This window comes from Frondihabitans sucicola (assembly GCF_030296615.1).
In the GTDB taxonomy this organism is placed as follows: Bacteria; Actinomycetota; Actinomycetes; order Actinomycetales; family Microbacteriaceae; genus Frondihabitans; species Frondihabitans sucicola.
The window spans coordinates 505,789-562,195 of the sequence record NZ_AP027732.1; the positions used below are offsets into that span (position 1 = coordinate 505,789).

A 56,407-nucleotide genomic window follows, 5' to 3' on the forward strand; every position below is an offset into this window, starting at 1 on the left:
CGACCACCGTGAGCGCCGAGACGCCGATCGAGATGGCGAAGCTCCGGGGGAAGGTCGTGAGGTTCCAGGCCTGCACGAAGCCGTCGACGCTGAACGGCGCAGGCAGGCTGAAAGCGTTGCCGTCGACCGCCTGCGACGTCGTCTTGAATGCCATCGTCAGGGTGACGTAGAGGGGGACGAGAATCGCCAGCGAGCAGATGATCAGGACGATCGTCACCGGCCAGTTGACGCGCTCGCCCCGTCCACCGGCTCGTCGGGTCGTGACCGAGTCGGCGTCGGTTCCTGCGAGCTCACCGGTGGCGGTCGAGGTGGCGAGAGGGATCTGGGTGGACATCAGAGACTGGCCCTTCCGCGCGTCGTGCGCAGCTGGAGGAGAGCGATCACGATCGCGATGAGGAAGAAGATGGTGGCGTTGGCCATCTGGTAGGCGTAGTCGCCGTTCGTGAAGCCCTGGAAGATCGACATCGCGATGCTCGTGGTCGACGTGCCCGGGCCTCCGTTGGTGAGGCCGACGATGATGTCGTACGAGTTGAGGAAGTTCTTGAAGCCGATGATGACGTTGATGAGGATGTACCCGGCCGTGAGCGGCACCGTGATCGACCGCAGCTGCCGACCGGCCGAGGCGCCGTCGAGCGCCGCCGCCTCGTACACGTCGCTCGGGATGGCGAGGATGCCCGCGATGTAGATCAGGATCGTCGACGGGATCGCCTGCCACGCCGTCACGATCACGATCGCGACCCACGCCCAGTTGGGGTTCGCCAGCAGGCTGCTCTCGAGGGGACCGAAGCCGAGGGCGTTCGCGGCCGCGGGGATCGAGTTGGAGAACAGGAAGTTGAAGGCGTACGCGATGACGATGCCGGAGACGACCATGGGCAGGACGAAGACGGCGCGCATGGCGACCTTCGCGCGGATCCTGGCGGTCAGTCCGATCGCCAGGAGGAAGGCGACCGCGTTCACCACCGCGACCGTGACCAGCGCGAAGCCGATCGTGAAGCCGTAGGCGCTGCGGATCGACGGATCGGAGAACAGCGCGATGTAGTTGATGAAGCCCGTGAAGCTGAACTCGCCGAAGCCGACGGAGTTGGTGAAGCTGTAGAAGATGCCCATGACGGCGGGCAGTGTGATCGCCAGGGTGAAGAGCACCAGCCCGGGCAGGAGGAAGGCGTAGAAGGTCTTGTCGACGCGACGGTGCGACGTTCTCTTCTTCGCGCCCGTCCGTGCGGATGTGACGACGGCCATGTCGTTCTCGTTTCTGTCGAGGAGAGTCATCGGGAGAGCCCGCTCACGAGCGGAGTGCGAGGCGAGACCAGTCGCCGTCGAGCTGGCGCAGGACCGGCTCCGGTTTCGAGCCGAGAGCGATCGACTGCGCGTAGTTCGCCACCGGGATCTCGGACGGGATGATCTGCGAAGCGCCGAGGTAGAACGCGGCGTCGTCGTAGTACTTCTGCATGCCGACGAGAGCGGGGTTCGTCGTCGGAGGGGCGTTCTTGGTCGTGCCGAACGCGTTGTTGTCGGCGTTGTACGTGTTCTGGATCTCGGGCTGCATCAGGAAGGACAGGAAGCTGCGAGCGGCCTCCTTCTTCTTCGACGCCTCGGGGATCCAGAGCGCGAGGTCGACGTTCACGCGCACCTTGAGGTCTTTCGGGTCGTTCGTGACCGGCAGCGGGAAGGTTCCGACGTTCATCTTCGCGTTGGTCTTGGCGATCTCGTTCAGCGCCCACGGGCCCTGGAGATACATGGCCGCCTCGCCCTTCGCGAAGGCCAGGTTGCCGTCGCCGTAGCCGCGGCTCGCCGCGTTCTTGTTCGCGTAGGAGCCGAGCTGGACCATGCGATCCATGGCGCTTCGGAAGTCCTTCTGGAACGACACCGAGGAGGCGGCATCGACCTTCGTGCCCTCGGCCCGGAGCCGCTTGAAGAAGTCGGGCACGTCGACCATGCCGCCGATCGTGTAGTCGAAAAGGCCCTGGGCGATGGTCCAGGTGTCTTTGTACGTGTTGAAGAACGGCGCGATCCCGGCCTTCTGGAACGTCTCGCAGGCGGCGACGAGATCGTCGTACGTCGTGGGGACGGCGACGCCGTACTTGGTGAAGAGGTCCTTGTTGTAGAGAACGGACGCAGCGGTCAGCGAGTACGGGATGGCGCTCGTCCGACCGGGGTAGTCGGCGGTCTCCTTCAGCAGCGGCTTGATGTCGGGGTTGATGGTGGCGGCCTCCGGCATGTCGCCGAGGTCGCTCAGGGCGCCACGCTCGACGAACTCGACGACCGAGAAGTTGTAGTTCCAGCAGCCGAGGTCCGGCGGAGAGTTGCGCACGAAGTCGGCGGACATGTTCGACGTGGAGTCGCGCACGACCCGCACCCTCGCCTGGGACTTGTGGAACTTCGCGATCAGCGTGTCGAAGTAGCCGATGACCTCGGGTTTCGACACGTAGAAGCTGATCTCGGTGACGCCGGAGGCGCTGCCGCCGGGCGCTGCGCATCCCGCGAGGGCGAACCCTGCGCCGAGGGCGCCGGCGCCGATCAGGAATGATCGTCGGCTCAGCCCCGGCACCGGGAGCGGTGGTTTCGGATTCACGTCGTTGTCTCCTTCGGAACGCGGAACCCCGTCGGCCCTCGTTCGAGAATTTAATCTAGCAAGTAAATTTAGATCCTGCATCAATTGGCCGACAGGGATTTTCGCGCTACCGTCAACGCATGACGACAGAACGCGCGGCGACTTCGCCCCAGGTGCTTCGTCGTATCAACGCCGAGGTGATCCTGGCCTACGCGCTCTCCTGCGGGGCATTCGACGCCACGGCGGCGATGAACGAGACGGGGCTGACACGCTCGACGGTGCTCGGCCTCTGCGAGGAGCTCGTCGGGCTCGGCTGGCTCGTCAAGCTGGACGACGCGCGCGCTGCGGGCGAGTACCGCAAGGGTCGACCGGCGAGCCGCTACGAACTCCGGCCGCAAGCCGGCCACATCGTCGGAGTGGACGCCGGGCAGCACACCATCTCCGCCGTCGTCGCCGACCTGCGCGGCGCCTTCGTCCACGGCGTGCACCTTCCCGTGGCCGAGACGGCCGCGCCCGACGTCCGGCGCGAACTCACCCGCACCGCCGTCGCCCAGACCCTCGAAGCGGCGTCGGTCCGCACCGCGAGCGTGTTCGCCACGATCGTGGGGGTGCCCGCACCGGTCGACGAAGCGGGCCACTCGCCGTCGGGCGACGGCGACTACTGGGCCGCGATGAACCCGGGCCTCGTCGACGCGTTCGAGGGACTGGGGCGGGTCGTCATCGACAACGACGCCAACCTCGCCGCGATCGCCGAGCAGGCCGTCGGGGCCGGACGAGACGTCGACTCGTTCGCCGCCCTCCTGTCGGGCGAGCGCTTCGGGGCCGGGCTCGTCGTCGACAGGCAGCTGCTGCGCGGACGCCACGGCGGAGCCGGCGAGATGCGCATCCTCGATCTCGTGGACGGCGTCGGGAGCACCGTCGGCCTGGGTGCGCTGGCTCGCGACCTCGCCCGTCAGGCCCGGACCGCGGGCACGATCCCCCGCTCCTCCCCCTCTGGGCCCTGCCGACGGGCAAGCTCACCTCCGACCGCGTCTTCGCGGCGGCGAGCCGGGGCGACGCGACGAGCGTCGAGTTCGTGCGACTCCTCGGACAGCGGCTGGCGCGCGTCTGTCTCGTCCTGTCGAGCCTGATCGACGTCGAACGCGTGATTCTCTCCGGGGCGATGGCCGCAGTATCCGAGCCGGTGATCGCCGAGGCCCGCGCGGTGCTCAAGACCGATTTCTACCCGCCGGTGCCGGAGCTCATCGCGTCGTCGCTCGGCGCCGAGAGCGTGCTGCTCGGAGCCGTGCAGCGTGGGCTGGCGCTCGTCCGCGCCGCGCCGCTCGACTTCCGCGTCGTGTGACCCGGACGCCCGGGGGCACCCCCGACACCCGGCGCGAGTGCCGGCACTAGCCTGTCGAGAGTGCACTTCCCCCGCCCGCTCACCGACACCGTCCATCTCCGCCCGCTCGACACCGGCGACGCCGCCGCCCTGGCGACCGCCTACCGCCGCAACCGCGAGCACCTCGCGCCGTGGGACCCCGAGCGGTCGGAGGCGTTCTTCACGGAGGCGGGCCAGGGCGAGGAGATCCTGCGCCTTCTCTCGTCGAAGCGGGCCGGGTCCGCGTCGCCGCTCGTGCTCGTGAGCGGCTCCGAGATCGTGGGCCGCCTGAACCTGAACGGCATCGTGCGCGGTGCCTTCGAGAGCGCGAGCCTGGGCTACTGGATCGACTCGCGACACACGGGCGCGGGCGTGATGTCTCGTGCAGTGGCCGCCGCGATCGAGCTCGCGCGCGACGACCTGGGGTTGCACCGCCTCGAGGCCGGCACCCTGCTGCACAACGAGGCGTCGCAGAACGTTCTGCTCCGCAACGGCTTCGAGGAGTTCGGGCTCGCGCGGAACTATCTGCGCATCGCGGGAAGGTGGCAGGACCACCGGCTGTTCCAACGGATACTGACCGCGAGCTGAATTGCGAAGAGACGAGAACAAATGAGCACCACGGCACAAGGAGTCGGGTTCCGGTCCGAACGCGGCCCGATCCTGATCGCCCTGATGCTGACCACGGGGCTGGTCGCGATCGACTCGACGATCGTCGCCACCGCCGTGCCGTCGATCGTGCACGACATCGGCGGGTTCAGCTCGTTCCCGTGGGTGTTCTCGATCTACCTTCTGGCGCAGGCGGTGTCGGTTCCCATCTACGCGAAGCTGTCCGACGTGGTCGGGCGCAAGCCCATCATCCTGATCGGCATCGGCCTCTTCCTGCTCGGGAGCATCCTCTGCGGGTTCGCCTGGAGCATGCCGGCGCTGATCCTGTTCCGCGTGGTGCAGGGCCTCGGTGCGGGTGCCGTCCAGCCCATGGCCATCACCATCGCCGGAGACATCTACACCCTCAAAGAACGCGCAAAGGCACAGGGCTACCTGGCCAGCGTCTGGGCCATCTCGTCGGTCGTCGGGCCCACGCTCGGCGGAGTCTTCTCCTCGCTGGGGATCTGGCGCGGCATCTTCTTCGTGAACGTGCCGCTCTGCCTCCTGGCGGCGTGGATGCTGCTGCGCGCGTTCCACGAGAACATCGAGCGCACGCGGCACCGGGTCGACTACCTCGGGGCGGGGCTCCTGACCGTGTCGCTCAGCCTGCTGATCCTCGCGGTGCTCGAGGGAGGGCAGGCCTGGGCGTGGAACTCGCCGCAGAGCATCGCGGCGTTCGCCGTCGGCGCCGTCGTGCTTGCCGCGTTCCTCGTGGTCGAGCGCCGCGCCGCGGAGCCGGTGCTGCCGCAGTGGGTGTTCTCGCGGCGGCTGCTGCTCACGACGTCGCTCATCTCGTTCGGCGTCGGAGCGATCATCCTCGGCCTCACCTCGTACGTGCCGACCTACCTCGAAGGGGCGATCAACGTCTCGCCCATCCTGGCCGGCCTGGCCCTCGCAGCGCTGACCCTCGGCTGGCCGGTCAGCGCCTCCCAGTCGGGCAAGCTCTACCTCCGGATCGGGTTCCGCTCGACCGTCCTGATCGGCGTCGGCCTCGCGCTGGTCGGCTCCGCGCTGCTCGCCGTGACCGCCGGTCGGCCGAACCTGATCGTGGTCGCCGCCTCCTGCTTCGTCATCGGTCTGGGCCTCGGGCTCGTCGCGACACCGAGCCTGATCGCGGCGCAGTCGAGCGTCGAGTGGAACGAGCGCGGCGTCGTCACCGGGACGAACCTCTTCGCCCGCTCGATCGGAAGCGCCCTCGGAGTCGCGGTGTTCGGCGCCGTGGCCAACGCCATCTACGCCGAGACCACCGGCGGGGACGCGATCCCGAGCGTGATCGTCTCCGCCTCCAGCGCGGTGTTCGTGGCGGTCGTCGTCGTCGTGCTGCTCGTCGTCGTCGCCGTGCTGGCCATGCCGCGGCGGCGTGCGGCCGCCGCGACGCCGACAGCGCCGGTGCCGGTGGTCGCCGCCGACTGACCTGCGGTCGGCAAGTCAGGCCCCAGGCCACCGGCACGCCGCGCACGCCGCACCCAGCCCGCACGCGCGCAGCCTGCAACCTGAGTTACCGCCCCGCCGCCGGCTGGCCGCCGCCGGCTGGCCCGGGGTCGGTAACTCAGGCCCCAGGCCACCGGCACGCCCCGCACGCCGCACCCAGCCCGCACGCGCGCAGCCTGCAACCTGAGTTACCGCCCCGCCGCCGGTCCGCCGCCGGCAACCTGAGCTACCGCCCGCCGCGGGCCCGCCGCCGGCCCGCCGAGGCCGGCTGATCCGGGGTCGGTAACTCAGGCCCCAGGCCACCGGCACGCCGCACCCAGCCCGCACGCCCGCAGCCTGCAACCTGAGTTACCGCCCCGCCGCCGGCCCGCCGCGGCCGGCTGGCCACCGCCCAGGGGTCGGTAACTCAGGCCCCGGGCCGCCGGCAGGCCCGCACGCCGCACCCAGCCTGCACGCGTGCAGCCTGCAACCTGAGTTACCGCCCGCGGCCGGCTGGCCGCCCGGGGTCGGCAACGCAGGCCTAGAGTTCGCCGAGCTTGGCGAGAAGCCGGGTCAGGGCGTCGAGGTCGCGTCGATCCCAGGCCGCGAGCCGCGCGCGGAACGCGTCGCGGTCGGTGCTGCGGATGGCCTCGACGCGCTCCACCGCGGCCGGCGTGGCGCTGATGATGACGGCCCGCCGGTCGGCCGGGTCTTGCGCCCGCGACACGAGGCCGAGCTCCTCGAGCTGGTGCAGCTGGCGGCTGAGCACGCTCTTGTCGAAGCCGAGCAGGTCGGCGAGCGGGGAGGCGCCCATGGGGCCGTCGACCACGAGCGTGAACACGCAGCGGTAGCCCGACGGCTGAAGAGCGGGGTCGAGATCGCCCGACCGCTGGCGGAGGCGCTGCCGGTAGGCGTCGAAGAGTACGCCGAACTGCCTCTCGAGCCGATCGATCTCGTCCGAGACGTCGCTCCCCGCTGGTGTGGGGAGCGACGTCCGGTCGAGGGTCATGTCACGAGTGTGAACCACGAGTCCCTGCAGGTTCCTGAGAAACCGTAGCCTCGGTCGCCTCTCCGACGGAGCCGATTCCAGCGGCGTCCTCGGCGGCACCGCCGAGGGCTCCGCCGTCGGTGTCGCGCTCGGCGACCGTCTTGGTGGTGAGCGGCTTGTTGGGCATGAAGAGGACCGCGAGAACGAGCAGGATCGCAATCGGTGCGGCGATCAGGAAGATGTTCGCAACCGCCTGGCCGTAGGCCGACTCGATGATCTGACGCACTCCGTCGGGCAGCTTGCTGACGGCGGGGATGCTGCCGCTGGCGAGTTCCTTGGCGACGGCGGCACCCTTCTCGCCGAGGGCGCCGATCGCCTTGGTGAGGGCGCCCTGCTTGTCGCCGATGAGGTCGGTGACACGGGTGCCGAGGACGGTCCCGAGGACGGAGACGCCCAGGGCGCCGCCGAGCGACCGGAAGAACGCGACGCCGGCGCTGGCCGCACCGATGTTCTTCGGCTCGGTGGTGTTCTGCACGACGAGCACGAGGTTCTGCATGACCGTGCCGACGCCGCCGCCGGTGATGAACATGAAGACCGCGACGAGAACGTACGGGGTGTCGTACTGGATGGTGCCCATCAGGGCGAGTCCGACGACCAGGGCGATCGAGCCGACGAGCATGATCGGCTTCCACTTGCCGGTCCGCGTGACGAGGCTTCCACCCACGGTGGAGGTGACGAGGAGGCCGCCGATCATCGGGATCGTGAGCAGACCCGACTGGGTCGGTGTGGCGCCCCGAGCGAGCTGCATGTACTGGGCCAGGTAGACCGTGGCACCGAACATGGCGATTCCGACGGCGATCGATCCGATCACGGCGAGCGTGAAGGTCCGGTTCTTGAAGAGCGTCATCGGGATGATCGGCTCCTTCGCCCGGAGTTCGACGAAGACCGTGGCGACGAGCAGGATCGCGGCGCCGATCACCATGATGAACGAGGTCGGCGACGCCCACTCGAAGTTCTTGCCCGCGAGGGTGACCCAGATCAGCAGCAGGGAGACGCCGCCGGCGAGGGTGACGATGCCCAGGTAGTCGATCGACACCTTGCGCTTGGGGAGCGTGCGGAGCTTCAGCGTGAGCTGCAGCAGGATGATCGCTGCGACGGCGAAGGGCACGCCGACGAAGAAGTTCCAGCGCCAGCCGAGGCTGTCGGTGAGGAGGCCACCGAAGAGCGGGCCGCCGACCGTGCCCACCGCCATGACGGCACCGAAGTAGCCGCTGTAGCGACCGCGCTCGCGGGGACTGATGATGTCGGCCAGGATGATCTGGCTCAGGGCGGTGAGGCCACCGGCGCCGAGACCCTGGACCACGCGGAAGGTGATCAGCGTGCCGGGGTTCTGCGAGAAGCCGGCCAGCGCCGATCCGAGCACGAACACCACGAGGGCCAGCTGGATCAGCAGCTTGCGGTTGAAGAGGTCGGCGAGCTTGCCCCACACGGGCGTCGAGACCGTCGTGGCCAGGAGCGTCGAGGTGACGACCCAGGTGTAGGCGCTCTCGCCGCCGCCCAGGTCGCCGATGATGCGCGGCAGCGACGTGCTGACGACGGTGGAGGCGAGGATCGCCACGAACATGCCGAGCAGAAGGCCCGAGAGGGCCTCCAGCACCTGGCGGTGGGTCATGGCGACCGGCGCGGCATCTGCCGGCGCCGGGGCGACGTGGGTCGCGGTCTGTGACATCGAGGGAACTCCTGGGTATTCGGGGGATGCCACGCTGCACCCATTTAGTTGACGAAGATCAATCATCGACCGTTGATTGACATCTGTCAACTAAATGACGCAGGATCACACGACCAGGGCCAGCGACGGCAGCCGCCCCATCTCGATGTGCGAGTAGGCGACGCTCTCCGCGAGCCGGGCGTTCCCTTTGGCGATCACCTCGAGCAGCTCGTGGTGCTCGTGCGACTGCGTCTGCGGGTCGCGATTCGAGGTCAGGTAGAACAACCAGGTCATGCGCCCGAAGACGCCGCGCATCAGCGCCGTGAGCAGGCCGTTGCCGGCGAGTTCGACGACGCGCTCGTGGAAGATCGTGCTCGCCTCGGCGATGCGCAGGGGGTTGCCATCGGCGAGCGCGCCATCCGAGATGGCGATGGCCTCGGCGAGCCCGGCGGTCGGCGCACCGGCGGCGGCGTTCTCGGCCGCGAGCCGGGCGGCCAGCACCTCGAGGCTCAGCCGCACGTCGAACAGCTCGACGATGCTCGTCTCGGTCCAGGTGATCACGCGAGCGCTCCGCCGCGGCGCGCTCTGCACGAAACCGTCGTTCTCGAGCTGCAGGATCGCCGACCGGATCGGGATCCTCGACACGTGCAGTTCGGCGGCGAGGTGCTCCTCCTTGAGCGCCGACCCCTGCGCGTGCTGCCCGACGATGATCTGTTCGCGCAGGGTGCGGTAGGTCTGGAACGCGAGCGAACCGTCAGTAGCCATCTTCCGAGTATGGCCGTCAGCCGCGAGCGTCGGCGAGCTCGCCGACCTCGGCGAGGTCGGCCCGTGCGAGCAGGGAGGCGGCAGCCGCGAGATCCTGCAGCCCCACCCCGACGGAGTTGAAGAGGGTGACCGCGGCGTCGGACTCGCGGCCGGCAGCCGCCCCCACGATGATCTCGCCCAGCTCGGCGACGCGCGCGGGGTCGAGAGACCCTCCGCGACGGCGCGCACCAGATTGTCGGACTCGGCCAGGGCCACCTGCCGCGCGTCGACCGCGACGACGTCCGCGAGAGCGACGACGGAGCCCGGGATCTCGCGGTAGCCGGGCCGGGGCGGCGAGCCGACCGCATTGAGGTGAAGACCGGGCAGGATCCAGGACGGGTCGACGAGCGGGTCGCGCGACGGAGTCAGGGTGCACACGACGTCCGCGCCGGCGAAGACGCTCTCCGGGTGCTCGACGGCGACCGCGCGCACCCCGTCGCCGGCGACCTCGGCAGCGAGCACTGCGGCGGACGTGCCGGACGGCGACCAGATCCGGACCTCCTGGATCGGAAGCACCCGTCGCAGGAAGCCGATGTGCTCGCGCGCCAGCGGCCCGGCGCCGACGATGCCGAGCACCGACGAGTCGGCGCGAGCCAGAGTGCGCGAGGCGAGGGCGGTCGCGGCGGCCGTACGGATTCGCGTGAGGGCGCGACCGTCGACGAGGGCCAGGCACTCGCCGGTCGTCGCGGAGTACAGCGAGATCGTCGAGCGCTGCGCCGGCAATCCGACGGACCGGTTGCGAGGAGCGTCGATCAGCACCTTGACCGCGACGAGGTCGAGGTAGGGCGCGAACGCGCTCATCGGCACCACGGTGGGCCCGTCGGGGGACTCGTCGCCGGGCACCCGGAGCTTCTGCGGAACGGGCTGCACGGCTCCGCCTATCGCGAGCTGGGCGTGCGCGGTCTCCAGCGCAGTCACGAGCGAGTCGGGATCGACGAGGCGTTCGCAGTCGTCGGAGCTCAGGATACGAGTCGGCATTTTTCCTCCTGGGTCATTCTGTATCCAGAATTACTCCAAAGTCCACCGGCCTCCTCACCTCGGAAGTTCACGATTCACCACGGATACTTGTATTTGCGGGCAGTAGGAGCCCACATGTAACGAGACCGAAACACGGTGAGACACGGCTGAAACATCGACCGGTGCATTCTTGTATCCAAGAACATCATCAACCCCACCCACGACAGCCAGGAGGTGACCATGACCCGCTACCTTTCCCGCCGCCTCGTGCAGGCTCTCGCGACGATCTTCGCCGTTGTGACCGTGGCCTTCGCGTTCGGTCGACTCAGCGGGAGTCCCGCCGCGCTGCTCCTCACGGAGAACGCCCCGAAGTCGCAGATCGTCGCTCTCAACCACCGCCTCGGCTTCGACAAACCGCTCTGGCTGCAGTACGTCGACTACCTCGGCGGTCTGCTCCACGGCGACTTCGGCCAGTCGTACCGACAGGTCGGCGTCTCGTCGATGTCCCTCGTCCTCGAACGCCTCCCGGCCTCACTGCTCCTGGGCGCCGTCGGTCTCACGGCGGGCATCCTGCTCGCGATGGTCGCCGGGCTGGTCATCCAGCTCACCGGCTCCCGCGGGCTCCGCACGACAGCCCTGGGCATCGGCGCCGTCCGCCAGGCGATCCCCGACTTCTTCTTCGGCCTGCTGCTGGTGCTGATCTTCTCGGTGACCCTCGGGATCCTGCCCTCGCTCGGCAACCGCGGGATCACCTCGGTGATCATGCCCGCGCTCACCATCGCGACCGGACAGTTCATCCTCTACATGCGGCTGATCGACAACTCGCTGACCGAGCAGTCGTCGATGGACTACGCCCGAACCGCCTACGCCCGCGGTGACAGCAGGTTCCGCGTCGTGCTGGGCGAGCTCCTGCCCAACGCCTTCCTGCCCGTCATGACCGTGGCCGGGATCAGTCTCGGCGGTTTCCTCGGCGGGCTCGTCATCGTCGAGAACGTCTTCGCCTGGCCCGGAATGGGCCAGCTCATGCTGAGCGCCGTCTACTCGCGCGACTTCCCCGTCGTGCAATCGGGACTGATCGTCGTCGCCGGCCTCTTCATCGTCGCGAACTTCGCCGTCGACCTCTGCTACGCCCTGATCGACCCGAGAGTGAGGCTCCGATGACCGCCATCGACCAGATCCCCGACCTCGCCCCGACCGCCGCGGGCACGGCGATCCCGAGAGCGCGCAGGATGCCGCGGATCCCCGCCCTTCAGATCATCGGCGCGGTGATGCTCGTCGCCGTCGTCCTGTTCTCGTTCGGCTACCCCCTGCTGCCCGCCTTCGACCCCTACACGCAGCACCTCTCCCTGGCGCTGACCGCCCCGGGCGTCGACGCGCACCACCTGCTCGGCACCGACTCGCTCGGCCGCGACGAGGCCTCGCGGCTGGCCCTAGCCGGCCGGGTGACCCTCGGAATCGTGGTGGCGATCGTGGTGGTCAACAGCCTGCTCGGCATGAGCATCGGCATCGTCTCGGGGTACCTCGGCGGCAAGATCGACAACCTGCTGATGGGGCTGGCCGACGTCCAACTCGCCATGCCGGTGATCCTGGTGCTGATCGCGCTGGCGGCCGCCGTCGGGCCGAGCGTCTGGCTGATGATCGGCGTCCTGGCCGCCACCTACTGGGTCGGCTACGCCCGCGTCGCCCGAAGCGTGAGCCTCGGCCTCCGCGAGCGGGACTTCGTCCTGGCCCCCAGGATCCAGGGCGCCAGCGGATTCTGGACGGTCCGGCGCCACATCGTGCCCAACGTCTCCGTGCAGATGCTGATCCTCGCGGTGAGCGACATCGGCGCCGTGATCCTGCTGACCTCGTCGTTCGACTTCCTGGGGCTCGGCGTCCAGGCGCCGATGCCCAGCTGGGGGCTGCTCATCAGCGAGGGACAGAAATACGTGCGGCAGGCGCCGTACCTCTCGATCCTGCCCGGGATCGTGATCTTCCTGGTCGTCGCGGGGCTGCACCTCGTCAGCCAGCGCTTCACTTCCGAGAGCACGCCGTCGCGGAAACGGAGTCCGCGCACCACACAGAAGAAGGGAGCGCGACGATGAGCGACCGCCCCGTCCTGCTCGAGGTCACCGACCTCTCGGTGGGCTACCGCACCGAGGACGGCGCCGTCGTCACCCTGGTCGACCGCGTCGGGTTCACGCTGCACGAACGCGAGGTCCTCTGCCTCGTCGGCGAATCGGGCTCGGGCAAGAGCGTCACGATGCTGGCCGTGCTCGGACTCCTGCCGGACGGGTTGGAGATCCTCGGCGGTTCCGTCGTGTACCGCGGCCGTGATCTCCTCGACCTCACCCCGCGCGAGTGGAGCGCCCTGCGCGGAGCCGAGCTCGCCATGGTGTTCCAGGATCCGATGACCGCTCTCAACCCCGTCAAGCGGGTGGGCAGCCAGATCGCGCGGGCCGTCACCGCTCACACCCCGGGCCTGGGCCGCCGGGCCGTCGCCTCCCGGGTCGAGACGCTGCTGGCCGACGTCGGGGTCCCGGAGCCGGCCGAGCGGGCCAGGTCGTACCCCCACGAGTGGTCGGGCGGCATGCGGCAGCGCGCCGTCATCGCGATGGCGATGGCGAACGGCCCGTCGGTGCTCGTCGCGGACGAACCGACGACGGCCCTGGACGTCACGATCCAGGCCCAGATCATGCGGGTGCTCGCCGATGCTCGCGAGCGGACCGAGGCGGCGATGATCCTGATCACCCACGACCTCGGCCTGGTGGCCGAGACCGCCGATCGGATCTGCATCATGTACGCGGGCCGCGTCGTCGAGACCGGCAGCGTCTGGGACATCTTCGAGCACCCGACCCACCCGTACACGGCCGGACTGCTGGCCAGCCTGCTCTCCAGCGAGCACACCGGCGACCGCGTCTACGCGATCCCGGGGCAGCCGCCGTCGCCGGCGTCACGAGGCACCGGCTGCCCGTTCGCCTCGCGCTGCGAACTGCCGGCCAAATCGGAGCTCTGCCTCACGACCCGACCCGCCCTCGCCCCGTCCGGCTCTTCGCAGTCGTCGGCCTGCCATTTCGCCGACGCCACGGCGGACTTCGCGGCTGAGGTGACCGCATGAACGACTCGCCCGCCGAGACCGTCCTCGCCGTCGACGATCTGCAGGTCCACTTCAGCACCCGCGGCTCCCGCGGAGCCCGGCGCACGATCCGCGCCGTCGACGGGGTCTCCTTCGCGCTGCGGCGGGGCGAGACCCTGGGTCTGGTGGGCGAGTCCGGCTGTGGCAAGTCGACGCTCGTGCGCACCATCTTCGGGCTGAACACGCCGGTGTCGGGGTCGATCGAGGTGCTCGGCCACCGGCTCGCCGGCCTGTCCTCCCGCCGACGTCGAGCGATCCAGAACCGGGTCCAGCTCGTCTTCCAAGACCCGTACTCGTCCCTCAACCCCCGGCTGACGGCGCACGACATCGTCGCCGAGCCGCTCCGCATCGCCGGCCGCTACTCGCGCGGCACCGTGGCGTCCCTCCTCGACGACGTCGGCCTCGGGGCCGACGCCCTCGCCAAGCGTCCCGCGCAGTTCTCCGGCGGGCAGCGTCAGCGCATCGGGATCGCCCGAGCGCTGGCCCTCCACCCCGACGTCCTCGTGCTCGACGAACCCGTCTCGGCACTCGACGTCTCGGTCCAGGCGCAGGTCATCAACCTGCTGAAGGACCTCCAGGAGAAGCACTCCCTGTCGTACCTGTTCATCGCCCACGACCTCTCCGTCGTGCGCTACCTCTCCGACCGCGTCGCGGTCATGCAGAAGGGGAAGCTCGTCGAGGTCGGGTCGAAGGACCAGGTCTTCGACGCCCCCGAGCACCCCTACACCCGTTCGCTTCTCGCATCGATCCCGGTCGCCGACCCCCGTCGACGCGCCGACGCCCCCACCCAGCTCCAGGAAAGTTGACTCGACCATGTCCCGGTTCCGCCTGAAAGCGGCAGCAGCCGCCTCGCTGATCGCCGCCTCGGCACTCGTCCTCACCGGCTGCGCCGGCTCGTCCGGCTCGTCCGGCTCGCCGAAGGGGTCGGCTTCGCGCGCGATCACCATCGGTCAGGTCACCGAGCCCGAGAAGGCCCCCGACCCGATCGTCGACGGCTCGCTCGCGGGCTACAACTACTACTACAACGAGTTCGACCAGCTCACGAAGCTCACCGCCTCCGGCGCCGTGAAGCCCTCGCTCGCCACGAAGTGGACGCACAGCGCCGACTTCACCACCTGGACGTTCACGATCCGCAAGGGCGTGAAGTTCACCGACGGGAGCGACCTCACCGCGGCCGACGTGGCCTTCACGTACGACACCATCCTGAAGACGCCGGACTCCGACAACCTCGCCTACATGGGCGCACTCAAGTCGGTGGCGGCCACCGGCCCGGACACCGTCGAGTTCACCCTCAACGCCTCGTACTCGCCGTGGCCGTCGATCACCACGGCCATCTCGATCGTGCCGCAGAAGGTGTACCAGAAGCTCGGCTCGGCCGGTTTCGCCAAGGCGCCGGTCGGCTCCGGCCCGTACGAGTTCGTCAGCTGGAACCGCGGCGTCGACTACGTCATGAAGCGGAACCCGCACTACTGGGGCACCAAGCCGCAGATCGCCAAGGTGACCTTCCAGACCGTCGCCGACGAGGACGCGCGCCTCAACGGCGTCTCCTCCGGCAGCCTCGACCTGGCCCTCATCTCTCCCAACCAGGTCGACACCCTCGCCGGCAACAGCGCAGTGGACGTCGCCTCGCGCGCCGCGAACGGGTGACCTTCCTCGGCGTCAATCAGACCAAGGGCGTGCTGAAAGACAGCAGGATCCGCCGCGCCATCTCCCTCGCCATCGACAAGAAGGCGCTCGCCAAGGTGGTGCTGGACGGCCGCGCGGTCGCCAACGATCAGATCGTCGCCCCCGGCGTGGCAGGCTTCGTCAAGGGCTTCGACGGCACCGGCTACAGCCCCAGCAAAGCCAAGAAGCTGCTCGCGGAAGCCGGCTACAGCGGGCAGTCGATCCCGCTCGAGTACGCGACGAGCGGCAGGATCCCGCTGAGCTCGGAGATCGCGCAGGCGATCGGCGGCTACCTCAAGGCGGTCGGCATCGACGTCGACCTCGTCGGCATGGACCAGGCGAGCCTGTCCGCCAAGATCTACGGCACCGTCAACATGGCAGGGCTCTACCTCAACACCTGGGCCCCGTCGACGATGGACGGCGACATGCCCGCCAGCAACCTGTTCGGCGGCGGGCAGAACGACTACGCCAAGTCGCCCGCCCTCGCCGCCCTGGTCAAAGATCAGCGGACCGTCGCCGGAGCCGACCGCCTGGCCGACTTCGAGAAGATCGCCCGCACCAACGCCGACGACGCCGACATCCTGCCGCTCTTCACGCCGAAGGCCGACTACGCGGTGAACTCGACCCTCAGCTGGACGCCGCGCGTCGACGGCGAGTTCGTCGTCAGCGACATCCACACGCGCTGATCTCGCTCGACCAACCCCCTCCACGATCTCGAAAGGCCGCTCCATGTCTCAGCTCACCCTCCTCCGCAACGTCCGTCCCTGGGGCGGCCCTCCGAGCGACCTCCTCGTCGACGAGACGGGCATCGTGCAGACCGCGGAGGCGGGTGGGCTCGAGGCCGCGGAGGCGGCGGTCGTGGACGGGCGGGGCGGGATCCTGCTGCCCTCGTTCTCGGACGTGCACCTGCACCTCGACTCCACGCGGCTGGGGCTGCCGTTCCGCCCGCACACCGGTGGGTCCTCGAGGTGGGAGCACATCATGAACGACCGGGCGTACTGGCGGACGGCAGAGGCGAGCGTGTCCGAGCGGGCCACGTCGACACTCGGCACGATGATCGAGAAGGGCGTCACCCGCGCCAGGAGCCACGCGCAGGTCGACGCCGACTCGGGCCTCGAGAAGTTCGAGGGGTGCTCGCCGCCCGCGAGGCCCACCGCGAGCGCGCCGACGTCGAGATCGTGGTGTTCCCGCAGGTCGGGATCTTCTTCGAGGAGGGTGTCGTCGACCTGCTCGACGAGGCGCTCTCGCTCGGCGGCGACCTCATCGGCGGAATCGACCCCTGCGAGATCGACCGCGACCCGGTCAGGCACCTCGACGCCGTCTTCGCACTGGCCGAGAAGCACCAGGTCGGTATCGACATCCACCTGCACGAGGAGGCAGCCTCGGGCTGTTCTCGCTCGACCTCATCACGCGGCGGGTGCGCGCACTCGGAATGCAGGGACGCGTGACCATCTCGCACGCGATGTCACTCGCCGCGGGCGGTGCAGGATCTGCGAGAGCCGCCGACATCGCCTCGGCCATCGACACGCTGGCCGAACTCGACGTCTCGGTGACGAACGTCGCACCGAAGGGTGCTCCGATCCCGCTCGTCGACCTGACGAACGCCGGGGTGCGCGTCGGCCTCGGCATGGACGGCCAGCGCGACTACTGGGGTCCGTGGGGCAACGGCGACATGCTCGAGCGGGCCTATCTGCTCGCCTACACGCAGGGCTTCTCCGACGACCACCTCATCGAGCACGCCCTCGCCGTCGCCACCTGGGGCGGCGCCTCCGTCATCGACGCCGCCCTGCCGCGACTCGACACCCTCGAGACGCGGCGCGGAACCGACGTCGGCGACCCGGCCGACCTCGTCGTGGTGCGCGGCGACACCCCCACCGCGGCCGTGATGGACCGCGACCTCGACCGCATCGTGATCCACCGCGGGCGCGTCGTCGCGGAGGGCGGTGCGCTGGTCTGACGCGGGGCGGTGGTGCGCGGGGTGCGGTGCGCGGGGTGGTGGTGCGCGGGGCGGCTGGGGGCGTCGGCGCGTCGCGCGCCGGCCCGGAAGCGCCGGGGCGATCGGCGCCGGCGACCGCGCCCGGCGGCTAGGGACTGCGGGAGGGAAGGAACGCCACGGCCAGCGTGACCGCAGCCACGACCACACCGGAGGCGATCATCAACCACTCGTGTTCTCGCCAGCCCCCGAAGCGATGCCCACCAAGGCGGCTGCGAGGGCGAACCAGTAGACCGCGGACGCCGTTCGGGGCTCCACACGGTCACGGATCCAGTGGTGTCCTGGTCGGATCGACCGGGGAACGACTCCGACGAGGAGCACCGTGATGACCCACCCCACTCCAAAGAAGGGGCCGATGGTCTCGCGCCCCCACTCGGTGGTCGACAGCACCGCAGTACACGACAACGCCCCACAGGCGAGGAGCAGCCCAGCTCGCGTTCCGGGCACCAGAGGCTGACGATTCTCTTCGCCGGAAGGCTGCGTCTCTAAGCGAGACACGATTCGATCACCGGCCACGACACCAGGCTGGGGCCGACAAACTTTCGGAGACCGAGGCACTTGTTCTGACTCTTGGCCTTCTTCGACTGGTCCACGAGAATGCCGGTCGCAATCGCGCACGCCCAAGCCGCGGGCCCACAAGCAGCGGCGATCACAGCGGCTGCGGTCGCGGGGCCCGTCGCCATCTGCTTCGTCTGCGCACGAGTCATGTAGAGAGTGCAGTGGACGAGGTTGCACCGTACTGTCGCGTAGGTCGACACATCATCGATCGTCGGCGAGTGCCCGTCGTTCAGAGGAACGAGCTCCGTCGACCGCGTCGATCCGTCAGCGAATCTTTCGACGGTACGTGTCAGCTCGCCTGCTGATGTCTCCTCGACCTGGCTGATCGGCACGGCGGACGCCTTCTGCGAGTCGAGTTCTTCTCCTGCCTCGATTTTGGTCATGAGGTGATCCGCTACGGACGAGGAGATACCAGCCTCGCCCATGTTCGAGCGAAGTACCTCCTTGCGTTCAACCGTGATCGCCCCCGCACTCGGTGATTCTGCGGCGGTCGCCGGGGCGCCGACAACAAGACTCGCCACCACAGCGGTGACCGCCGCGATGCTCATTCGACTCGCGGCCAGACCAAATCCGAAAAAAACACTCATGTAATCTTCATTGTTCAGAATGCGATAGTTAATATTCTCAAACCCTGCCAGATGACAATGCGCGAGGCAAGAGGTGCGCCGTAGAGTCGAGGCATGGTCGAAGCGAACTTCTGCGTCTACCCGTGGGATCTCGCGAGCGACGGAGCGGGCGACCGGATCGCTGCGACGGGTGCGACGGCCGTCGCCCTCGCCGGCGGGTACCACGCGGTTCGAGCGGCGACCCCTTCGATCCTGCTCGCCGCTTCGTCACGGCACCCCGGACCGCCCTCTACACCGGCACCTCCGCCGCGACCTGGTCGGGGCTGAGTGCGGGCGACGCGACGGAGTGGGCCGGGCCCGACTCGTTCGGGCGGGCTCGCGACGCGGCCAGGGGTGCTGGGCTCCGCGTGGAGGCCTGGATCGTCCTCAGCCACGTCGACGCGGTTGCGGCGCCGCCCTCGTCACGCGTCACGGACGCGTTCGGCGACACCTTCGACTACGCGCTCTGCCCGTCGTCGCCCACGACCCGGGCCTACGTCCGCGACCTCGTCGCGAACGTCACTGCCGCCGCCGACGTCGACACCGTCGTCCTCGAGGCGGTGGGGCCGCTCGGCGCCGACCACAACTTCACTCACGAGAAGACCTCGGGCGCCGACTGGACGACCGTCGAGCGCCAACTCCTCTCGATCTGTTTCTGCGAGCACTGCCGGCGGGCGTACGACGAAGCCGGGAGCGGCCTTGAGGCCGCAGGGCTTGCCGCGCGGGTTCGCGCGCTCCTGGCGCCCGGAACGGGTGCGGCCCACGACCCGAACCCGTCGCGCCTGCTCGGCGACGCCGCCTCCGGCGTCCTGCGCGTCCGCCAGGCGTCCACGCGTGCCGCGCGAGAGAGCGTCGAGCAGGCCGCGGCGGCCAACGGCGTGACGCGCGTGCGGTACCACGCGAGTGCCGACGACTGGGCGACCGGGCCATTCACGGCGTTGGCCGCCCTGGGTGATCAGCCGGACGCCATCCTGCCCTCGGCGGAGATCCTCGGAACCGACATCGAGGCGGTCAGAACGCGCACCGGCAGGCTCTCGGCCTACACGTCGGCGATGCCGCCCCGAGCGATCGACGGCATCGGCGCTCTCATCGACGAGACGGCAGCGACGGGGGTCGACGAGGTGATGATCTACCACGCCGGGCTGCTCGGCCCGTCGAGGTGGGAGCGAGTGGCACAAGCGATTCGACGCGTCGTCGGCTGACGCGCGCCGCGTCGAGATCGCTCCACCGACGCGGTGGCCGGCCCTGAAGGGGACGTCCCCCGGCTGTCCCCCCTAAGGCCGACACCCGGGTTGGGGGATGTGCGTCCGGCTCTCGACTGGTTTTCTTGAGGCTAGAAGTCGAGGGCGGTGGGACGCCCGACCTTCATTGAAGCCGCCGGGCGCGGCCGACGTTGTGATGCCGGAATTCGGGCCGGCATCAACACGGGTGATACCGGAATTCGGGCCGGCATCACCACGTCGGTCGCGCCGAACCCTTGCGCTTCCGTCGGCCCCCTCGTCGGTCGGCGCTCGTCAGCGGTCGGTCGACCCCGTGGGAATCGCGCGACCGCTCACCGCGAGGGCGAGCACCGCGACGGCGAGAGCCACACCGAAGCAGGCGACGAACGCGCCGGGATCCTGCGCCCCACCGAGCAGACCGAACGCTGCGCCGGTCAGAGCGAGAACCACGGCGGCCCCGGCCGAGTCGGCGATGGTGAGCGCGGACGAGTTGAAGCCGCGCTCGTCGTCGCCGGACCAGCGCAGCACCAGCACCGAGAAGCGCGGATACATGAAGCCCATTCCGAAGCCGGTGAGCGTCCAACCGACGATCAGGACCGCCGGGTGCACGTGCCAGATCGGCGTGACCACGGCGGAGACCACGCCCACGACGACGAGCGTGATGCCGATCCGGATACCGAGCAACTGGGTGACCCGATCGCCGAGCCGCCCCACGAGCCAGCTGGCCAGAGCCCAACTCACGGAGCCGACCGTGAGCGTGATGCCCGACGCGGCAGGCGAGAAGCCGTAGTGCGCGCTGAGAAGGTACGGAATGTAGACGTCGCCGCCGAGGAACGCCGCCCCGACCAAACCGCGCAGGAGGACCAGGGTCGGCACCCCGGCACCGGCTCGGAGCGTCCGCGCGGGGAGCAGCGGCCGCAGAGCCACCGCGAGGACCAGCACGGACGCGACGACCACCGCGACCGACACGGCGACGGGGAACTCCGACAGCAGGTTGAGAGCCACGACGGCAGCGGCCGCCGCGCCGGACCAGAGGATCCTGCCGGCGCTCCACGGCACGACTGCCTCGCGCGGCGCCAGCCTGCGAAGGCTCGGAGCGATCATCGCGAAGGCCGGAACCGCTGCCACCATCGCACCGAGGAAGACCCAGTGCCAGCCGAAACGCTCCGTGACGGTGCCGGCGATGACGGGGCCGACGAGGCCCGGCACGACCCAGGCGGCGGCGAAACCCGCGAAGACGGAGGGGTGGAGACGGGCCGGATACAGCTCTGACACCATCACGTAGAGGCCGACGATCAACGCGCCGGAGCCGAACCCCTGCACCAGTCGGCCCACGAGAAGGACGGTCATGGTGGGGGCGGTGCCGACGATCAGGAGCCCGATCGCGAACATCAGCGTCGACGAGATCACGACGGACCGAGGGCCGCTGCGGTCGGCCCAGTTGCCGGCGAACACCATTCCGACGAGGCTCGTCGCGAGCGGCGCCGCGAAGGTGAGGGAGTACAAGGCCTCGCCGTTCAGCTGGCGGCTCACCGTCGGCATCACGGTCGTGACCGCCAGGGACTCGAACGCGGCGATGCCGATCAGCGCGACCATGCCGAGCGTGGCGAGGAGGTAGTGCCTGCTGAGGACGCCGCCCGGGGAGGTGTCGACAGCAGCTTTGCTCATCCGATCAGCCTACGGCCGGGCACGGGGTCGCGTCGCCCTCTGCCCGGGGCCCGGGGTCCGGGGCCCGGGGCCCGGGGCCCGGGGCCCGGGGCCCGGGGTCCGGGGTCTTGCCCGCAGTCGGCTGCACGCCGACGACCGGGCCACGGTCGGTAACTCAGGGTGCAAGCCGCGCGCCGCCCCGACCCGCGGGGCAACCGCCGGCGGCGCCGGCTTGCACCCTGAGTTACCGACGCACGACTAGTTGTCGCCGACCTTCTTGTCGGCTTCGTCGCGCGCCGAGTCGATCTGATCGTGGAACTTGCCGCCGGTCGCCTTGTCGACCGCACCTGCGACGCCGTCGAGGAGCTTGTCGCTGATGCCCTCGGCCTGCTCGCTCTTGAGCGCGTCCTTGACCTTGTCGTCGCCCAGGAACTCCTGAGCTTTCTTTGCGATGTCGTCGAATCCAGCCATGGTCCTGCCACCCTTCGTGCTTCGAAACCCACTCCTGTGAGCATTCGTCACACTAGCCCCGTGCGCGACGGCCGTCACGGCTTTTCGAGGGAAACCTCTTGCCAACGGAGGGTGTCCACGCGATGCTGAGATCTGTTGCGTCGCCCCGCCGCAGCGGTGATCACGAGCGGGGCCGTTCACCGGTGCGAAGGAGCATCATGAGCATCCACGATCCTCGAGTGGCAGCGTCCCCTGCGGGCCCAGAACTCCCGCTGTTCGGCTGGCGTGCGCGCCACCGCCGCAAGAAAGAGGAGGCGCTCCTCGTCCGCGAGGCGGAGTGGGCCACCGAGCAGGCCCGGCTGCAGACGATCCTCGGTGAGGCGCGACGACTCGTCGAGGAGAACTGGATCCGCGGCGCCTGGTTCGCCGTCCGCGACGCCAGCGGTCGGACCAGGCTGGTGCGCGGTGGCCGCGCCATCATGCTCTCCGACAACCAGATCGTGGGATCCTGCGTCGTCGGGTCGGTCATCCGGGCCGCCGGCGGCACCGCAGCCGCGCACGAGCAGTCCGTGCAGCGCGTCCTCGACGCGGTGTGGCACGCACTGCGCGAGCCCGAAGACGCACCCGTTCAGTGGTGCCCGCCGCCGATGACGCGCGTGCAGCACCTCCGCGACCTCACGCGGTGGAACGACTACGAGGCGCGCTCGGCCGACGAGGTGTCGTCCCTGCTGCTCACCGCCGAGAGAGTGGTCCTCTTCTCGGAAGACTGAGCGAGGTCGGGCGACGACGGGGCGAGGACGTACCGGCGCGGGCCGGGACGCTGCTTCCCAGCGAACCTTCAGTAGGCTGAATCCGACCTGGAGGGAGTTCCATGGCCACCCGCATTCGCTCACTCGCGCCCGTCGCGATGCCCGTGATCGCACTCATCGCACTTGTGGCGACCTACCATCGGCATCTGTCGACCGGGTTCGCGATCCTGGTGGGGGCGATCCTGATCGGTGCCGTCCTCGCGGCCGTGCATCACGCCGAGGTCGTCGCGCACCGCGTCGGAGAGCCCCTGGGGTCGATCGTCCTGGCGGTCGCCGTGACCATCATCGAGGTCGGGCTGATCATCACGCTGATGCTGGCCGGCGGGCACAACGTCGAGACGCTCGCCCGAGACACCGCGTTCGCGGCCGTGATGATCACCTGCAACGGAATCGTCGGCCTGTCGCTGCTGCTCGGCTCCGTGCGGCACGGGCTCCCCGGTTCAACCGCGAAGGAACAGGTGCCGCCCTCAGCGTCGTCGCGACGCTCGCCGTGCTGACCCTCGTGCTCCCGCGCTTCACCACGGGCGCCTCCGGCGGCCGATTCACCGGGTTCCAGCTGGCGTTCATCGCGGTCGCGGCCCTGGCCCTCTGGCTCGCGTTCGTGTCGACCCAGACCGGGCGGCACCGCGACTTCTTCCTGCCCATCAACGAGGCGAAGCCGAAGCTCGACGATCCCGACGGCAGCGACGACCACGCCGATCCCCCGACCAACCGTGCGACGGTGATCAGCCTGATCCTGCTCGTCGTCTCGCTGCTGTCGGTCGTGCAGCTGGGCCACACCGTGCAGCCGAACATCGAGTCGGGCCTCGCCGCAGCCGGCATCCCGAGCACCTTCGTCGGTGTCGTCATCGCTTTCATCGTGCTGCTGCCCGAAGGCATCGCCGCCTCGCGGGCAGCCCTCGGCAACCGCCTTCAGACGAGCCTCAACCTCGGTTACGGCTCGGCCATCGCCAGCATCGGCCTGACGATTCCGGCCATCGCCGTCGCCAGCATCTGGCTCGAGGGGCCGCTCGTCCTCGGCCTCGGGTCGGTGCAGATCGTGCTGCTCGGCGTCACGCTCCTCGTCAGCACCCTCACCGTGGCACCCGGCCGCTCGACTCGGCTGCAGGGCATGATCCACCTGATCATCCTGGCGGCGTTCGTCTTCCTGGCGATCAGCCCGTAGGAGGCCGCGCGCTCACCGGCCGCGCAGGCAGCTCAGGCCGGAACGACGAGGCACGTCGACGTCGCGGTCGCGAGCAGCCGGCCGTCGGCGTCCGAGATGGTCGCCCGAGCCGTACCGGTGCGGCGCCCCGCGTGATCGGTCGTCGCCGTGATGGTGACGGGGCCCGTCTCGACGCGGATCGGCCGCAGGTACCTGACCTGCAGGTCGAGCGTGGTGATGCTCGACCCCGCCGGAAGATGGCTCTGCACCGCGTACCCGATGGCCGTGTCGGCCCAGGTCGCGATGACGCCCCCGTGGACCGTCCCGATGGCGTTGTAGCCGAACTCGTGAGGCTGCGCCAGGATCGTCGCCGTCCCGACCGACGCCTCGACGAGGGCGAACGACAGCGTCGACGCCACCGGCGCCTGAGGGATCTCGCCGTCGACCATGCGCTGCAGGAACTCCATCCCCGAGGTCGACGGCGCCGCGTCCGCGATGGGAGCAGGATCGCTCCAGGTGTATTCGCGTCGGCGTTCTGGATACTCGTCGGAAGTCACCCGTCGACTCTACGTCCCGGCGAACGACACGCGTCGCCTACACCGGCACCCGCGGTCCTCCGAAGTAGGCGAGGTACTCTGCGATCGTGCCAGCCCGCGTCGATCCTGCTTCCGAGGCCGTGATCCTCGCGGGGGCGGGCCGCGCGATCCTGCTGCAGCTGGCCTCCCCCAGGTCGGCCACGGAGTCGCCAGGCACAGCGGCTTCGCCGAGAACCCGATGGCGCGACTCCACGGCACCCTGATGTACGTCTACGCCGTGATGGCCGGGACCCCGGACGACCGCGCGCTCGCGCAGCGCTACGTCCGGCGGATGCACGAGCCCGTGCACGGCGGTGGGTCGGGCGGGGTGCCGGCCTACGACGCGCGCGACCCCGAACTGCAGCTGTGGGTGGCGGCCACCCTGTACGACACGGCGATCCTGGTGCACGATCGCGTCCTCGGGCATCTGCCCGAGTCGCGCGCCGACGCGCTGTACGAGCGCTACGCCGCCCTGGGGACCGCGCTCGAGGTGCCGCCGCAGTCGTGGCCCGCGGATCGGGGCGCGTTCGCGCGGTACTGGCAGGATGCCCTCGCTCGGCTGTCCGTGGACGACACGATCCGAGCACAGGCCGATGCCCTGTGGAAGGCGACGAAGGCTCCTCGGTGGGTGCGGCTCCTGATGCCCCTCAACCGTTTCATCACTGCCGGATTTTTGCCGCCCGAACTCCGCGCCGCCTACGGCCTGCGCTGGACGGCGCGCGACCAGCGCCACGGGGATCTGCTCTGGCGCCTGGTGCAGGTCGTGTACCCGAGGCTGCCGGTGCGCCTGCGGACGTGGCCGCAGCGCTACTACTTGAAGCGGCTCAGGCGCGCCGGGCGAGGGGCGGCGCGGGGGCGCGTCGCGGCTTAGGTACCGGCTGGGGCGCGGCGGCTCGCGGCTTGGGTGCTGGTGGGCGCGGGGCTGCCCGGAGCCGGTCTGGACAGCCGCCTCGCGGCTTGGGTGCTGGTGGGCGCGGGGCTGCTCGGAGCCGGTCTGGACGGCCGCCTCGTGGCTTAGGCGCCGGTGGGCGCGGGGGACGTGGAGGCCTGGCCACGGCGAGCGCGGTAGATCTCGAGGCCGGCGTCGGCGGCGGCGAGCAACGGAACGCGCAGACCGAACCCCTGGGCCCGCGCAACGAGGTCGCCCAGGATCTGATCGGCCTCGACCTCGAGGCCCGCCTCCCGATCACGGAACAGCGACGTCGTGAAATCCGAGCCGGGCTGGGTGAGCGTCCGCTCGGCCTGCTGGTAGGCCTTCTCGCGGGGTGCGTGTCCGGCCGCGGCCGCGACCGAGGCGCACTCCGCCACGATGGCGCGGGCCGTCGCAGCGCCGTTGGGCACCGACTCGATGGTGCCGACGTCGCCGCCGAGCAGCGTGGTCAGGGCGCCGCCGGCCGCCAGCACGAACCACTTCTCCCAGAGGGCCTGCCGGATGTCGCCGCTGAGCCGGGCGTCGAACGGGGCGCCACTCAGGGCTTCGTGCACTCGCGTGATCCGGGCGGAATCGCCCCCGGCGAGTTCCCCCACGACGATCGTCTGCAGCGGGCCGAGCTGCTTCACGGAGCCGTCCACAAGCGTCGCCGCGACGAAGCAGAGGCCGCCGACCACGGCCTCCGAGCCGAACCGCTCGCTCAGGAGATCGAAGTGCCGCATGCCGTTGAGCAAGGGCACGATCGTCGTCTGCGGGCCGACGGCGGGCGCGATGTCGTCGAGCGTGCCTTCGAGCGCGAACGACTTCACGCAGAGGAGGACGAGGTCGAAGGGCTCGGTGATGTCGGCGGCGACGACGACCTGCGGCTCGGAGACGCGGACATCACCGTCGATCGCGTGGAGGGTGAGGCCGTTGCGGAGGGCGGCGGCGCGGCGCTCCCGAACGAGGAACGTCACGTCGCGACCTGCCGCCGCGAGATAACCACCGAAGAAGCCGCCGACGGCGCCTGCGCCGACCACCAGGATTCGCATGGTGACACGCTACCGGCGGAGGTCGCGGGGTCTGCGGCGGCAACTCAGGTTGCAAGCCGCCGCGCGGCGTGGCCGCGGCGCGGCGCGGGCCGCGCGCGGCGTGACCGCGGTCTCCAACCTGAGTTACCGGCGGCGACCGACGTCAGTCGGCCGACACGGACGCGTGGTCGACCTCGTCGAGCGCCGCCGAGACCTGGTCGACCGTCATCGAGGCCGCTCCGGCACCCGAGCCGGCGGCCTGGCGCGCGAGCCGCTGCACCTCCGCGTTGAGCGGCGCCTCCAACCCGTGGAGCCTCGCCATCAGCGCGATCTCGCCGTTCAGGTAGTCCGTCTCGATCGAGCCGGTGCCACGCTGGATCGACTGCCACGACGATCCGCCGAAATCGCCCTCGAGGCCTGGCACGGGCCGCACGTCGAAGGAGTCGCCTCGCCACGCCTCCTCATCGTCGGCTGTCGGCCAGGTGATCCCGGCGGCCGTGTAGATCTCGACGGCCTCCGCTTCGAGGCGCGCGCGGAGGTCGTCGGTGCCCTCTACAGCCGGGCCCAAGAGAGCCTGCAGCGCGTTGCCCAGGTTCGAAAGAAGCTTGCGGTGCTTCCAGCGCATGACGTCGTCGGCGAGGAAGATCTGGAAGGTCGACCCCGTCCAATCGGCTTCGAGGGTCGCCAGGAGCTCGCGGTCCGCCTCGGTGGCCTCCGCCGCGTAGCGACCGACCACGAAGGTCCCACTCGACGGTGCGATCCGCACGACCACCTCGCCCGGAGTGAGGTGCACTCCGGGAAGCCAGACGCACACGGCGAAGACACGCGCGAAGTGGCGCAGGGCGATCCGCTCGCTCTCGATGCCGTTGAGGGCGGTGAAGGCCGGCAGGATCGCGCCGGCCGACCCGACGAAGGTCCTCCCGTCGTGCACGGGCTGGTCGGCCCACTCGCGGAGGGCCTGCTCGACCTGTTGAGTCTTGGTGGCGAACACGAGGACGTCGTCGATCTGGAGGTGGACCCCGGCAGCCGAGGAGGCGAGGGGAAGACGAATCACCGTGTCGTCGTCTGGGGAGCGCACCCGAAGTCCGGCGGCCTCGATGGCGTCGCCGTGATCACCTCTCGCGATGAGAAGGGGCGGGTTGGTGGTCGAGTGCTGTGCGAGTCGTGCGGCGACGACCCCTCCGATGGCTCCGGCGCCGATGATCACGTATCGCATGGTTCCACCCTGGCATGAGCTCCTGTCAGCTCCCCGGGGCGGGTGTTTCTGCACAGGGCGAGGTCCGATCGAGTTGTCCACAGCCGGGCTTCCCTGCTCAGCGAGGCGGCCAGCGGTTCGCGACGGTGGCTGCATGAACGGCATCCAGACCCTCGTCGCCGAAGGCGGCGGAATCCTCCACAAACGCCAGCTCGTCGCCCTCGGGGCACGGGACCGACAGCTCACCTGGGCGGTGCGCCGCGGCTACGTCCGACGCCCGCGCCGAGGGTGGTACACGACCTTCGCGCCCTCGGACCCTCGCTACATCGCCGTCCGCGCCGGCGGTCGGTTGACCGGATTGTCCGCGTTGGCCCTGCTCGACGCCTGGCAGTGGGACGCCCGCCCGCCGATCACGGTGTCCGTGCCGGCCAACGCCAGTCGGTTCCGCCGTCTGAAAGGAGTGCGAGTCGTCTGGGACGACCGAGAACTCAGCGAGCGCGGTTCGACCTCTTCCGTGGCTCCGCGGGATGCGCTCCGCGAGGCACTGCTCGAGACGACGTTCGAACAGGCGGTGTCGTTGCTCGACTGGGCGGTGAACTGCGGCCTGCTCGACCACGACGACATCCCGGCGTTCGTCGCCGGCCTCCCGGCAGACATTGCACGAATCGAGGCGTGGGTCGACGGCAACAGCGACAGCATCCTCGAGAGCGTCGTCCGAACCCGTCTGCTGCAGCGTGGCCACGACGTGAGAAGTCAGGAAGTCCTTCCCAACGGGCAGCGGATCGACCTCGTCGTGGACGGCGCGATCGGTCTCGAACTCGACGGCAAGACGTTCCACGCCGAGACGTTCGAGTCGGATCGCAGGAAGGACCTCGAGATCGTGCTCAGTGGCCGGTCGACTCTGCGCCTGAGTTACACGATGGTGCGCGACGACTGGGAGCGGGTCCTGGCGGCCATCGACGCCGCCCTTGGCAATCATCGGCAGGGGCCGACGGGTCGGGTCGGCAATTCAGGATCGTGGCCGCGGGTCCCGCGGCGCGGCACACGGCTCTGGCGGCTGCGGCCGCCGGGGCGCAGGCTGCAACCTGAATTGCCGGCCGGGGTGGCGGCGGCAGAGGGCGCGGCGGGCGCCGCGGGCGCAGCGGGACGGGGCGGGACGGCGGCACGGCGCGGGCGGCACCGCCGCCTCGGTACGATCTTCGGGTGACGAGCCCCCACCCCGCCTCCGCCCATTGGCTGATCCGCCTCGTCGCGGTGACGATCCTCGTGGGACTCGGCGCGGGCGTGAGCGGTCTCGTCGTCAGCTGGCTCCTGCACGGGCTGGAGCACGTCACCTACGGCTTCGGCGAGGGCGACTTCCTCGACGACCTGCCGACCCCGTCGAACCTCAGGCGAGTCCTCGCCCTGTTCATCGCGGGTGTCGTCGGCGGATTCGGCTGGTGGGCCCTGCGGCGCTTCGGCAAGAAGGTCGTCTCCGTCGAGGCGGCGGTGGAGGGCGCTCGCATGCCCGTGCTGTCGAGCCTGGCGAACGTCGCCCTCCAGATCGTCATCGTCGGTCTCGGCGCTTCGATCGGCCGCGAGGTGGCGCCGCGCGAGCTCGCCGCCCTCGCGGCGCAGTGGATCACGCGCACCACCGGCGTCAACCAGCGGGAGCGCAGGATCCTCGTCGCGTGCGGAGCCGGCGCGGGTCTCGCCGCTGTCTACGACGTCCCGTTGGCGGGGGCGGTCTTCGCCATCGAGGTCCTCCTCGCCGAGCTCAGCATCGCCACCGTGCTTCCCGCGCTGGCCACGTCGGCGATCGCGGCGCTGGTCGCACGCCTCGTGACGAGCGCCGCGCCCTGTACGACGTCCCGCACCTGAGCCTGAGTCCCTCGCTCGTGGTGTGGTCCGTCGTCGTCGGGCCGGTCGTCGGGTTCGGGGCGCTCGGCTTCATGCTGCTCGCCAAGTGGGCCGGCGATCACCGACCGAAGAGCTGGGCCATCCTCATCGTGATGCCGGCCGTGTTCACCGCGGTCGGCGTGCTGTCGATCTGGTTCCCGCAGATCCTCGGCAACGGTCGAGCCCTCGGCCAGCTCGGCCTGACGGGAACCGCTCCATTGCTCTTCATCGCCGCTGTCGTGGTCGTCAAGACCGCGTCGACGGTCGGCACGATCGGCGCGGGCGCGGCCGGCGGCACCCTGACGCCGTCGCTCGCCCTCGGCGCGGGCATGGGCGCTGTCCTCGGCGGTCTGTGGCTGCTGTTCTGGCCCGGGTCGAGCATCTCCGCGTTCGCGTTCGTCGCCGCGGCCGCCTTTCTCGCCTCGTCCATGAAGGCGCCACTCACCGCCCTGGTGCTGGTTCTGGAGTTCACCGGGCAGGGCACGACCCTGCTCGTCCCGACGCTGCTCGCCATCGGCGGCTCGGTCGCGATCACCTACATGGTGGGCCGCCGCAAGATCGCCGGGATCGTCAAGGGCGGTCGGGGTACGGCCTGACGGTCGCGCGCAACGGGCCCGTCGACCGCTACCCTTCCTCGACCTCGGTAGTCTTTGGGGGCAAGCATTTCGCGCACCTGGAGGCAACAACACATGAGCCAGTCCCCCAACCGGCTGCTGGGCGTCATTTTCGGCACCATCTTCCTGATCATCGGGCTGTTCGGTTTCTTCCTCGCGACCCCGTTCCCCTTCGCGACGGCCGAGGGCGCCGTGTTCATCGGCCTCTTCGCCGCCAACGCTGCCCTCAGCGGCATCCACGTCGTGATCGGCGCGATTCTCGTGCTGTGCGGCCTGACCGGCACCCTGTCGGCCAAGATCGCGGGGGTCCTGATCGGCGTGGGGCTGTTCGCCTTCGGCATCTTCGGCTTCGTCGCGGCGCACACCTCGGCGAACATCTTCGCCCTGAACACGCCCGACAGCCTGCTGCACCTCCTGGTCGGGCTGCTCCTGGCCGCTGCGGGCTTCGCCAGCGACAAGGTGATCCTGCGCAAACCGGTCGCCGCCTGACTCTGGCGGAGGGGCCTACGCGCCGCTAGGGTTAGGGTCACCTAACCACCGCGGACGTCGGCCGAGAGGAGCGAATGCCAGCAGCGATCCCCTTCTCGCAGGCCCTGCGCGAGCGCACCTCCGTGAGGTCGGCCGTGCCGTCCGCATCGGAGCGGTTCATGGCCGCCTTGCTCTCCGGGCGATCCGTGCGCGCCGACTACGTCGCGCTGGTGGCCCAGAACTACTTCGTGTACGGCGCCCTCGAGCGGGCCGCCGAGCAGCGAGCGAGCGACCCCGTCGCCGCGACATTCATGTCGCCTGCCCTCACGCGGTTGCCGGCGATCCGCGAAGACCTGCGGTTCCTGATCGGAGAAGACTGGCAGGATTCCATCGCCCCGCTGGCCACGACGAAACGGTACGTCGACCGCATCGAGTCCGTCGCGGCGACCAGCACCGGAGCCTTCGTGGCGCACCACTACACTCGCTACCTCGGCGATCTGTCGGGTTGCGCGATCATCCGCGCCATCATGCAGCGCCAGTTCGGCTTCGAGACGAACGGGGTCGGCTTCTACCTCTTCGCCGACATCGCCAAGCCGAAGGAGTTCAAGTCGACCTACCGCGCGCAGCTCGACGCCGTCGGCTGGTCGGAGGAGGAGCGCGAGCGTGTGATCGCCGAGGTCGGGGTCGCCTACCGGCTGACCGAGGAGCTCTTCGAGGACCTCTCGTCGAGCCGCAACTCGACGGCGGCCTGACGCCTCGCGGTCGCCACTACGCGACCCCCACCGCCGCACCGAGAACCCGACGCCCCGACCTCACTCCGACGCGACGCGCGCCGCCTGGATGGCCGGCACCCGCGTCGCCTGTGACATGAAGCGCCGCACGTCGAGGTCGACGATGATGTCGGCCGGGCGGAGGGGCCGCGACAGGTAGAGCCCGTCGAGCGAGGTGATCCGAGAGAGGGCCACGTAGGTCTGGCCGGCGCTGAACACCCGCGAGCCGAGGTCGACGATGGCGCGATCGTAGGTCTTGCCCTGCGACTTGTGGATGGTGACGGCCCAGGCCAGCCGCAGGGGAACTGCTGGAACTCGGCGACGATGTCTTTCTTCAGCTCTTTGGTCGTCTGCGAGTAGCTGTACTTGTACTTCTCCCAGACCGCGGGCTGCACCTCGACCTCCTCGCCGTCGATCTCGACGAAGACGGTGTCGCGGATCTTGGTCACCACCCCGACCGAGCCGTTGACCCAGCGCTGGTCGGAGTCGTTGCGGAGGAACATCACCTGTGCGCCGGTCTTCAACTCGAGCGCCTCGTCGGCGGGGAAGGTGCGGCCGCCGAAGTCGCCGGTGACGTCGGCCTTGGCGGTCTTGATCTTGCCGGGCAGCCGGTCGAGCTCGACCTTGTTGATCCGGGAGACGGTGTCGTTGCGCGTGGCGAGCGTGATCGCGCCACCGTCGGTCGGCAGCGGGCGGGCTCCGGCCGCGTTGAGCGCGCCGGCGATCTCGGCGGTGACGCGCCCGTGCCGCACCGCGTTGAGCATTTCTTTGAACGCCGAGTCGCTCTGCCGGTGGATGAACGCGAGCTCGAGAATGCGAAGCGTCGCGTCGTCCCAGACGTGGGCGTCGAAGAACCACATCGACCGGTAGTGGTCGCGGAAGTAGGCGCGCTCCTCCGGGTCGCCCGGGACGGGCGCGAGCTGGTACGGATCGCCGAAGAGCACGACCTGCACGCCTCCGAACGGCTCGTTCTTGCGCTGTCTCGCCTGACGCAGCGACCGGTCGATCGCGTCGAGGAGGTCGGCGTTGACCATCGACACCTCGTCGATCACCAGGGTGTCGATGGTGTTGAGCAGCTTGCGGAGCTCGCCGTTCTGCTCGATGTCGTGATCGGCGATCAGACCGATCGGCAACCGGAACAGCGAGTGGATCGTCTGGCCACCGACGTTCAGGGCGGCGACGCCGGTCGGTGCGCAGATGACGATCTGCTTGGAAGTGTTCCACGACAGGTGATTGAGGAGCGTCGATTTTCCGGTGCCCGCGCGACCGGTGACGAAGATGTGCTCGCGGGTGTTCTCGATCGCGTCGTAGACGGCGGCCTGCTCATCGGACAGGGCAGGAGCAGCACTCACGCAGAACCCCTTCCTCAACACGACGACACAACGACACGACAACAACAACACGACGACACGACGACCAGACCCTCCCAATCTACCCGCTGCCGCCCGCCCGGCCGGGGTGCACGGCCGACGACTCGTAGGATGTGGAGAATGGCAGCGCCTGTGGGGAACACGACGCGAGCCGCACTGATCTGGGGCGGCTTGGCGGCCGTCGTGATCGGCGGATTCTTCGTGGTCGTCGCGATCCTGAACGCCACCGTCTACAGCGCTCCCGGTTTCGTCCGCGGCTACCTCGATGCCCTCGACCAGGGCGACACGGGCAGCGCGCTGAGCCTGGCCGGCGTCACCCCCGGCGCCGACGACGTCCTGCTCACCGTCTCCGAGAGCGGCAGGATCAGCGACGCCCACGTGGTCTCGGACCACCCCACCGCCAGGGGTGGCCGGGTCGTCACCGTGTCGTTCAGGGCCGGTGGCGCGACGCACCGGGCTCCGTTCGCCGTCGAGAAGGACGGCGTCTTCGGAGGGCTGTTCACCCGCTGGGCGTTCCAGACCGCCCCGACGGCGTCGATCGAGATCACTCCGGCGCACGATCCGCGCTTCACGGCGAACGGTGTCGCGATCCGGTCGAAGAGCGCCGATCTCGCCACCCGTTACACGGTGCTGGCGCCCGCCGTCTTCGAGCTCGCCCACGACACCACCTACCTCACCGCGGCGCCGGCCACGGCCGTGGTCGCAGCGCCCGGCGCCGTCGTGAAGGCGACGGTGACGGTGGCCCCGAAGAAGAGCTTCGTGCAGAAGGTGACGACCGACGTCACGAAGTACCTGCGCACGACGTGTCTTCCTCAGCGGGTGCTGCTCCCCTCCGGCTGCCCGTTCGGAGAACAGATCGACGACCGGCTGACCTCGGAGCCGACCTGGAGCATGACGTCGTATCCCCCGGTGACCATGCGCCCGACGGCGACGGCGGGCGTCTGGCTGGTCTCCGAGGCCACGGGCGAGGCGCACCTGAAGGTCGGCGCGCAGTCGCTCTACGACGGACACCCGTACACGATCGACGAGCGCGTGCCGTTCCAGGTCGAGTATCTCGTGACGATCGGCTCCGACAATCGACTGACGATCACCCCGAGGTGACGCGTGGCTCACGGTGAATCCTGCGGACAGCGCTGTCATACTGGCGGTTCGTCCGGCCCGAGACCCTGCGGGCGGCCCGGAGACGGGGTAGGCCCTGGAGTGAACACGTGACGATCCCGAAGAGTCCCGCCACGCTGGTCGACGTCGCCGAGCGGGCCGGCGTCAGCCTGAAGACGGCGTCGCGCGCCGTCAACGGCGAGCCGCACGTCGCCGAGGCGACGCGTCAGAAGGTCGCGAAGGCCGCCCTCGATCTCGGCTTCCAGCTCAACAGCATGGCCTCGCTGCTCAAGCGCGGCATCCGCTCCAACTTCATCGGCCTGGTCACCGGCGACCTCGCCAACCCGTTCTATTCGTCCCTGGCCAAGGGGGTCGAGCGCGAGCTCCGGTCGCAGGGGCTGCAGCTGGTCGTCTCCTCGACCGACGAGAGCGGCGAGCGCGAGCGGGTCCTGGTCGAAGAGATGGTGGCTCGCCAGGTCCGGGCGCTCATCGTCGTGTCGACGCACGAGTCGAACGACACGCTGCGGTCCGCCCAAGAGCGGGGCATCCCCGTCGTCTTCGTCGACCGCCCGGCCCTCGATCTGACGGCCGACAGCGTCGTGCTCGACAACCGCGCCGGCGCCCGCCTCGCGATCGAGCACCTGATCGCCGCGGGGCACCGGCGCATCGGCTTCATCGGCGACTTCTCGCGCCTCCCCACGCACCAGCAGCGCCTCGACGGCTACCTCGACGCCATCGAGGCTCTCCCGACGAAGAGCGGGCAGGATCCACGGGAACTCGTCCGCGAAGACTTCCACGACGCCGCCGGTGCCCGCGGAGCCGCCCTCGAGCTCCTCTCCCTCTCCACTCCGCCCACCGCACTCTTCACCAGCAACAACCGCGTCACGATCGGCGCGCTGACGGCCTTCCGGGGGCTGCCGGTCGCGCCGGCCCTGGTCGGGTTCGACGACTTCGACCTGTCGGATGTCCTCGGCGTCACCGTCGTGTCGCACGACCCCGTCGAGATGGGCTCACGCGCGGCGCGGATCGCGTTGGAGACCCTCGAGAGCCGTCAGCCGGGCGGCGAGCCCGTCGTGCTGCCGGTCCGCCTCATCGAGCGCGGGTCGGGCGAGGCGGCGCCCGGGGTCGACTGGAGGTAGGCCGCAGGGCTGAGGCGCGGGCGGAATGCTCCTAGGGCGTGTCTCCCGCGTGGCCGCGATCCAGGCCACGCACGGCCTGCGGAGACGTGAGAGACAGGCCCTAGTAGGGTCGTGGCCATGGATCAACGGCAGATCGAACCAATCGTCCGCATCCAGAATTTTCGAATGGATTTCGGCCGCACGACAGTGATACACGACCTGTCGTTCGACATCAAGGCCGGCGAGACCTTCGGATTCCTGGGCTCCAACGGATCAGGCAAGACGACGACCATCCGAGCCCTGCTCGGCATCTACGAGCCGACCGGTGGGGTCCTGCACATCGACGGCAAGCCCTTCAGCCCCGAGCGCGGCAGTCGCCTCGGCTATCTGCCGGAGGAGCGCGGGCTGTACAAGAAGGAGTCGGTCATCGACGTGATGACGTACTTCGGCCGACTCAAGGGGCTCGGCAAGCAGGAGTCGAAAGACTGGTCGCTGACGTACCTCGACCGGGTCGCGCTGGCCGACAAGGCGAGCACGCGGCTCGACAAGCTGTCGGGCGGCCAGCAGCAGAAGGTCCAGCTCGGCGTCACGATCATGAACCAGCCCGACCTGCTCATCCTCGACGAGCCGACCAAGGGCTTCGACCCGGTCAACCGCCGCCTGCTGATGGACATCATCGAAGAGCAGAAGAAGGCCGGGGCGACGGTGCTCATGGTGACCCACCAGATGGAGGAGGTCGAGCGTCTCTGCGACCGCGTGATCCTGCTCAAGAACGGGCGCTCCGAGGCCTACGGCACCATTTCCGAGGTGCAGGATCAGTTCGGGGGACGACGATCCGGCTGCGGTACTCGGGCGAGGTGCCCGCGTCACCGCACTACTCGGTGACGACGCGCGATCGGAACTACGCGGAACTCGACGTGACCGACTCGGTCGACGAGGCCGTGATCCTGCGCGAGCTGGTCGAGGCGGGCGTGCAGGTGCGGGGGTTCGAGACGAGCAAACTGAGCCTCGACGAGATCTTCCTGCGCGTGTACGGCGAAGAGAACGCACCCCTGGCGCCCGAGGGGTGAGTGCCTGATGGCCAGGTACAACCTCGGCACCGTCGTCTCGTTCGAGGTGACCAGGACGCTGACGAAGCGCCGGTTCTGGATCGCGACGTTGATCGTGCCCGTGATCATCGGCATCGTCGTCGCGCTGATCGTCGGCGCCAACAGCTCGACCGACAACAGCGTCTCGTCGCAGAAGAACCAGAAGTTCTCGTTCACGTACAGCGACGCGTCCGGGGTCGTCGACCCGTCGATCGTGAAAGCCGTCGGGGGCTCGAAGGCTTCCTCGCCCAGCGCCGCGATCGCGGCGGTCAAGAGCGGGAAGCTCGACGCGTACTTCGACTACCCCGCCGATCCTGCGAAGCAGGCGACCAAGGTCTACGGCGTCGACAAGGGCATCTTCGACAACGGCAAGTACTCGTCGGTGGCGTCGTCGATCCTCACGGCGAGCGCCGAGGCGAAGGTCCACGACGCGAAACTGACGACGCTCGTGAAGGGCGATCTGCCGGTCGACGCGACCACCTACGACTCGTCCGGTGCGGTGTCGGGCGGGATCGGGAGCGTGATCCCGCCGCTGCTGTTCCTGGCGATCTTCTACGTCGTGATCCTGCTGCTCGGCAATCAGATGCTGACCTCGACGCTGGAGGAGAAGGAGAACCGGGTCACGGAGATGATCCTGACGACCCTCAACCCGACGACGCTGATCATCGGCAAGGTGGTGTCGCTGTTCATCGTCGGGATCGTGCAGATGCTCGTGTTCGCTCTGCCGGTGGTGGTCGGGTACCTCTTCTTCCGAACCTCGCTGAACCTGCCGGCGCTCGACCTCGCCGACCTGCAGCTCGATCCGTGGCAGATGATCACCGGTGCCCTCCTGCTGATCGGGGGCTTCACCCTGTTCACCGGCACGCTCGTCGCCGTCGGAGCGATCATGCCGACGGCGAAGGAGGCGGGCCAGATCTTCGGCGTCATGATGGCCCTGATCTTCGTGCCGTTCTACGGGGTGACGCTGATCGTCTCCGATCCGCACGCGCTGATCGTGCAGGTGTTCACGTGGTTCCCGTACTCGGCGCCGGTCACGGCGATGCTGCGGAACGGCTTCTCGTCGCTGTCGCCCGGCGAGGCGATCGGCGTGATCGTCGAGCAGTTCGTGCTCGGGGTCGTGGTGCTGCGGCTGGCGGTGCGCCTGTTCCGCTTCGGGTCGATCGAGTACTCGAAGAAGGTGTCGCTGTCGGCCGTGCTGCCGTCGCGGAAGGCCGCGCGCGCCGCCCGCTGACGCGGTGTTGCAGGGCGGCCTGACGGCGCCCGAGGCGTAGGCGGCACGCAGCGCGCGGCACGCAACACGCAGCCTGCAGCCCGCAGCCCGCAGCCCGCACACAGCACGACGCCGTCAGCCGCCGCCCAGCTCCCGCCGCATCACGAAGTTGGTGAGCTCGACGCCGCGGATCACGGGCCGCTGCTCCTCCACCACGACGAAGCCCGCCCTCTCGAAGAAGCCGCGCGCGGTCAGGCTCGCGTGCGTCGTGAGCGACTCGGCACCGGCGGTCGAGGCGGCTTCCGTCACGACCTCGAGCAGGGCCGCCGCGATACCGCGGCCGCCGAACGCCGGGTCGACGAACAGCATGTCGATGTAGCCCAGCCCGTCGACGTCGATGAACGCGACGACGCGGCCCTCGTCGACGGCCACGACGGTGTCGGCGGCCGCCCGACGCGCGGCCCACTCCCGGCGGTCGCTGTCGTCGCTCGACCAGGCCGCGATCTGCTCCGGCGAGTAGTCGCGTGCGGCCGTCTCGCGGATGGCGCGCCGGAACACGTCGAGCGTCGGCTCGGCGTCGGCGGGCACGTACGGGCGCAGGTGCATGCATCGACGCTAGCGCGGGGTCACGACGAGCGACAGCACCCGAACGGAGGTCGCAGAAAACCCCCGCCGCCGGCACAGGGAGCACCGGCGGCGAGGGTTTCGAGGCGATCAGGGCAGGTAGTACGTCGGGTTCGGCAGCTTCACGGAACGGTCGGCGTGACCGCCGATCAGGTCGCTGAACTGGTCGCCGTAGTTCGCCACGACGTCGTAGTGACCTCCGGCCCTCGACTCGACGAACGCGCGGGTCTGCGACTTGTACTCGATCGTCGTGCACTTCGCCGCTGCGCAGGAGATGTACGACGGCTGCTGCGAGGCGCCGACGCCGGTCCACTTCGTGTAGTAGTCCGCCGGCGTGAAGCCGGTGTACCCGACCTTGGCGAGGTTGCCGATGGTGGCCGCCTTCTGGTCGTCGGTACGGCCGGTGAGCCCGATCAGCGAGCAGCCGTACTTCTGCGCGACGTCGGTCAGCGAGACCATCGACGGCGTTGCCGGGAAGCGCTGATCCTGCACCCAGACGTCCTGCTCGGCGGGCGAGAAGGTGAAGTGCATGTCGCCGACCTCCATGTCGTAGGTCCAGAGGGTGGTGTCGTCGGCGTCGAGCACGATCGCGGGGTTCTGATGGCGCTTGGACGCGACGTAGCACTGGGCCGCCACGCGGGGGATCTCCTCTTGACGATCGAGGCCATCTCCCGGATGTACGGCGAGGTGGACTTGTTCGACAGGCCCGTACCGGTGTCGCCGTAGTAGGTCGCGATCGTCGACTTGACGCTGTCGATGTTGGGGATGCCGTCACCCGGCTGCGTGAGGCCGCTCGATCCGTCCGCCTTCATGACGAAGTGCGTGCGGGGAGCGAGCCGCGGCTCGGAGACGCCCGGCAGGTCGGCCGACGGCAGGTAGTACGTCGGGTTCGGCAGCTTCAGGATGCGGTCGGCGTAGCCGCCCTGCAGGTCGGACCACTGATCGCCGACGTTCAGTGCGACGTCGTAGCCCAGGCTCTCGATGTGCTTCCGGGTGAGGGCTTTGAACTCGACCGTGGTGCACTTTGCCGTCGCACAGGTCACGTAGGAGGGCTGCTGCGAGGCTCCGACGCCGGTCCACTTCGTGTAGAACTTGTCCGACGTGAAGGCGTCGTAGCCGACCTTCGTCAGGTTGCCGAGGGTGGCGGCCTTCTGGTCGTCGTTGCGGCCGGTGAGACCGAAGATCGTGAAGCCCATGGCCTTGGCCTGGTTCACGAACCCGACCATCGAGGGGTGGCCGGGAACCGCTGATCCTGGACCCACACGTCCTGCTCGGGGACCGAGAAGGTGAAGTGCATGTCGGCCACCTCCATGTCGTAGGTCATGAGGGTGGTGTCGTCGGCGTCGAAGACGATGGCGGGCTTCTTGTGCTGGCGGATCGCCGACAGGTAGATCGACTTCAGCGTGCGGGACTGCTGCGCCACAATGCGCGCCATCTCACTGATGTACGGGGAGGAGGTCTTCGACGCGATGCCCGTGCCCGGGTCGCCGTAGTACTTCGCGATGGTCGACTTGACGCTGTCGATGTTGGGAATCCCTTCACCGCCCTGCGTGGCGCCGCTCGACCCGTCGGGCGCCATCGTGAACTGCGTGCGGGGCTGCAGCTGCTGTGCGGTGCCGCCGTGGCCCGGATGGCCACCGCCGTCCCAGGCTTGAGCGGAGTTGGCGCCGAACAGCGTCGCCCCCAGCGCCAGAGCCGCGACCGCGGCGATCGTCTTCGTCGACTTTCGGAGTTTCATCGTTCACCAGTCTGTAGAGAGGTTGTCTGCCCCCTTCTGGGGGGCCTGCTCAGCACCCTACTCAGATGATTCATGGCTCGCAGCGAGCCTCCGCAAAGGTTTACGTGGTCGTCACACGGCCGCGCGGAACTCGTAGCGCGTGTCGATCACGTAGTCCTTCGCCGGCCCCGTCGCAGCCCACCGCATGGTCCAGGCGCCGGGCGCGACTCCTGCTGTCGCGGACGCGGGCTCAGGATCGAGGCGCCCGCGATACAGGTCGGGCGCGCAGTCGTGCAGCAGCTCGGTGCCGGTGGCCCAGGCGTGGAAGCCGCGGCCGTCCGCGAAGTCGACCGACCAGGGTCCTGCGCCCTCCCGCGTCAGCACCCGGTGCGTGGTGACCGGGACATCGCCCGACGGCAGGTGCATCGTGCCCTGCTCGCGCCAGTCGATGGTGGTGTCGTCGCGGCGCGAGAACACGGCCGCTCCCTCGACGCCGATCGTCTGCCCGGCCAGGCGGTCGTCGACGACGCGTTCGAAGGCCCACCGGCCGACGAGGTCGGGCGGCAGGAAGTCGACGCGAAGCACCCGCTCATTCTCCCTCGCCGCGACAGGCGACGGCATTTCAGGTTGCAAGCCGACGCGCTGAGCAGAACGGGCTCGGCCCGCCCGCGGCTGCGGCTTGCAACCTGAGTTACCAGCGCCAACGAATCGACGGGCCGCACCGACGACCCTAGAGCTCCTTCTCCTGGAGGCCCCACGGGGAGCCGTAGCCCGACGGAGCGTCGGCGGCCAGGAGCGACAGGAACGGTCCGGCGGGGAAGGCTTCCGGGCCGAGGACGCCGGCGCCCGACCAGGCGCCGGTGGCGAGCAGCTCGAGCGCGATCACCGGGTTGATGGCGGTCTGCCAGACGACGGCCTGCGAGGAGTACTCCGCCATCGTCTGCTCGTTGTCGACGACGTGATAGAGGTAGGTCGATCGCGGCTGGCCGTCCTTGCCCGTGCCCCGCACCCAGAGGCCGGCGCAGGTCTTGCCGGACATCCTGTCGCCGAGGGTCGCCGGGTCGGGCAGCGCGGCGGCGACCACGTCGCGCGGGGCGACCGAGACGCCCTTCACGGTGAGCGGAGCCGTCGAGTCGAGGCCGAGCATGTGCAGGGTCTTCAGCACCTCGATGAACTCGTTGCCCAGGCCGTACTTGAAGTTCACGCGCTTGGCCTTGGTCCACCGGGGCATGAGGAGGACCTCCTCGTGCTCGACGTTGACGCACTCGACCGGCCCGATGCCCTCCGGGAAGTCGAACACTTCGGGCTCGGAGAACGGCGCCGTCGTGTACCACCCGCGGCCCTCCTCGTAGATCACGGGCGGGTTGAGGCACTCTTCGATGGTGGTCCAGATGGAGAAGGACGGCGCGAAGTCGTAGCCGGCCACGACGAGGTTCGCCCCGTCGCGCACGCCGAGCTCGTCGATCTCGCTGAACAGTTCGTCCTCGGCGTAGCGCGCGAAGACGTCCGACAGGCCCGGCTCGACGCCCATGCCCACCAGCGCGAGCTGTCCGGCCGCCTCCCACGCGGCCGCCGCCGCGAACTGCTCGTCGCCGAGCTTGACCCCGGTCTGTTCGTGAGGGGAGGTGGGGTGCGGGTGGCTGAGGCTCATCGCCATGTCGAGGTAGGTGGCCCCCGCCTCGAAGCAGCCGTCGAAGATCGGCATGACGAAGCGCGGATCGACCGCGTTCAGCACGTGGGTGATCTCGTGCGACCGGATCAGCGAGGCGACCGACGACGAGTCGGACGCGTCGACCTGGGCGGCGACGAGCCGCGGGTCTCCCACGGCCTCGACGAGTGCCGTGGGCCTGGCCGGGTCGTAGTCCGCGACGACGAGGCTGTCGAAGAAGTCGCGGCGGACGGCGATGCGCACGGCGGCCGAACCGACGCCACCGGCGCCGATGATGAGGATCTTCATGAGGAGAGCTACTTCGCGTCGGGTGAATCGGAGGAAGAGGAAGAGGTGGGGTCGAACGGTGCGGCCGGCGTCTCGGTCGTGTCCGGGGTCGGGCCCGTCCGCCGGTTGCCGCGAACGCGCTTGCCGGTCTCGGCGTTGATGGCGACGGCGCCGGTGGGGAGGTTCGACAGGTCGGGCGAGACGACGGTGGGGAAGTACCCCGAGTCGGGCAGCCCGAAGTTCGCGACGACACCGTCCCCCGGGGCGAGCACGTAGTCGTCCTGGCGCTTGCTGAGCGTCCGGCCGACGAAGAAGTCCGGCTTGATGACCCGCCAGACGAGCATGAGCACCGCACCGATCAGGAGACCGCCGATGCCGACGACCGCTTCGGCACCGATCCCGAAGATCGTGACGTTGTCGCCCTTGGCGTCGGTCAGCCAGTCGGGAGCCGCGAACGCGTAGACGCCGTAGACGAAGACCGACAGCAGCATCACGCCGCCGAGGAAGGGGAAGATCCCGCGCATGATGATGCTGCGCGCCGACTGGAACAGCGTCTTGCGGTAGTACCAGACGCAGGCGAAACCCGTCATGCCGTAGTAGAAGGCGATCATGAGGCCGATCGACCCGATGAGCGCGTTGAGCAGGTCGACGCTGATGAGCGTGAAGACCAGGTAGAACAGGCAGGAGATGGCTCCCATGCCGACCGTCGACCACGTCGGCGTGAGGAACCTGGGGTGGATCCGGGCGAACTGCGAGGGGAGCGCCTTGTAGACGGCCATCGACAGCGACGTGCGGGCCGTCGGCAGGATCGTCGTCTGGGTCGAAGCGGAGGCCGAGGTCAGGATCGAGAAGCCGAGCATGGCCATCAGGATCGAGCCGATGACGCCACCGCCGAAGAGTTGCGGCCCGATCGACGAGAACACGTCGTTGGCGTTGTCGAGGTTCGCGAGGCCGATGCCCTTGGTGCCGACGCCGGCGAAGGCGATCGTGGCGACGGCGACGAGGACATAGGTGACCAGCAGAAGCACCGTCGAGAGGATCGCCGCGCGACCGGGCGTCTTCTCCGGGTCCTTGGTCTCCTCGTTGATCGACACGGCGGTGTCCCAGCCCCAGTAGATGAAGATCGCGGTCAGCATCGCCGGCGCAATGGTCTGGAAGCCGAGGGGGAACGGGTTGAGCCAGGACAGCGACGGCAGGATCGAGTACGACTCGGCGTCGCCTCCGTACACCCGGACCAGGGCGAACACCGCGAAGAAGATCAGGATCACGACTTCGAAAGCCAGCAGGAAGTACTGCAGCCGCGCCGAGATCTCGATGCCCCGATAGCAGATGTACGTCATGACGATGATCCAGGCGAGGCCCGCAGCGGTCGACCAGACCGGGTTGGTCGACAGGGCCGCGACCTGCGGCAGCCCGAACGACCCGACGAAGGTGAAGGAGTACGACCCGGCGATCGAGGCGAGGTTCGCCATGACGATCACGTCGGCCGCGATGATTCCCCAGCCGCCCATCCAGCCCGTCTTCGGCCCGAACGCGCGAGACGCCCAGGTGAACGTCGTGCCGCAGTCGGCCTCCGCCTTGTTGAGCTCCTGGTAGGCGACGGCGATCAGGTACATCGGGATGAACGCGAGCAGGATGATGCCCGGCGCACGAACGCCGGCGATCGTCGCTCCGCCGACGACGATGAAGCCGAGGCTCGCTGCCAGGCTGTAGGCGGGGGCCGTCGAGGCGACCCCGACCACGACGCTCGAGACGAGACCGAGGGATCCTCCCTTCAGCCCTTTGGTGTCGACGGGCTGGGTGCTCGTCGGCGCGGTGGTTGCAGACATTCGGGCCTCCATCGGTGCAGGATCGCGGGTTGCCCAAGAGAACCGGAACCCGCCGCCACGCGTCAATGCCGTCTCGTCCTGTTCGAGTTTTCGCATTGCCGTTCCGGCAGCCGCACACCGGCAGCGGGCGCGCCGGCGACCACCGAAGTCGCCCCCGACCACGAAGGTTCGTGGCGGGGGCGCTTCGGTGCGCGGGCAGCGAGTTACTTGACGGTGGCCGCCAGGGTCGCCGCCGAGCTTCCGGAGCCGTCGTCCGCGGTGACGGTCACGCTGTACGTGCCGCGGTCGGCATACGTATGCGTGCCCGTGATCGCTCCGGTCGCCGACACCGTGGCGGTGGTGGTGGCGGAGCCGTCACCCCAGTTGACCTCGGCCGTGTAAGCACCGGCGGTGGCGGGACGACCGCCGGTCACCGTGGCCAGCCGGCCCGAGAACGGAGCGCGAGCGCGGGCCGTGAGCCCGGCGGCGGGAGCCACGGAGAGCGCCGGGACGGACACGCGGGTGCCGTCCGTGGCCACGGCGAACACGTGGATCCTGCCGACCTTCGTGATGTCGCCCGTCTGAACCGGCAGCGTCAGCGAGACCGCCTTCTTGCCGGCGGGGAGGGTGAACGGCGCCGTGGCGTAGATCGCCGCCACCGCGTCGTCGCCCTGCGAGCCTCCGCCGTAGCGGCCGTTCGACTTCGCGACGACGACGTTGCCGAACTGCGGTGACGTCACCGCAGCCGTCCAGTCACCGAACTGGATGGGGAGCGAGCCGGTGGAGCCGTCGGAGTAGGTCAGCGTGCCGACGGTGTCCTGAGGCTTCTCGTTCGCCGTACCGATCACCGAGAGCTTCGTGACGCCGTCTCCCAGGTCGAGCGGGATGACCTGACCGTTGCCGGTCGCGTTGTCGGGTTTGCCCGCCGCGACAGCCGGGAGATCGAAGGTGAGCGCGGTGCCGGGCACCGCGACCGTCGTGCCCGGCTTGAACCCGTTGGCGGCGAGCGATGCGGCCGAGAAGGCGTTGCCCTCCCCGTCGCAGCTCCCGCCGTGACCGTCGGTCGCCAGGCAGATGCTGTCGTAGGCGCTGGTCAGCGAGGGCGCCGTCCGCGAGACCGCGATGGTCGCCGTGGTCGAGGCCATGCGCCGGCCGTCGGTGGCCGTGATGAGCACCGTGTAGCTGCCGGCCGCCTGGAACGTGTGCGACGCGGTGACGTCGTACGAGCCGAGCGAGTTCTTCGTGAGAGTCGCCTTCTGCGGGCCCTTGCCGTCTTGGAAGTCGACGGTCGCGGTCGACGTGGCCGCCGTCGATCCTGCGATCGACGCCAGCGGCGCCGTGACGGGAGACGCCACCGAACCCGTGACCGACGACCGCGGGGTCACCGTGAAGCCGGTCTGCTTCGCCGTCGTGTCGCTCAGCAGCTCGAGCTCCGACAGGGTCGGCGCCTTGCCGTCGGTCGTCGCGGTGATCGACAGCCGGTAGTGCGCGAACGCCGACGGGTGCGCGATCTCGAACGGCCGCGTCTGCGTCTGCCAGGGCCAGGTCTGGCCCTTGCGCTGGTCGACGGTGATCCACTTCTTGCCGTCCGACGAGCCCTCGAGCTTCCACGCCGTGGGCGACGAGCCGGTCGCGCCGTTGGTGAGGGTGTACGACGTCACCGTCGCGGGGCCCGCGTCGGATTCGAACGAGATCGCAGGATCCGAGGTGGCGAAGGTGACGGACGAGGTCGAGTCGTCGTCGGTGAGGGCTGCGAGGTCCGTCCCGTCGTTCGACGTGACGGATCCGTTGCCGGCCTTCGTCGCATCCACCAGGGGCACCGGCGTCTTCTCCGCCTTCGGGGCGACAGCACCCCAGGTCGACGGTGTGGACGTCATCTCGAAGCGAAGCGTGCCGCCCTTCGCGACCGCGTCGGCCGACAGGGTGGTCGTCGGGAGACGGTGCCCGTTCAGCGTCGCGCCCTTGATGTAGACGTTCGAGGCGCTGTTGTTCGGCGCTTCGATCGTCAGGCGGTGGCCGCCGAGCGGTGAGACCACGGCGTGCGTGAACAGCGGCGAGCCGATCGTGTACGTGTCTGACGCCATTGCCAGCGGGTAGAAGCCGAGCGAGGAGAAGAGGAACCACGACGACATCTCGCCGTTGTCTTCGTCACCGGGGTAGCCCTGCCCGATGTCACTGCCGACGTAGAGGCGGCGAGTGATCTCGCGCACCGCGGCCTGCGTCTTCGACGGCGCACCGGCGGCGGCGTAGAGGTAGGGGATGTGGTGCGAGGGCTGGTTGCTCATGCCGAGCTGACCCATGCGGACGTCGCGGGCTTCCAGCATCTCGTGGATGGTCCCGCCGTAGCCGCCGGGCTTGGTGGCGGTCTCGGGTGTCGCGAAGAACTGGTCGAGCTTCTTCACGAGCCCGTCGGAGCCGCCGTAGAGCGAGGCCAGGCCGGCCACGTCGAACGGGGCGTGGAAGGCGAAGTTCCAGCCGTCGGTCTCGGTGTAGGCGCCACCCCACGACTCGGGGTCGTAGTCGGCCGCCTTCTGCTGGAAGGTGCCGTCGGCGTTCTTCGCCTGGAAGAACCCGATCGACGGGTCGAAGAGCTCGACGTACTGCTTCGCCTGGGCGAGGAAGTACGTGGATTCCTCCTTGAGCTGCGGCTTGCGCGCGGCCGGCACCTTCGGGTCGGTCGCCAGCTTGGCGGCCATCTGCCCGATCCCGTAGTCGTTGATGTAGCCCTCGAGAGCCCACGAGACGCTCTCACCGGTGGTGTCGGCCGTGTAGCCGAGGAAGATGCTCGTGTCGAGACCCTTCCGCCCGACGCCCGAGTTCGGCGGCAGGACCGTGGCGTTCTTCAGGGCTGCGTCGTACGCGGACAGCGCATCGGACGTCGAGACCCCCTTGATGTAGGCGTCGGCGAAGGCGACGTCGGACGACGTGCCGGTCATCAGGTCGGCGTAGCCGGGGCTCGACCAGCGGGCGATCCAGCCGGCGTCCTTGTACTGCTGCACGAAGCCGTCCATCAACTCGCCCGCGAGCTTCGGGTAGAGCATCGAGTAGGCGGGCCAGGCCGTGCGGTAGGTGTCCCAGAAGCCGTTGTTGACGTAGACCTTGCCCTTCTTGACCTGGGCGTTGGTCGTCGTGGCGGTCGCCGTTCCGATCTGCTTCGCGACCGGGCTGGCGTACTCGTACACGGGCTTCTTGGTGGTCCCGGTGTTCTCGAACTGCGAGTTCGGGTACATGTTCAGGCGGTAGAGGCTGCCGTAGGTCGTGGCAAGTTGGTCGGCGGTGGCGCCGCCCAGCTTGATCACGCCGAGGCGCGAGTTCCAGGCCTTCACCGCCGCGTCGTGGACGGACGCGAAGGACTTCCCGGTGACCTCCTGGTCGAGGTTGTTCACGGCCTGGGCGGACGAGATGAATGACGTGGCGAGACGCAGTTCGACCGTCTTGTGCTTCGAGGTGTCGAAGGTGGCGTAGCGGGCGCTGGTGCGGTTGCCGGCCGCGGCGCCGTTCGTGACGGGCTTCTGGTCGAAGCGTCCCGTGACGAACATGCGGCTCGCGCCGGTCGAGAGACCGGAGCCACCGTCGACCCAGCCGGAGACGGTGCCGTCGGCGGCGACCGTCAGGCCGGAGGTGCCGGCGACCTGGTCGACGAGAACGCTCCCCGAATCACGGGTGAAGGTGAACTTCATGACGGCGGCGTGGTCGGTCGGCGTGACGGACGCGGTCATCCCGTTGGTGAACGTCACCGAGTAGAGGTCGGGTCGGGCGATCTCGTCGTCGTGGCTGAACTCCAGCGCCCGCTTGGAGAGAGTGGCGTCGGGAGCCGCGCCGGCGGCGCCGGGAACGGCGGGCAGGATCGCGAGCTGGTTGCGGTCCCCCATCCACGGGCTGGGCTCGTGCGAGACACCGATTCCCTGCAGCGTCGGCAGGTTGTTGGCGTCGTTGGTCGAGGCGTAGTTGTAGAGCCAGGTCTGCGACGAGGCGTCGGTCATCGGCGTCCAGAAATTGAATCCGTTCGGCAGTGCCGCCGCCGGGATGTTGTTTCCGCGGGAGAAGCTGCCGGACGAGTTCGTGCCGCGACGGGTGTCGACGTACGAGACGAGGCCGTCCTTGGTCGAGGCCTTGGGGGCGTCCGCGACGGCGATGTCGTCGAGGTAGCCCTGGAAGCTCGTCGCCGCCTTGCCGGACGGGTTGTCGTAGGTGAACAGCACCTTCGTGATCGTCTTGCCCTGGAGCTTGCCGAGGTCGATCTTCACGGAGTTCCACTGGTCGGCGTAGAGGATCTTCGACTTCCCCTGCGCCTGCGCCGAGATGCCGTCGCCGTGCCCGTCGACGAGCCCGTACTTCGAGGCGCTGACGAGGTCGCCGTTGCTGAGCTGGAGGTCGACGGCCGCGTAGGTCGCGGGGTACTGGAGGTCTCCGCCGAGCTCGGGGAAGATCTTGTAGCTGAGCTGCGTCGCCCTGCCGACCTTGAGCTTCAGGTCGTCGTAGAGGACGTTCGTCGCGCTGGCCGCGCCGTCGGCGACGTGCTCACCGGCGTAGCGGAGCGACGCGAGGCCGGTGAAGCCCTGGCCCTTCTTGAGGTTCGGCCCGGCTGCCGGGCCACCGGCGACGACGGTCGCCATCGGGCTGGCCGGCGGGGCGGTCGTGGTGCCGTCCGAGAGACTCCAGTCGGCGAGCTGGGTGATCGCGTCGCCGGCGTTCTTCGTGATGCTGAGCCGGTACGTCGTGTACGCGGCGGGCTTGGTGACCGAGTAGGAGTCGGTGGCACCGCGGCCGCTGAACGACTGGCCGGTCTGCGTGTCGAGAGTGGTCCAGGTGCTGCCGTCGCTGGATCCTGCGACCGTGAAGTCGACCGGATCGCGACCGGAAGAGTCGTTGGCGCTCGTCAGGGAGTACTTCGCGAGGGTCTGCGCGCTGTCGAGCGTGTACGTGATCGTCGCCGTCGTCTCGAACGCGAGCCACTTGGAGGCGGCGTTGTTGTCGGCCAGGTTGGCGGCGACCTCGTCGGGCGCGTTCTCCGCGCTGGCCGTGACATCGGTCACGTGCCCGAGGAGGCTGCCGACCGGGAAGGCCGCCCTGCCGACGACGTTGACCGGGTCGCGCAGCGGCGTGCTCGTGAGCGGCTGCGCGTCGTTCGCCTCGAAGGAGGAGTGGAAATCGGCGGTCTTGCCACCGCCGTGGTGGTTCGTCGAGGCCTCGGCCGACATGGCACCTCCGCTGGTCATCAGGGCCGCGGCGGTCACGAAGACCGCCGTTCGCTGGAGGACGCTGCGCACCCTCGTCGGCCGGTCGGTTGTTGGACCCCTGCGTACTACGGACATCTTCGTCGCTTCTCCCGGTGTGATCTCTCAGGACATGCTCGCCGGTCGGGTTAATGACAGCGTTGTCATGCAGACTCCTGTCTACCCCCTCTCGGGGGTCGCCGTCAACCGGGATCGCCGATCAAAGGGGCAGAAGTGCCCCTGGGGCACTTGTGCCCTCGCTCGCTCTGGGGTGAGATTCCGCGGCTGATCGGGCATTAGGGTGACGCAACGGTCGCGAATCAGCGGAGGACGAGATGGACGAAAAGACGCAGTGGCCACCCAGCGCCGAGGCTCTCGGCGACACGACGCTGTGCCCGTCCTGCTTCACCGAACTGATCGGCATCGCCTGCCCCGCCTGCGGCCTCCGGCTCGACGCCCCGGCCGCCGAGCGCCTGCTCGAGCACGTCCGCCACATGCTGGCGGCCGACGCGAGACGACACGCGCTCGTCGCGGAGATCCGGGTCGAGAACCTCCGGGTCGCAGAAGCCCGCAGGATCGACGCCGAGCGGGCGACCGCAGACCGACGCGCCCGCGAGCAGGCGGCGCAGGATCGAGCGGACGCGTCCGGGTGGGTCGCTGCCGCCGCGCCGCCACCCGCCTACCGCGCGACCTTCGCCCCGGCGCCGACCTCCGCCGTCGCCACCGGGCCCGTCCGTCGCCGCAGCACCGTGCAGATCCTGCTGTTGGCCGTCGGCATCGTGCTCGTCTCCGTGACGGCCATCTTCTTCGCGCTGATCGCCTTCCTCGTCACGTCGGCCAGCGTTCGCGCGGTCCTGCTCCTGCTGATCGCCGGCGGAGTGTTCGCGACGGCCCGCGGGCTCCGCCGCCGCCTTCCCGGCACGGCCGAGGGCATCGCGACCCTCGCCATCGTGCTGGTGGCGCTCGACGGCCTCCTCGTCCGCGCCCAGGGCCTGTTCGGCTCGGGCGGCGTGGGGGCTGGCTGTTCACGGGGTTGTACGCCGGCGGGCTGGCGACGCTCGTCCTCCTGCTCGAGCGTCGCACGCGACTCCGCTCCCTGCGGCTCGGCGGCCTGGCACTCGCACCTCTGGCGACCTTCGGCATCGGCTGCGGGATCGTCTCCACCGCAGCGAGCGACGGCTCGACGAGCGCCTGGGCGGGCGCGGCCGTGACAGCCATCGTCGGCCTCGCCCTCGGCCGCTTCTCCCGAACGCCGATCGAGATCACCTGGGCCAGGTCCGTCACGACCGCGGCCCTCGTCGGCGCCAGCCTCGCCGGGTACACGGCGGCCTCCGGCCTCGTCGGCGGCGGCTCCCTCGCGCTGCTCGTCGCGGCCGCGCTCTGGACGGGACTCGCCCTCGTCGACGGCGGCGCCGGCGTGTGGCAGGCAGGATGGGGAGCCGGGAGCGTCGGCCGGTTCGCGCGCGCGGGTCTCGGGGTCACCCTCGTGCTCGCCCTGGTCGACCTCGTCGCGCGCCTGGGCGTCGCCGGGCTCCTGGCCTGGCTCGCACCGGCGTCGACGCTGGTGGCGGCGGCGCTGGCGGCGGCTGCCCTGGCCCGCACCCGACGACTGCTGAGCCGCACGGCCGATGGTCCTTCCGACTCCGATCACCGCTGGTCCGCGTGGCCGCTGATCGCCGTCCTCCGCGGTGGCGTTGCGGTGATCCTGGTCTGCGCCGCGCTGCTCGCCGTCCCCGACCTCGTGGTCGTCCTGGTCACGATCCTGCGTCGCACGGCGGCCTGGCTTTCGGCACCGGCGTTCGCCCGCGATCCGCTCGCGAACCCGTGGCCGGTGCCCGAGGTGCCGGGCACGGGCGCCACGTTCGTCTTCTGGGCAGCGCCGGCTCTCGCCGCGACCGCCGTCCTGGCGGTCCTCGTCCTGCAGATGCTCGACGGGAGTCTCGCTCGCCCGGCCCGCGGCTCGCTGAGCCGCGCCTGTCGCGTCGTCGCGGTCGCTCTGGTCGGGATCGCGGCCCTCGACGGTGCGATCCTGACCACTGTTCCCGCGCTCGAGACGGCGCTGCTCGGGGCCCTCGTCGCGATCGCGCTGCTCGCGATGCGCTGGCGCTCGCGCGTGAGCGGCACGCTGCGCTGGATCGGTGCAGCGATGGCGATGGCGAGCAGTCTCCTCCTGCTCGCGTCGGCAGGCGCGACGCACGACCTGTGGCCGGCGGGCGTCGTCGTCGCCGTCGTGACCCCCTGCTGGTGCGGGCGTCGGTGCGACTCGTCCCGCTGCCGCGCCTCGGACGGATCGCCGTCCGCGGCGGGCTGGGCGTGTTCGCGCTCGTCGTGGCCCTGGTCGCCGCGGGGCGCGGACCGAGCTGGGTCTCGGCCACGGCGCCCGCGCGCGACGGAGCCGTGGCGCTCAGCCTCGGGGGCCTGCTGGCCCTCGGGCTGCTCGCCGTTGCGCCGATCGTGCGGAAGCCGAACGATCCGCCGAACGCTCTCGCCGGCGCCGACGGTGCCGTCACGGCAGCGGATCGCAGAATGCGGCGCCGACGCGCACCCGGCCGAGGACGGCTCGCGCGGGTGGAAGCGGGCTGCCTCGCGCTCACCGCGCTGATCGCGGTCGTCGTCGGCCTGACGAGCACGGCCGTGCAGACCTTCGCCGCCGGGGAGTCGGCGCTCCACCCCGCCGCCTGGGCGACTCTGCTGACGATCGTCGGCGCGGTGGGCCTGCTCTGGATCCTCCTGCCCGTCCCGGGGCGTACGCAGGAGCGGCTCGTCGCCGCCGCCCTCACACCTGCGGCGCTGCTCGGAGCCGCGGCCGGCTTCTCGCGGGCAGCGAACGCCTGGGGCGACGTCGTCGTCGCGGGAGTCGTGATCCTGCTCGCCGCGTTCGGCGCGAGCGCGTTGGCCCGGGCGACGACGCGACGGCCGGCGTGGGACGTCGTCACGGCCCTCGGTGCACTGGCTCTGCTGCCGGCCGCTCTCGCGACAGCCCACGCCTGGCTCCCTCTGCTGCTCCTGGCCGTCGCCGCGCTCGTCGCGGCCTCCGGAAACGGACCGGTGCTCACCGGATCCGCGCCCCGGCGACACCTCGCGTGGGTCGCGCTCCCCCTGTCCACGGCCGCGCTGTGGATCGCACTCGTCCAGCGGTCCGTGACGCTGGTCGAGGCGTACACGCTGCCCCTCGCCGGAGTCCTGCTGCTGCTGGCGGCGGCGCTCACGCTCTGGCGGGAGCCTGCCGTCACGAGCGCGCCCGACGACGACCGGGGTCTTCCGCTCGACGGACGCACGGCGCTGTTCGCCGCGGCGCTGGCCACGGGAATCCTGCCGAGCCTCGTCGTCTCGGGCGGCGGGCCCGTCGTGCGCCCCCTCCTCCTCGTGCTCGCAGGATCCCTCGCCGCCGCGCTCGTCGTCGCCGGGCCGGCGGTTCGCGCACTGGCGACTCGCGGGCCGGCAGTCCGCCTTCCGCTCATCGTCAGCGCGCTGGTCGCCGTCGGAGGGACGTCCGTCGTCCGCGGCGTCACGGCCGGCCTCGACGGTGCGGGTCGGAGCGCTGCGGCGCCCTGGACCGCTGACGCGTGGGCCGCGGGCGGCGCCGTGATCCTGCTCGCCGCCGCCCTCGCGTGGCGCCGGGACGCTGCCGGAGGTCCGGCATCGCCGAGGACGGGTACCTCCGTGTGGGCGGCTCCGGTCGCTGTGCTGGGGGCGATCGTCACGCTGACCGTGCCCGAGCTGGTGCTCGTGCCCGCGCACCCCGGCGAGGCGATCCGGCCGGTCGTCGTCGCCGCCGTCCTCGCCGGCGGGTCCGTGCTGGCAGCGGGCCGAGCGCCAGCCCAGGCCGCCGGCCTGCTCCGATTCGTCGCGCTGGGCGCCTCCGCCTTCGTCGTCTTCGACGCCCTGGTCGCCGGGGTCGCCCACCGCGTCGCCTTCGAGGCTCTCACCGCCCCGCTGGCGGCGGCACTCGTCGCGGCCGGGGCGCTCGACCTCCGTCGCGACGCCAGCCGTCGCTCCTGGCCGGCGCTCGGTGCGGGTCTCCTGCTCGGGCTGCTGCCGTCGCTCGCGGCGGACTACCTCGACGTCACGGTGCTGCGCGTCGTCCTGCTCGGCGCCGCGGCGCTCGCCGTGCTCCTCGTCGGCGTGCGGGCGCATCTCCAGGCGCCGGTCGTGATCGGCGGAGCCGTCGTGATCCTGCACGCCCTGGCGCAGGTCTGGCCCGGGCTGCAAGTGCTCTCGACCAGTGTGCCCTGGTGGCTCTGGGCGGGGGTCGGCGGCGTCCTGCTGATCGTCGTCGCGGCGACCTACGAGCGCAGGATCCAGCAGGCGCGCGCCGTGACTCGCACTCTCGCGTCACTGCGCTGACCGACGTGTCGGAATAGTGCGGCCACCTCGGCGTTGCAGTAACATGCAAACGCATAGAAATGGGGACCCCATGGCCACCGCAACACATCCCGACCGGATCGTGCCCGAGATCGATCCTGCGACCGTCGAGCTCGGACTCGACACCTTCGGCGACGTGACCGAGCAGTTCGGTGGCGCTCCGCTCGCCGGACCACCGCTGACGCACGCGCAGTCGATCCGCAACCTGCTCGACCAGGCGGTCCTGGCCGACGAGGTGGGCCTCGACTTCATCGGCGTCGGCGAGCACCACCGCGTCGACTTCGCCGTCTCCGCGCCCGAGGTCGTGCTCGGCGCCATCGCGGCCCGAACGTCCCGGATCAGGATGGGCTCGGCCGTGACAGTGCTCTCCTCCGACGACCCCGTGCGCGTCTTCGAGCGCTTCGCGACCGTCGACGCGCTGTCGAGCGGACGCGCCGAGGTGATCCTCGGACGCGGCTCGTTCACCGAGTCGTTCCCGCTGTTCGGGCTGGACCTGGCCGACTACGAGGTGCTCTTCGAGGAGAAGATCGAACTCTTCGCCGCTCTGCTCCGCGACGAGCCCGTCACCTGGGAGGGCACGAAGCGAGGAGCCCTGAACGACCAGTGGGTCTACCCGCGACCCGAGTCGGGCACGCTCACCACGTGGGTCGGCGTCGGCGGGTCGCCGCAGTCGGTCATCCGAGCGGCGCACTACGGCATGCCGCTGTTCCTCGCGATCATCGGCGGCCAGCCCGCCCAGTTCGCCCCCTACGCCGATCTCTACCGCCGGGCTCTCGAGCAGTTCGGTCAGGCACCGCAGCCGATCGCGATGCACTCGCCCGGGTTCATCGCGGCAACTGACGAGGAAGCGCTCGAAATCCTCTACCCGTACCAGGAGGCGCAGACCAACCAGCTCGGGCGCGAGCGCGGCTGGGGCCCTACTCGCGCGAGCAGTACCTCGCGACGGCCGCCGCCGACGGGGCGCTCTACGTCGGTTCGCCCGAGACCGTGGCGCGGAAGATCGTGCGCAACCTGCGCATCCTCGGGGCGACCCGCTTCGACCTGCGGTACAGCATGGGGCAGCTTCCGCACGAGCACCTGATGTCGAGCATCGAGCTGTACGGCCGCGAGGTGGCACCGATGGTGCGCGAGCTGTTGGCTGCGCCTGCTGCTGCGACGGTGTAGCGCTCGGCCGCACGAGGGCGTGTCTGCCCCAGACCCCGGGTCATGGACACCGCTCTCGTCTGCGGGCCAAAGCCGCACGCACGCACACGGGTTCAGCCGCCGGCGCCACCAGCTGCAGCACGCCGGGCGACCCGCAGTGCGCCCCCGGTCAGCGCCGCGCACGCCACCACTCCGACGACGCCGAACACCACGCCGGCCTGCTGCTGATCCGCCACCGGCGCCGCCCCCACTCGCGGCCCATCGCCCCGAACCAGTTGGCCAGCAGCAGCCCCTGCGTCACGGCCAGCCATGCGCCGAGTGCGACGACCACGGCGGCGACGAGTGCGGCCAACCCCATCCGCACGCCGAAGCCGGCCGTCACCGGCACCGGGTCGACTCCGGCGAGCGCCTGGGCGAAGAGCAGGCCGCACAGCAGCAGACCGAGCACGAGCACGAAGTGCCCCAGGGCCGACGTCGCGGTGAATCGCAGCAGCGGCGTGAAGAGCGCCGCCCAGAACGAGAAGGCCAGCAGGATCCCGCCGACGGGCGGATAGGTCAGCCACGCCGCGACCCTCGACTGCACGATCAGAAGCAGCCACTCGCGCGGGCCGCGGCTACGGTCGGTCCGTTTGGCGATCGCCAGGAGAGCCATGGTCCACGGCGCCGCCGGCACGAGCAGGATCGGCACGACCAGACCTGCGACGACGACCGTCACCAGGTGCGCACTCATCAGGTACGAGCCGTAGACGTTCGGCGCCCCGCAGGTGACGTACGCGAGCAGCGCCAGCCCGACGCACCACCGGATGGTTCGCGACACCGGCCAGGAGTCGCCCCGACGGCGCAGGCGCACGACGCCGGCGACGTAGACCGCGACGAGGAAGACGCAGGCGAGGAGCCAGACGAGGTCGAGGTTCCAGGCGGTGATCCAGCGCAGCGGCGTGAACTCGGGCGGCAGCACAGCGTCGGTCAGCACTTCGGCCGGGGTGACCGCCGCCGTGTCGTTGACGGCCTGCTGCGCGACCGGTGTCTCGGTGCGGGCCAGAGCGGCCGCGATGCCCGAGGCGAGCCCGAGGAAGCCGAGCTCGGCGGCGACGAACCACCAGAACGTCGGCTTGCTCGCCTCCAGGCGGTTCTGCAGGCGCGCGATCAGCACGCGGCGGTGCACGACGCCGAACAGTCCGAGGACGATCAGCGCGACGACCTTGGCGATCACGAGCAGACCGTACTTCGAGCCGATCTCGGACCACGAGCCGATCCTGATCTCGGCGCTCGCGACCCCCGACACCGTGACGATCACGAAGCAGACGAGCGCGATCGAGGAGTAGCGCGCGAGGACGGGACCGAGCCGGGCCTTCTCGATCACGGGCCGCAGCAGCACCAGCCCGAGCAGCCCGCCCAGCCAGACGGCGGCGCCCTCGATGTGCAGGCCGAGGGCCGTGACCGCGGCGGTATGGCTCGCGGTGCCGGCCGCGTGACCCTGCTGCGCGATGGGGATCAGGGCGCCCGCGGCCAGCAGTGCGACGAAGAAGACGGGGGTGACGCCTCGCACCGCGAAGCAGAGCACCGTCACGGCGGCTGCCAGGAGAGTCGACACGAGCCACGCGAGGCCGAGGCTCGTCCCGGTGAGGAAGAACGCCAGGGACTCGCCGAACTTCGCGTCGGGGGTGACGGGAACGTTCGACACGCTCAGGAAGGTGAAGAACCCGGTGACGCAGGATGCCACGGTCCAGCAGAGCGAACCGGCCGACGCGATGTCGAGGGCCCGGCCCCACTCGGGCCGCTCGGGCGTCAGCGCGAAGCAGGTGAGCGCGAGGGTGCCGATGGCGAGCGCTGCGGTGAGGTCGGTGACGAGCGTGGCGATCGGCAGACCGAAGCGCACGACGCCGCCCGGGTCTGCCAGCGGCAGGCGGTCGGCCGCCCCGCCGAAGAACAGCGCCACCAGGAGTGCCCCGAGCGCGGCCAGCAGCAGGATCGCGGGCGCGGCGAGTCGGGTGAGGCGTGGCACCCGGCAAGCCTATAGAGGCTTAACTGAAGGAAGGGTTGTCGCCCGGGGACGACAACCCTTCCTTCGAGAAAGCAGCCAGATTCTTGAGGGAACCTACTTGACCGAAGCCTTCAGCTTCGAGCCGGCGCTGACCTTGACGCTGTCGCTGGCGGCGATCTCGAGAGCCTCACCCGTCTGCGGGTTGCGGCCGGTGCGAGCGGCGCGGTGCGTCTTCTCGAAGGCGATCCACCCGGGGATGGTGACCTTCGTGCCATCGGCCACGTTCTTCGAGACGACGGCGAAGAGAGCGTCGACGACGCCGCTCACTGCAGCCTGGCTCTGGCCGGACTCGGTGGCGACAGCTGCGACGAGCTCGGTGCGGTTCAGTGACTTGTCAGCCATAGGTTGTCCTCCTCGGACGCGATTTTTGTTAAGCACTTGATGGTGGTGCACGACTGCTGTTGACAGTCGAAAGGCGGTTCTTCGCCGGCCAGCCCTGGATTTACAGGGATACCGCGGTGGAGAACCGCCTCAGAACCTACCAGGAAGACTTCGTGATGCCCGGCAATTCGCCACGGTGAGCCATGTCGCGGAAGCGAACACGGCTGACACCGAACTCGTTGAGGTACCCGCGGGGGCGGCCGTCGATCGCGTCGCGAC

50 protein-coding genes and 7 pseudogenes (2 of these 57 running past the window's edge) are annotated in these 56,407 nt (G+C 69.8%); 30 read left to right on the forward strand and 27 right to left on the reverse strand.

What is annotated here, in order from left to right; genetic code table 11:
- The 3 genes in view from QUE79_RS02645 to QUE79_RS02655 are tightly spaced (at most 43 nt apart) and all read right to left on the reverse strand, a layout consistent with a single transcriptional unit that may run on beyond the window.
- A protein-coding gene (locus tag QUE79_RS02645) for a carbohydrate ABC transporter permease (RefSeq protein WP_286345306.1) crosses the window boundary here: on the reverse strand, positions 1-334 show its start. It extends 581 nt beyond the left edge of the window; 334 of the gene's 915 nt are visible here — the first part of the coding sequence; it begins with the start codon at positions 332-334; its stop codon lies beyond the left edge, outside the window.
- The gene (locus QUE79_RS02650; RefSeq protein WP_286345307.1) at positions 334-1,239 is read right to left on the reverse strand and encodes a carbohydrate ABC transporter permease; all 906 of its coding nucleotides are present in this window, start codon (positions 1,237-1,239) and stop codon (positions 334-336) included. The genes QUE79_RS02645 and QUE79_RS02650 overlap by 1 nt, the downstream gene beginning before the upstream one ends.
- Positions 1,240-1,282: 43 nt before the next feature.
- Entirely contained in the window at positions 1,283-2,572 is a 1,290-nt protein-coding gene (locus tag QUE79_RS02655) for an ABC transporter substrate-binding protein (protein ID WP_286345308.1), read from the reverse strand.
- A 119-nt stretch (positions 2,573-2,691) separates the two neighbouring features.
- Between QUE79_RS02655 and QUE79_RS26080 the strand changes: the two genes are divergently transcribed.
- From QUE79_RS26080 to QUE79_RS02675, 4 genes are read left to right on the forward strand one after another with little or no spacing between them, the layout of a single operon-like run.
- Entirely contained in the window at positions 2,692-3,681 is a 990-nt protein-coding gene (locus QUE79_RS26080; protein WP_434011027.1) for an ROK family protein, read from the forward strand.
- The gene (locus QUE79_RS02665) at positions 3,627-3,893 is read left to right on the forward strand and encodes a hypothetical protein (RefSeq protein ID WP_434011028.1); all 267 of its coding nucleotides are present in this window, start codon (positions 3,627-3,629) and stop codon (positions 3,891-3,893) included. Before QUE79_RS26080 ends, QUE79_RS02665 begins: the two co-directional genes overlap by 55 nt.
- Before the next feature lie 60 nt (positions 3,894-3,953).
- Positions 3,954-4,499 carry a GNAT family N-acetyltransferase gene (locus QUE79_RS02670; protein ID WP_286345309.1) on the forward strand — a complete coding sequence of 182 codons (546 nt, stop codon included), beginning with the start codon at positions 3,954-3,956 and terminating at the stop codon, positions 4,497-4,499.
- 21 nt (positions 4,500-4,520) lie between these two features.
- Positions 4,521-5,969, forward strand: a complete 1,449-nt coding sequence (locus tag QUE79_RS02675) for an MFS transporter (RefSeq protein WP_286345310.1) — start codon at positions 4,521-4,523, stop codon at positions 5,967-5,969.
- Between the two features lie 538 nt (positions 5,970-6,507).
- On the opposite strand, the gene QUE79_RS02680 is transcribed toward QUE79_RS02675, so the two are convergent.
- From QUE79_RS02680 to QUE79_RS25100, 5 genes and pseudogenes are all read right to left on the reverse strand, one after another.
- On the reverse strand, positions 6,508-6,975 hold the full coding sequence (locus QUE79_RS02680; RefSeq protein ID WP_286345311.1) for a MarR family winged helix-turn-helix transcriptional regulator: 468 nt from the start codon (positions 6,973-6,975) through the stop codon (positions 6,508-6,510).
- Between the two features lies 1 nt (position 6,976).
- Entirely contained in the window at positions 6,977-8,683 is a 1,707-nt protein-coding gene (locus QUE79_RS02685) for an MDR family MFS transporter (protein ID WP_286345312.1), read from the reverse strand.
- A gap of 105 nt (positions 8,684-8,788) precedes the next feature.
- Complete coding sequence (locus QUE79_RS25090; protein WP_350271735.1) at positions 8,789-9,427, reverse strand: GntR family transcriptional regulator; 639 nt, start codon at positions 9,425-9,427, stop codon at positions 8,789-8,791.
- A 16-nt stretch (positions 9,428-9,443) separates the two neighbouring features.
- Positions 9,444-9,593, reverse strand: a complete 150-nt coding sequence (locus tag QUE79_RS25095; RefSeq protein WP_350271736.1) for a hypothetical protein — start codon at positions 9,591-9,593, stop codon at positions 9,444-9,446.
- A 104-nt stretch (positions 9,594-9,697) separates the two neighbouring features.
- A pseudogene (locus tag QUE79_RS25100) lies at positions 9,698-10,444 on the reverse strand (ornithine cyclodeaminase family protein); the annotation flags it as partial.
- Positions 10,445-10,663: 219 nt separating this feature from the next.
- Between QUE79_RS25100 and QUE79_RS02695 the strand changes: the two are divergent.
- From QUE79_RS02695 to QUE79_RS25110, 7 genes and pseudogenes are all read left to right on the forward strand, one after another.
- Positions 10,664-11,584, forward strand: coding sequence for an ABC transporter permease (locus QUE79_RS02695; protein WP_286345314.1), 921 nt, complete (start codon positions 10,664-10,666; stop codon positions 11,582-11,584).
- Positions 11,581-12,507 (forward strand): ABC transporter permease, encoded by a 927-nt coding sequence (locus QUE79_RS02700; protein ID WP_286345315.1) that lies wholly within the window; start codon positions 11,581-11,583, stop codon positions 12,505-12,507. The genes QUE79_RS02695 and QUE79_RS02700 overlap by 4 nt, the downstream gene beginning before the upstream one ends.
- Complete coding sequence (locus QUE79_RS02705) at positions 12,504-13,520, forward strand: ABC transporter ATP-binding protein (protein ID WP_286345316.1); 1,017 nt, start codon at positions 12,504-12,506, stop codon at positions 13,518-13,520. The genes QUE79_RS02700 and QUE79_RS02705 overlap by 4 nt, the downstream gene beginning before the upstream one ends.
- Positions 13,517-14,344 carry an ATP-binding cassette domain-containing protein gene (locus QUE79_RS02710; RefSeq protein ID WP_286345317.1) on the forward strand — a complete coding sequence of 276 codons (828 nt, stop codon included), beginning with the start codon at positions 13,517-13,519 and terminating at the stop codon, positions 14,342-14,344. The genes QUE79_RS02705 and QUE79_RS02710 overlap by 4 nt, the downstream gene beginning before the upstream one ends.
- A gap of 7 nt (positions 14,345-14,351) precedes the next feature.
- A pseudogene (locus QUE79_RS02715) lies at positions 14,352-15,889 on the forward strand (ABC transporter substrate-binding protein).
- A gap of 444 nt (positions 15,890-16,333) precedes the next feature.
- The gene (locus QUE79_RS25105; RefSeq protein ID WP_350271619.1) at positions 16,334-16,651 is read left to right on the forward strand and encodes an amidohydrolase family protein; all 318 of its coding nucleotides are present in this window, start codon (positions 16,334-16,336) and stop codon (positions 16,649-16,651) included.
- Positions 16,648-17,160: an amidohydrolase family protein gene (locus tag QUE79_RS25110; protein WP_350271620.1), complete on the forward strand. Its 513-nt coding sequence runs from the start codon at positions 16,648-16,650 to the stop codon at positions 17,158-17,160. Before QUE79_RS25105 ends, QUE79_RS25110 begins: the two co-directional genes overlap by 4 nt.
- A gap of 198 nt (positions 17,161-17,358) precedes the next feature.
- Here QUE79_RS25110 and QUE79_RS02725 read toward each other — a convergent pair whose 3' ends face one another.
- Together QUE79_RS02725 and QUE79_RS02730 are read right to left on the reverse strand one after the other, a co-directional pair.
- On the reverse strand, positions 17,359-17,586 hold the full coding sequence (locus tag QUE79_RS02725) for a hypothetical protein (RefSeq protein ID WP_286345318.1): 228 nt from the start codon (positions 17,584-17,586) through the stop codon (positions 17,359-17,361).
- 95 nt (positions 17,587-17,681) lie between these two features.
- Positions 17,682-18,341, reverse strand: coding sequence for a hypothetical protein (locus QUE79_RS02730; protein WP_286345319.1), 660 nt, complete (start codon positions 18,339-18,341; stop codon positions 17,682-17,684).
- 93 nt (positions 18,342-18,434) lie between these two features.
- On the opposite strand from QUE79_RS02730, the gene QUE79_RS02735 reads away from it, so the two are divergent.
- Together QUE79_RS02735 and QUE79_RS02740 are read left to right on the forward strand one after the other, a co-directional pair.
- The gene (locus QUE79_RS02735) at positions 18,435-18,647 is read left to right on the forward strand and encodes a hypothetical protein (RefSeq protein ID WP_286345320.1); all 213 of its coding nucleotides are present in this window, start codon (positions 18,435-18,437) and stop codon (positions 18,645-18,647) included.
- 80 nt (positions 18,648-18,727) lie between these two features.
- Positions 18,728-19,561 carry a hypothetical protein gene (locus QUE79_RS02740; protein ID WP_286345321.1) on the forward strand — a complete coding sequence of 278 codons (834 nt, stop codon included), beginning with the start codon at positions 18,728-18,730 and terminating at the stop codon, positions 19,559-19,561.
- A 312-nt stretch (positions 19,562-19,873) separates the two neighbouring features.
- Here QUE79_RS02740 and QUE79_RS02745 read toward each other — a convergent pair whose 3' ends face one another.
- Positions 19,874-21,247, reverse strand: coding sequence for an MFS transporter (locus QUE79_RS02745; RefSeq protein WP_286345322.1), 1,374 nt, complete (start codon positions 21,245-21,247; stop codon positions 19,874-19,876).
- A gap of 237 nt (positions 21,248-21,484) precedes the next feature.
- Entirely contained in the window at positions 21,485-21,697 is a 213-nt protein-coding gene (locus QUE79_RS02750) for an antitoxin (RefSeq protein WP_286345323.1), read from the reverse strand.
- A 197-nt stretch (positions 21,698-21,894) separates the two neighbouring features.
- Here QUE79_RS02750 and QUE79_RS02755 point away from each other — a divergent pair, with 197 nt between their 5' ends.
- The 3 genes from QUE79_RS02755 (at position 21,895) to QUE79_RS25120 (ending at position 23,650) form a co-directional block, all read left to right on the forward strand.
- The gene (locus QUE79_RS02755) at positions 21,895-22,446 is read left to right on the forward strand and encodes a DUF6197 family protein (protein ID WP_286345324.1); all 552 of its coding nucleotides are present in this window, start codon (positions 21,895-21,897) and stop codon (positions 22,444-22,446) included.
- Between the two features lie 101 nt (positions 22,447-22,547).
- Entirely contained in the window at positions 22,548-22,982 is a 435-nt protein-coding gene (locus QUE79_RS25115; RefSeq protein WP_350271621.1) for a calcium:cation antiporter family protein, read from the forward strand.
- A complete protein-coding gene (locus tag QUE79_RS25120) occupies positions 22,976-23,650 on the forward strand; it encodes a calcium:cation antiporter (RefSeq protein ID WP_350271622.1) in 675 nt (224 codons plus the stop codon). The genes QUE79_RS25115 and QUE79_RS25120 overlap by 7 nt, the downstream gene beginning before the upstream one ends.
- Positions 23,651-23,682: 32 nt before the next feature.
- Here the strand turns inward: QUE79_RS25120 and QUE79_RS02765 are convergent, their stop codons facing one another.
- Positions 23,683-24,186: a PaaI family thioesterase gene (locus tag QUE79_RS02765; protein WP_286345325.1), complete on the reverse strand. Its 504-nt coding sequence runs from the start codon at positions 24,184-24,186 to the stop codon at positions 23,683-23,685.
- An 86-nt stretch (positions 24,187-24,272) separates the two neighbouring features.
- On the opposite strand from QUE79_RS02765, the gene QUE79_RS02770 reads away from it, so the two are divergent.
- Together QUE79_RS02770 and QUE79_RS02775 are read left to right on the forward strand one after the other, a co-directional pair.
- On the forward strand, positions 24,273-24,428 hold the full coding sequence (locus tag QUE79_RS02770; protein ID WP_286345326.1) for a hypothetical protein: 156 nt from the start codon (positions 24,273-24,275) through the stop codon (positions 24,426-24,428).
- The gene (locus QUE79_RS02775) at positions 24,404-25,075 is read left to right on the forward strand and encodes an oxygenase MpaB family protein (protein ID WP_286345327.1); all 672 of its coding nucleotides are present in this window, start codon (positions 24,404-24,406) and stop codon (positions 25,073-25,075) included. The genes QUE79_RS02770 and QUE79_RS02775 overlap by 25 nt, the downstream gene beginning before the upstream one ends.
- Positions 25,076-25,218: 143 nt before the next feature.
- Here QUE79_RS02775 and QUE79_RS02780 read toward each other — a convergent pair whose 3' ends face one another.
- Together QUE79_RS02780 and QUE79_RS02785 are read right to left on the reverse strand one after the other, a co-directional pair.
- Entirely contained in the window at positions 25,219-26,166 is a 948-nt protein-coding gene (locus tag QUE79_RS02780; protein ID WP_286345328.1) for a 2-dehydropantoate 2-reductase, read from the reverse strand.
- 142 nt (positions 26,167-26,308) lie between these two features.
- Complete coding sequence (locus QUE79_RS02785) at positions 26,309-27,361, reverse strand: ketopantoate reductase family protein (protein WP_286345329.1); 1,053 nt, start codon at positions 27,359-27,361, stop codon at positions 26,309-26,311.
- A gap of 133 nt (positions 27,362-27,494) precedes the next feature.
- Between QUE79_RS02785 and QUE79_RS02790 the strand changes: the two genes are divergently transcribed.
- The 4 genes and pseudogenes from QUE79_RS02790 (at position 27,495) to QUE79_RS02805 (ending at position 31,052) form a co-directional block, all read left to right on the forward strand.
- Positions 27,495-28,547 carry a hypothetical protein gene (locus QUE79_RS02790; RefSeq protein ID WP_286345330.1) on the forward strand — a complete coding sequence of 351 codons (1,053 nt, stop codon included), beginning with the start codon at positions 27,495-27,497 and terminating at the stop codon, positions 28,545-28,547.
- 281 nt (positions 28,548-28,828) lie between these two features.
- Positions 28,829-29,814: pseudogene (locus QUE79_RS02795) on the forward strand (chloride channel protein).
- A gap of 93 nt (positions 29,815-29,907) precedes the next feature.
- Positions 29,908-30,321, forward strand: coding sequence for a DUF4383 domain-containing protein (locus QUE79_RS02800; RefSeq protein ID WP_286345331.1), 414 nt, complete (start codon positions 29,908-29,910; stop codon positions 30,319-30,321).
- A gap of 74 nt (positions 30,322-30,395) precedes the next feature.
- Complete coding sequence (locus QUE79_RS02805; protein WP_286345332.1) at positions 30,396-31,052, forward strand: biliverdin-producing heme oxygenase; 657 nt, start codon at positions 30,396-30,398, stop codon at positions 31,050-31,052.
- A gap of 60 nt (positions 31,053-31,112) precedes the next feature.
- Here the strand turns inward: QUE79_RS02805 and QUE79_RS02810 are convergent.
- Positions 31,113-32,422: pseudogene (locus QUE79_RS02810) on the reverse strand (ATP-dependent DNA helicase).
- A 138-nt stretch (positions 32,423-32,560) separates the two neighbouring features.
- Here QUE79_RS02810 and QUE79_RS02815 point away from each other — a divergent pair.
- The 4 genes and pseudogenes from QUE79_RS02815 to QUE79_RS02830 all read left to right on the forward strand — a co-directional run bounded on the left by QUE79_RS02815 (position 32,561) and on the right by QUE79_RS02830 (position 36,975).
- Complete coding sequence (locus tag QUE79_RS02815; protein WP_286345333.1) at positions 32,561-33,541, forward strand: hypothetical protein; 981 nt, start codon at positions 32,561-32,563, stop codon at positions 33,539-33,541.
- A gap of 107 nt (positions 33,542-33,648) precedes the next feature.
- On the forward strand, positions 33,649-34,677 hold the full coding sequence (locus QUE79_RS02820) for a LacI family DNA-binding transcriptional regulator (RefSeq protein WP_286345334.1): 1,029 nt from the start codon (positions 33,649-33,651) through the stop codon (positions 34,675-34,677).
- A 165-nt stretch (positions 34,678-34,842) separates the two neighbouring features.
- Positions 34,843-35,726, forward strand: a pseudogene (locus QUE79_RS02825) (ABC transporter ATP-binding protein).
- A 7-nt stretch (positions 35,727-35,733) separates the two neighbouring features.
- Complete coding sequence (locus QUE79_RS02830) at positions 35,734-36,975, forward strand: ABC transporter permease (protein ID WP_286345335.1); 1,242 nt, start codon at positions 35,734-35,736, stop codon at positions 36,973-36,975.
- Between the two features lie 114 nt (positions 36,976-37,089).
- Here QUE79_RS02830 and QUE79_RS02835 read toward each other — a convergent pair whose 3' ends face one another.
- The 8 genes and pseudogenes from QUE79_RS02835 to QUE79_RS02870 all read right to left on the reverse strand — a co-directional run bounded on the left by QUE79_RS02835 (position 37,090) and on the right by QUE79_RS02870 (position 48,276).
- Positions 37,090-37,560 carry a GNAT family N-acetyltransferase gene (locus QUE79_RS02835; RefSeq protein WP_286345336.1) on the reverse strand — a complete coding sequence of 157 codons (471 nt, stop codon included), beginning with the start codon at positions 37,558-37,560 and terminating at the stop codon, positions 37,090-37,092.
- 108 nt (positions 37,561-37,668) lie between these two features.
- A complete protein-coding gene (locus tag QUE79_RS02840) occupies positions 37,669-38,214 on the reverse strand; it encodes an HAD family acid phosphatase (RefSeq protein WP_350271623.1) in 546 nt (181 codons plus the stop codon).
- Positions 38,215-38,510: 296 nt separating this feature from the next.
- Positions 38,511-38,804: pseudogene (locus tag QUE79_RS25125) on the reverse strand (HAD family acid phosphatase); the annotation flags it as partial.
- Positions 38,789-39,316 carry a hypothetical protein gene (locus tag QUE79_RS02850; protein ID WP_286345339.1) on the reverse strand — a complete coding sequence of 176 codons (528 nt, stop codon included), beginning with the start codon at positions 39,314-39,316 and terminating at the stop codon, positions 38,789-38,791. The pseudogene QUE79_RS25125 and the gene QUE79_RS02850, both read right to left, overlap by 16 nt.
- 111 nt (positions 39,317-39,427) lie before the next feature.
- On the reverse strand, positions 39,428-39,880 hold the full coding sequence (locus QUE79_RS02855; protein ID WP_286345340.1) for a DUF6314 family protein: 453 nt from the start codon (positions 39,878-39,880) through the stop codon (positions 39,428-39,430).
- A gap of 145 nt (positions 39,881-40,025) precedes the next feature.
- The gene (locus tag QUE79_RS02860) at positions 40,026-41,252 is read right to left on the reverse strand and encodes a saccharopine dehydrogenase family protein (RefSeq protein WP_286345341.1); all 1,227 of its coding nucleotides are present in this window, start codon (positions 41,250-41,252) and stop codon (positions 40,026-40,028) included.
- 8 nt (positions 41,253-41,260) lie between these two features.
- A complete protein-coding gene (locus tag QUE79_RS02865; RefSeq protein ID WP_286345342.1) occupies positions 41,261-43,060 on the reverse strand; it encodes an APC family permease in 1,800 nt (599 codons plus the stop codon).
- A 203-nt stretch (positions 43,061-43,263) separates the two neighbouring features.
- Positions 43,264-48,276 carry a GH92 family glycosyl hydrolase gene (locus tag QUE79_RS02870; RefSeq protein WP_286345343.1) on the reverse strand — a complete coding sequence of 1,671 codons (5,013 nt, stop codon included), beginning with the start codon at positions 48,274-48,276 and terminating at the stop codon, positions 43,264-43,266.
- Between the two features lie 314 nt (positions 48,277-48,590).
- On the opposite strand from QUE79_RS02870, the gene QUE79_RS02875 reads away from it, so the two are divergent.
- The 4 genes and pseudogenes from QUE79_RS02875 (at position 48,591) to QUE79_RS02890 (ending at position 53,784) form a co-directional block, all read left to right on the forward strand.
- A complete protein-coding gene (locus tag QUE79_RS02875) occupies positions 48,591-49,466 on the forward strand; it encodes a hypothetical protein (protein ID WP_286345344.1) in 876 nt (291 codons plus the stop codon).
- Entirely contained in the window at positions 49,463-50,857 is a 1,395-nt protein-coding gene (locus QUE79_RS02880; protein WP_286345345.1) for a hypothetical protein, read from the forward strand. Before QUE79_RS02875 ends, QUE79_RS02880 begins: the two co-directional genes overlap by 4 nt.
- Positions 50,824-52,602, forward strand: a complete 1,779-nt coding sequence (locus tag QUE79_RS02885) for an SCO7613 C-terminal domain-containing membrane protein (protein ID WP_286345346.1) — start codon at positions 50,824-50,826, stop codon at positions 52,600-52,602. Before QUE79_RS02880 ends, QUE79_RS02885 begins: the two co-directional genes overlap by 34 nt.
- Before the next feature lie 70 nt (positions 52,603-52,672).
- Positions 52,673-53,784: pseudogene (locus QUE79_RS02890) on the forward strand (LLM class flavin-dependent oxidoreductase).
- A gap of 148 nt (positions 53,785-53,932) precedes the next feature.
- Here QUE79_RS02890 and QUE79_RS02895 read toward each other — a convergent pair.
- The 3 genes from QUE79_RS02895 to rpsN all read right to left on the reverse strand — a co-directional run.
- Positions 53,933-55,768, reverse strand: a complete 1,836-nt coding sequence (locus tag QUE79_RS02895; protein WP_286345347.1) for a bifunctional copper resistance protein CopD/cytochrome c oxidase assembly protein — start codon at positions 55,766-55,768, stop codon at positions 53,933-53,935.
- A gap of 93 nt (positions 55,769-55,861) precedes the next feature.
- Positions 55,862-56,149, reverse strand: a complete 288-nt coding sequence (locus tag QUE79_RS02900; protein ID WP_286345348.1) for an HU family DNA-binding protein — start codon at positions 56,147-56,149, stop codon at positions 55,862-55,864.
- Positions 56,150-56,285: 136 nt separating this feature from the next.
- Positions 56,286-56,407: the 3' end of a 30S ribosomal protein S14 gene (gene rpsN, locus QUE79_RS02905; protein ID WP_119869845.1), read on the reverse strand. Its footprint extends 184 nt past the window's final position; the window shows 122 of its 306 coding nt (coding positions 185-306); its start codon lies beyond the right edge, outside the window; the stop codon is at positions 56,286-56,288.

Coding starts and splice junctions, on each gene's coding strand:
- QUE79_RS02695 (WP_286345314.1), top strand. CDS start 10,664: ATGACCCGCTACCTTTCCCGCCGCCTCGTGCAGGCTCTCGCGACGATC.
- QUE79_RS02830 (WP_286345335.1), top strand. CDS start 35,734: ATGGCCAGGTACAACCTCGGCACCGTCGTCTCGTTCGAGGTGACCAGG.
- QUE79_RS02865 (WP_286345342.1), bottom strand. CDS start 43,060: ATGTCTGCAACCACCGCGCCGACGAGCACCCAGCCCGTCGACACCAAA.
- QUE79_RS02650 (WP_286345307.1), bottom strand. CDS start 1,239: ATGGCCGTCGTCACATCCGCACGGACGGGCGCGAAGAAGAGAACGTCG.
- QUE79_RS02780 (WP_286345328.1), bottom strand. CDS start 26,166: ATGCGAATCCTGGTGGTCGGCGCAGGCGCCGTCGGCGGCTTCTTCGGT.
- QUE79_RS02875 (WP_286345344.1), top strand. CDS start 48,591: ATGGACGAAAAGACGCAGTGGCCACCCAGCGCCGAGGCTCTCGGCGAC.
- QUE79_RS02750 (WP_286345323.1), bottom strand. CDS start 21,697: ATGGCTGGATTCGACGACATCGCAAAGAAAGCTCAGGAGTTCCTGGGC.
- QUE79_RS02705 (WP_286345316.1), top strand. CDS start 12,504: ATGAGCGACCGCCCCGTCCTGCTCGAGGTCACCGACCTCTCGGTGGGC.
- QUE79_RS02775 (WP_286345327.1), top strand. CDS start 24,404: ATGGCGCGACTCCACGGCACCCTGATGTACGTCTACGCCGTGATGGCC.
- QUE79_RS26080 (WP_434011027.1), top strand. CDS start 2,692: ATGACGACAGAACGCGCGGCGACTTCGCCCCAGGTGCTTCGTCGTATC.
- QUE79_RS25115 (WP_350271621.1), top strand. CDS start 22,548: ATGGCCACCCGCATTCGCTCACTCGCGCCCGTCGCGATGCCCGTGATC.
- QUE79_RS02850 (WP_286345339.1), bottom strand. CDS start 39,316: ATGAAACTCCGAAAGTCGACGAAGACGATCGCCGCGGTCGCGGCTCTG.
- QUE79_RS02745 (WP_286345322.1), bottom strand. CDS start 21,247: ATGAGCAAAGCTGCTGTCGACACCTCCCCGGGCGGCGTCCTCAGCAGG.
- QUE79_RS02710 (WP_286345317.1), top strand. CDS start 13,517: ATGAACGACTCGCCCGCCGAGACCGTCCTCGCCGTCGACGATCTGCAG.
- QUE79_RS25090 (WP_350271735.1), bottom strand. CDS start 9,427: ATGGCTACTGACGGTTCGCTCGCGTTCCAGACCTACCGCACCCTGCGC.
- QUE79_RS02735 (WP_286345320.1), top strand. CDS start 18,435: ATGGTCGAAGCGAACTTCTGCGTCTACCCGTGGGATCTCGCGAGCGAC.
- QUE79_RS02815 (WP_286345333.1), top strand. CDS start 32,561: ATGGCAGCGCCTGTGGGGAACACGACGCGAGCCGCACTGATCTGGGGC.
- QUE79_RS02755 (WP_286345324.1), top strand. CDS start 21,895: ATGAGCATCCACGATCCTCGAGTGGCAGCGTCCCCTGCGGGCCCAGAA.
- QUE79_RS02835 (WP_286345336.1), bottom strand. CDS start 37,560: ATGCACCTGCGCCCGTACGTGCCCGCCGACGCCGAGCCGACGCTCGAC.
- QUE79_RS02800 (WP_286345331.1), top strand. CDS start 29,908: ATGAGCCAGTCCCCCAACCGGCTGCTGGGCGTCATTTTCGGCACCATC.
- QUE79_RS02805 (WP_286345332.1), top strand. CDS start 30,396: ATGCCAGCAGCGATCCCCTTCTCGCAGGCCCTGCGCGAGCGCACCTCC.
- QUE79_RS02860 (WP_286345341.1), bottom strand. CDS start 41,252: ATGAAGATCCTCATCATCGGCGCCGGTGGCGTCGGTTCGGCCGCCGTG.
- QUE79_RS02680 (WP_286345311.1), bottom strand. CDS start 6,975: ATGACCCTCGACCGGACGTCGCTCCCCACACCAGCGGGGAGCGACGTC.
- QUE79_RS02675 (WP_286345310.1), top strand. CDS start 4,521: ATGAGCACCACGGCACAAGGAGTCGGGTTCCGGTCCGAACGCGGCCCG.
- QUE79_RS02785 (WP_286345329.1), bottom strand. CDS start 27,361: ATGCGATACGTGATCATCGGCGCCGGAGCCATCGGAGGGGTCGTCGCC.
- QUE79_RS02790 (WP_286345330.1), top strand. CDS start 27,495: ATGAACGGCATCCAGACCCTCGTCGCCGAAGGCGGCGGAATCCTCCAC.
- QUE79_RS02685 (WP_286345312.1), bottom strand. CDS start 8,683: ATGTCACAGACCGCGACCCACGTCGCCCCGGCGCCGGCAGATGCCGCG.
- QUE79_RS02900 (WP_286345348.1), bottom strand. CDS start 56,149: ATGGCTGACAAGTCACTGAACCGCACCGAGCTCGTCGCAGCTGTCGCC.
- QUE79_RS02730 (WP_286345319.1), bottom strand. CDS start 18,341: ATGAGTGTTTTTTTCGGATTTGGTCTGGCCGCGAGTCGAATGAGCATC.
- QUE79_RS02700 (WP_286345315.1), top strand. CDS start 11,581: ATGACCGCCATCGACCAGATCCCCGACCTCGCCCCGACCGCCGCGGGC.